Annotated in this window: 43 protein-coding genes, 1 tRNA gene and 1 pseudogene (1 of these 45 cut by a window edge); 20 read left to right on the top strand and 25 right to left on the bottom strand. The window is 37.1% G+C overall.

All coding sequences use genetic code 11. The annotated features are described in order from the left end of the window. Window positions 1-898 carry the 3' portion of a helix-turn-helix domain-containing protein gene (locus LIV57_RS12320; protein WP_123278399.1) on the top strand. The gene continues 17 nt to the left of window position 1, outside the view, so the window shows 898 of its 915 coding nt (coding positions 18-915); its start codon lies off the left edge, out of view; the stop codon is at window positions 896-898. 53 nt (window positions 899-951) lie between these two features. Here the strand turns inward: LIV57_RS12320 and LIV57_RS12315 are convergent, their stop codons facing one another. Then, on the bottom strand, window positions 952-1,563 hold the full coding sequence (locus LIV57_RS12315) for a GNAT family N-acetyltransferase (protein WP_227942817.1): 612 nt from the start codon (window positions 1,561-1,563) through the stop codon (window positions 952-954). Window positions 1,564-1,994: 431 nt separating this feature from the next. Between LIV57_RS12315 and LIV57_RS12310 the strand changes: the two genes are divergently transcribed. Further along, entirely contained in the window at window positions 1,995-3,152 is a 1,158-nt protein-coding gene (locus LIV57_RS12310; RefSeq protein ID WP_227942816.1) for an MFS transporter, read from the top strand. 13 nt (window positions 3,153-3,165) lie between these two features. Here LIV57_RS12310 and LIV57_RS12305 read toward each other — a convergent pair whose 3' ends face one another. Continuing rightward, window positions 3,166-3,408: a hypothetical protein gene (locus LIV57_RS12305; protein WP_227942815.1), complete on the bottom strand. Its 243-nt coding sequence runs from the start codon at window positions 3,406-3,408 to the stop codon at window positions 3,166-3,168. Between the two features lie 187 nt (window positions 3,409-3,595). Between LIV57_RS12305 and LIV57_RS12300 the strand changes: the two genes are divergently transcribed. Next, entirely contained in the window at window positions 3,596-4,891 is a 1,296-nt protein-coding gene (locus LIV57_RS12300) for a cryptochrome/photolyase family protein (protein ID WP_227942814.1), read from the top strand. 97 nt (window positions 4,892-4,988) lie between these two features. On the opposite strand, the gene LIV57_RS12295 is transcribed toward LIV57_RS12300, so the two are convergent. From LIV57_RS12295 to LIV57_RS12275, 5 genes are all read right to left on the bottom strand, one after another. Further along, a complete protein-coding gene (locus tag LIV57_RS12295) occupies window positions 4,989-5,684 on the bottom strand; it encodes an ABC transporter ATP-binding protein (RefSeq protein ID WP_227942813.1) in 696 nt (231 codons plus the stop codon). Next, complete coding sequence (locus LIV57_RS12290; RefSeq protein WP_227942812.1) at window positions 5,678-7,024, bottom strand: DUF3526 domain-containing protein; 1,347 nt, start codon at window positions 7,022-7,024, stop codon at window positions 5,678-5,680. Before LIV57_RS12290 ends, LIV57_RS12295 begins: the two co-directional genes overlap by 7 nt. Next, on the bottom strand, window positions 7,025-8,470 hold the full coding sequence (locus tag LIV57_RS12285; RefSeq protein WP_227942811.1) for an ABC transporter permease: 1,446 nt from the start codon (window positions 8,468-8,470) through the stop codon (window positions 7,025-7,027). A 3-nt stretch (window positions 8,471-8,473) separates the two neighbouring features. Next, a complete protein-coding gene (locus LIV57_RS12280; protein ID WP_227942810.1) occupies window positions 8,474-10,783 on the bottom strand; it encodes a TonB-dependent siderophore receptor in 2,310 nt (769 codons plus the stop codon). 130 nt (window positions 10,784-10,913) lie between these two features. Further along, window positions 10,914-11,267, bottom strand: coding sequence for a hypothetical protein (locus tag LIV57_RS12275; protein WP_227942809.1), 354 nt, complete (start codon window positions 11,265-11,267; stop codon window positions 10,914-10,916). A gap of 299 nt (window positions 11,268-11,566) precedes the next feature. Between LIV57_RS12275 and LIV57_RS12270 the strand changes: the two genes are divergently transcribed. Next, a complete protein-coding gene (locus tag LIV57_RS12270; RefSeq protein ID WP_227942808.1) occupies window positions 11,567-11,953 on the top strand; it encodes a Rid family hydrolase in 387 nt (128 codons plus the stop codon). A gap of 534 nt (window positions 11,954-12,487) precedes the next feature. On the opposite strand, the gene LIV57_RS12265 is transcribed toward LIV57_RS12270, so the two are convergent. The 3 genes from LIV57_RS12265 to LIV57_RS12255 all read right to left on the bottom strand — a co-directional run bounded on the left by LIV57_RS12265 (window position 12,488) and on the right by LIV57_RS12255 (window position 15,376). Further along, window positions 12,488-13,648, bottom strand: coding sequence for an alpha/beta hydrolase-fold protein (locus tag LIV57_RS12265; protein WP_227942807.1), 1,161 nt, complete (start codon window positions 13,646-13,648; stop codon window positions 12,488-12,490). Window positions 13,649-13,873: 225 nt separating this feature from the next. Beyond that, complete coding sequence (locus tag LIV57_RS12260; protein ID WP_227942806.1) at window positions 13,874-14,779, bottom strand: AraC family transcriptional regulator; 906 nt, start codon at window positions 14,777-14,779, stop codon at window positions 13,874-13,876. A 153-nt stretch (window positions 14,780-14,932) separates the two neighbouring features. Continuing rightward, a complete protein-coding gene (locus LIV57_RS12255) occupies window positions 14,933-15,376 on the bottom strand; it encodes a nuclear transport factor 2 family protein (protein WP_227942805.1) in 444 nt (147 codons plus the stop codon). Between the two features lie 338 nt (window positions 15,377-15,714). Between LIV57_RS12255 and LIV57_RS12250 the strand changes: the two genes are divergently transcribed. After that, window positions 15,715-16,491, top strand: a complete 777-nt coding sequence (locus LIV57_RS12250) for a CPBP family intramembrane glutamic endopeptidase (RefSeq protein WP_227942804.1) — start codon at window positions 15,715-15,717, stop codon at window positions 16,489-16,491. A 187-nt stretch (window positions 16,492-16,678) separates the two neighbouring features. Beyond that, window positions 16,679-17,629, top strand: coding sequence for a 1-phosphofructokinase family hexose kinase (locus tag LIV57_RS12245; RefSeq protein ID WP_227942803.1), 951 nt, complete (start codon window positions 16,679-16,681; stop codon window positions 17,627-17,629). Between the two features lie 171 nt (window positions 17,630-17,800). Here LIV57_RS12245 and LIV57_RS12240 read toward each other — a convergent pair whose 3' ends face one another. From LIV57_RS12240 to LIV57_RS12215, 6 genes are all read right to left on the bottom strand, one after another. Beyond that, window positions 17,801-20,062, bottom strand: coding sequence for a PAS domain-containing hybrid sensor histidine kinase/response regulator (locus LIV57_RS12240; RefSeq protein WP_227942802.1), 2,262 nt, complete (start codon window positions 20,060-20,062; stop codon window positions 17,801-17,803). Window positions 20,063-20,064: 2 nt separating this feature from the next. Continuing rightward, entirely contained in the window at window positions 20,065-21,201 is a 1,137-nt protein-coding gene (locus LIV57_RS12235; RefSeq protein WP_227942801.1) for an FIST signal transduction protein, read from the bottom strand. 436 nt (window positions 21,202-21,637) lie between these two features. Continuing rightward, window positions 21,638-22,681, bottom strand: coding sequence for an MlaD family protein (locus tag LIV57_RS12230; protein ID WP_227942800.1), 1,044 nt, complete (start codon window positions 22,679-22,681; stop codon window positions 21,638-21,640). 12 nt (window positions 22,682-22,693) lie between these two features. After that, window positions 22,694-23,473, bottom strand: coding sequence for an ABC transporter ATP-binding protein (locus LIV57_RS12225; RefSeq protein ID WP_227942799.1), 780 nt, complete (start codon window positions 23,471-23,473; stop codon window positions 22,694-22,696). Continuing rightward, on the bottom strand, window positions 23,473-24,237 hold the full coding sequence (locus LIV57_RS12220; protein ID WP_227942798.1) for an MlaE family ABC transporter permease: 765 nt from the start codon (window positions 24,235-24,237) through the stop codon (window positions 23,473-23,475). The genes LIV57_RS12225 and LIV57_RS12220 overlap by 1 nt, the downstream gene beginning before the upstream one ends. Before the next feature lie 38 nt (window positions 24,238-24,275). Next, on the bottom strand, window positions 24,276-24,938 hold the full coding sequence (locus LIV57_RS12215; protein ID WP_227942797.1) for a BON domain-containing protein: 663 nt from the start codon (window positions 24,936-24,938) through the stop codon (window positions 24,276-24,278). A gap of 250 nt (window positions 24,939-25,188) precedes the next feature. Between LIV57_RS12215 and LIV57_RS12210 the strand changes: the two genes are divergently transcribed. The 7 genes from LIV57_RS12210 (at window position 25,189) to LIV57_RS12180 (ending at window position 32,141) form a co-directional block, all read left to right on the top strand. Next, window positions 25,189-26,553, top strand: a complete 1,365-nt coding sequence (locus tag LIV57_RS12210) for a L,D-transpeptidase family protein (RefSeq protein ID WP_227942796.1) — start codon at window positions 25,189-25,191, stop codon at window positions 26,551-26,553. Between the two features lie 11 nt (window positions 26,554-26,564). After that, the gene (locus LIV57_RS12205) at window positions 26,565-27,440 is read left to right on the top strand and encodes a universal stress protein (RefSeq protein WP_227942795.1); all 876 of its coding nucleotides are present in this window, start codon (window positions 26,565-26,567) and stop codon (window positions 27,438-27,440) included. Between the two features lie 119 nt (window positions 27,441-27,559). Next, complete coding sequence (locus tag LIV57_RS12200; RefSeq protein ID WP_227942794.1) at window positions 27,560-28,747, top strand: PAS domain-containing sensor histidine kinase; 1,188 nt, start codon at window positions 27,560-27,562, stop codon at window positions 28,745-28,747. Between the two features lie 11 nt (window positions 28,748-28,758). Further along, window positions 28,759-29,811 (top strand): response regulator, encoded by a 1,053-nt coding sequence (locus LIV57_RS12195; protein WP_227942793.1) that lies wholly within the window; start codon window positions 28,759-28,761, stop codon window positions 29,809-29,811. 81 nt (window positions 29,812-29,892) lie between these two features. After that, a complete protein-coding gene (locus LIV57_RS12190; protein ID WP_227942792.1) occupies window positions 29,893-30,264 on the top strand; it encodes a hypothetical protein in 372 nt (123 codons plus the stop codon). A gap of 69 nt (window positions 30,265-30,333) precedes the next feature. Next, window positions 30,334-30,750, top strand: coding sequence for an Hsp20/alpha crystallin family protein (locus tag LIV57_RS12185; RefSeq protein WP_227942791.1), 417 nt, complete (start codon window positions 30,334-30,336; stop codon window positions 30,748-30,750). Window positions 30,751-30,761: 11 nt separating this feature from the next. Next, window positions 30,762-32,141 carry an MBL fold metallo-hydrolase RNA specificity domain-containing protein gene (locus LIV57_RS12180; protein ID WP_227942790.1) on the top strand — a complete coding sequence of 460 codons (1,380 nt, stop codon included), beginning with the start codon at window positions 30,762-30,764 and terminating at the stop codon, window positions 32,139-32,141. A 250-nt stretch (window positions 32,142-32,391) separates the two neighbouring features. On the opposite strand, the gene LIV57_RS12175 is transcribed toward LIV57_RS12180, so the two are convergent. The 4 genes from LIV57_RS12175 to LIV57_RS12160 all read right to left on the bottom strand — a co-directional run bounded on the left by LIV57_RS12175 (window position 32,392) and on the right by LIV57_RS12160 (window position 35,669). Next, window positions 32,392-33,471, bottom strand: a complete 1,080-nt coding sequence (locus tag LIV57_RS12175) for an alpha/beta hydrolase family protein (RefSeq protein WP_227942789.1) — start codon at window positions 33,469-33,471, stop codon at window positions 32,392-32,394. Then, a complete protein-coding gene (locus LIV57_RS12170) occupies window positions 33,468-33,848 on the bottom strand; it encodes a hypothetical protein (protein WP_227942788.1) in 381 nt (126 codons plus the stop codon). Before LIV57_RS12170 ends, LIV57_RS12175 begins: the two co-directional genes overlap by 4 nt. 100 nt (window positions 33,849-33,948) lie before the next feature. Further along, entirely contained in the window at window positions 33,949-34,728 is a 780-nt protein-coding gene (locus LIV57_RS12165; RefSeq protein WP_227942787.1) for a LytR/AlgR family response regulator transcription factor, read from the bottom strand. After that, complete coding sequence (locus tag LIV57_RS12160; RefSeq protein WP_227942786.1) at window positions 34,725-35,669, bottom strand: sensor histidine kinase; 945 nt, start codon at window positions 35,667-35,669, stop codon at window positions 34,725-34,727. The genes LIV57_RS12165 and LIV57_RS12160 overlap by 4 nt, the downstream gene beginning before the upstream one ends. 239 nt (window positions 35,670-35,908) lie before the next feature. Between LIV57_RS12160 and LIV57_RS12155 the strand changes: the two genes are divergently transcribed. From LIV57_RS12155 to LIV57_RS12130, 6 genes and pseudogenes are all read left to right on the top strand, one after another. Further along, complete coding sequence (locus tag LIV57_RS12155) at window positions 35,909-36,295, top strand: hypothetical protein (protein ID WP_227942785.1); 387 nt, start codon at window positions 35,909-35,911, stop codon at window positions 36,293-36,295. Between the two features lie 135 nt (window positions 36,296-36,430). Continuing rightward, window positions 36,431-40,778: pseudogene (locus LIV57_RS12150) on the top strand (CusA/CzcA family heavy metal efflux RND transporter). A 2-nt stretch (window positions 40,779-40,780) separates the two neighbouring features. Then, a complete protein-coding gene (locus tag LIV57_RS12145; protein WP_227942784.1) occupies window positions 40,781-41,935 on the top strand; it encodes an efflux RND transporter periplasmic adaptor subunit in 1,155 nt (384 codons plus the stop codon). Between the two features lie 42 nt (window positions 41,936-41,977). Then, a complete protein-coding gene (locus LIV57_RS12140; RefSeq protein WP_227942783.1) occupies window positions 41,978-42,442 on the top strand; it encodes a heme-binding domain-containing protein in 465 nt (154 codons plus the stop codon). A gap of 75 nt (window positions 42,443-42,517) precedes the next feature. Next, window positions 42,518-45,025: a cation-translocating P-type ATPase gene (locus LIV57_RS12135; RefSeq protein ID WP_227942782.1), complete on the top strand. Its 2,508-nt coding sequence runs from the start codon at window positions 42,518-42,520 to the stop codon at window positions 45,023-45,025. A gap of 1,027 nt (window positions 45,026-46,052) precedes the next feature. Further along, window positions 46,053-49,016, top strand: a complete 2,964-nt coding sequence (locus LIV57_RS12130; protein WP_227942781.1) for a response regulator — start codon at window positions 46,053-46,055, stop codon at window positions 49,014-49,016. 81 nt (window positions 49,017-49,097) lie between these two features. On the opposite strand, the gene LIV57_RS12125 is transcribed toward LIV57_RS12130, so the two are convergent. The 3 genes from LIV57_RS12125 to LIV57_RS12115 all read right to left on the bottom strand — a co-directional run bounded on the left by LIV57_RS12125 (window position 49,098) and on the right by LIV57_RS12115 (window position 52,262). Continuing rightward, window positions 49,098-49,169, bottom strand: a tRNA-Arg gene (locus LIV57_RS12125). A gap of 407 nt (window positions 49,170-49,576) precedes the next feature. Beyond that, on the bottom strand, window positions 49,577-51,007 hold the full coding sequence (locus LIV57_RS12120; RefSeq protein ID WP_227942780.1) for a S41 family peptidase: 1,431 nt from the start codon (window positions 51,005-51,007) through the stop codon (window positions 49,577-49,579). A gap of 145 nt (window positions 51,008-51,152) precedes the next feature. Next, complete coding sequence (locus LIV57_RS12115; RefSeq protein WP_227942779.1) at window positions 51,153-52,262, bottom strand: epoxide hydrolase family protein; 1,110 nt, start codon at window positions 52,260-52,262, stop codon at window positions 51,153-51,155. A 343-nt stretch (window positions 52,263-52,605) separates the two neighbouring features. Between LIV57_RS12115 and LIV57_RS12110 the strand changes: the two genes are divergently transcribed. Further along, window positions 52,606-53,247, top strand: a complete 642-nt coding sequence (locus tag LIV57_RS12110) for an NAD(P)-dependent oxidoreductase (RefSeq protein ID WP_227942778.1) — start codon at window positions 52,606-52,608, stop codon at window positions 53,245-53,247. Between the two features lie 147 nt (window positions 53,248-53,394). On the opposite strand, the gene LIV57_RS12105 is transcribed toward LIV57_RS12110, so the two are convergent. Together LIV57_RS12105 and uvrA are read right to left on the bottom strand one after the other, a co-directional pair. Further along, on the bottom strand, window positions 53,395-54,162 hold the full coding sequence (locus tag LIV57_RS12105; RefSeq protein ID WP_227942777.1) for a methyltransferase domain-containing protein: 768 nt from the start codon (window positions 54,160-54,162) through the stop codon (window positions 53,395-53,397). Between the two features lie 88 nt (window positions 54,163-54,250). Continuing rightward, window positions 54,251-57,043, bottom strand: coding sequence for an excinuclease ABC subunit UvrA (gene uvrA / locus LIV57_RS12100; RefSeq protein ID WP_227942776.1), 2,793 nt, complete (start codon window positions 57,041-57,043; stop codon window positions 54,251-54,253). Window positions 57,044-57,671 lie beyond the last annotated feature (628 nt).

The following is a 57,671-nucleotide window of genomic DNA, read 5'->3' as shown; positions in this document are numbered from 1 at the left end:
TATTCCACTGAAGATCTCATCCATATCAGAATTGCACGATATGCTGCAGCTGCCCAAGCCGCTTCATCCGTTGGTAAGCCTTGTGGATAATACGAAAATGAGCATCAGAAAAGATATGCTGAAGAGAAGCTTTATCCTGAATTTTTATAAGATCTCGTATAAATATTCCACGGTGGGAAAAATGGGTTACGGACAGGGATATTATGACTTCAATGAAGGAGGCATGATGTTCACAGCACCCGGACAGGTTCTTTCCACGGATGAGAATGCAGAATACTGCGGGTATACTTTGCTGGTACATCCGGATTTTATCAGAAGTTATCCTTTGGCAAAGAATATCAAAAACTTTGGTTTCTTTTCTTATGATACAAATGAAGCACTGCACTTGTCTGATCAGGAAAAGACAACGATAACAGGCTTGTTGGATAATATTGGAAATGAATTAAATACAGCTATTGATGAAGTGAGTCAGGACGTTATTGTTTCTTATATTGATGTGCTTCTCAATTACAGCAACCGTTTCTATAAAAGACAGTTTATCACAAGAAAGGCGGTTAATAATGATGTGCTGGCTAAAATGGATGTAGTGCTGGAAAAGTATTTTAACGAGCAGGAAACATTAAATAAAGGGCTTCCAACGGTGGAATTTCTGGCATCCACACTCAATCTGTCACCCCATTATCTGAGTGATATGCTTCGTAACCTTACCGGATTGAATGCCCAGCAGCATATTCATGAAAAACTGATCGAGAAGGCTAAAGAATACCTTACTACCACAGGTTTTTCTGTATCTGAAGTAGCTTATGCCCTGGGATTTGAACATCCGCAGTCATTCAACAAGCTGTTTAAAAAGAAAACCGATAAAACACCGCTGAGTTACAGACAGTCTTTCAATTAAATAAATAAAAAACACCTGGTTCAAATATCAGGTGTTTTTTTATTGTATACTTTTTAGCCAACACGTTGCTTTTCTTTGATCAAAGCTTCAATTTTGCTTTTTGCAGCTGCCCATTCATCATCCAAAATACTGTAATAAGCTGCACTTCTTGTAGTACCATCGCTGAGAACTTTGTCTTTACGTAAAATACCTTCAAATACACCACCGATTTTTTCGATGGCTTTTCTGGATCTGAAGTTATCATCTTTCGTTTTCAATTGTACTCTGTTGGTTTTCAGCACATCAAAACAAAAGGTGAGGAGCAGGAGTTTGCATTCAAGATTGATGGCTGTTCCCCAGAACTCTTTGATGATCCAAGTCCATCCGATTTCCAGTTTTCTGTCTGCCGGATATATTTCAAAAAAGCGGGTGGAACCAATCAGTTTTCCGGTTTCTTTATGTCGTATGACAAATGGATATTGATTTCCGGTTTCTCTTTCTGATAAGGCGAATTCATACGTTTTATAAAACTGGGTTTCTTCAGAACAATCGGTAGGAATCAGTTCCCAGAGTTCTTTATCTGAAGCAGCAGCATATAATTCTTCAAAATGCTCTTTTTCAAGGGGAATTAATTCAACTGTTTCCCCTTCCAAAATGGTGGGATAGGAAATCCATTTTTCTTTCATGGCTTATTATATTATACAACGAAATTAATGAAAAAGTTATTTAAACGTTATAAAACCACAAAAGACACAAAAGCTTTTTAAACACTTAAACTATTTAAAGTTATATGCTTTGTGTATAAAAGTATCCTAAAGTTTTGTTGAAAATCAAAGATTTTCATCTTATGTGAACTTAATTACACGGTATTTCCTTAAACTTTCTAAAGTATACCAAAGTGTTTAGAAAATAAAAACTTTTGTGACTTTTGTGGTTAAGTTTAAACAGACTTGAAAATAAAAATTTGTGTTCAAAAAATAATGTGATTTTCCACCATAATGAGGTCGGCAATTTCATTAATTGGTCAAAATGGAACATAAAAATGACAAAAATGAACTACATTTTAATAGCGCAGCGTGTCTAAATTTGCAAAAAGGATTTTTATTACCCTGTTATAATGAACGAGACCCCATCTTTTAATGCAAAAATGCCGACCGCCTGTTTTTTACTATTCTTTGCCCACGGGCTTGTTTTTTCCTCCTGGGCGAGCCGGATTCCTATCATTAAAACTGCTCTTTCCATTACTGAAGCACAGTTGGGAACGCTGTTGCTTCTGATGCCGATAGGACAGCTTTCGACGATGGTTCTGGCCGGAAAACTGATCAGTATCTACGGAAGCAGCGGAATTATCAAAAGATGCTTTATGCTGTATCCTTTTTTTCTTCTCTTAATTGGTTTATCACCTTCTTACTGGACTTTAGGGGCCGTTCTGTTCTTTTTCGGTGTGTCCGGGAATATGTGCAATATTGCCATCAATACACAGGCAATTGAGATAGAATCTATTACGAAAAGAACTCTTCTTTCTTCTTATCACGGAGCATGGTGCTTTGCAGGACTTACGGGGGCTTTAATCGGGTTGCTGATGATTAATCTCCATGTAGGAACTTTTTATCATTTTGTTTTTATTTTCCTTCTGGTAGGAATACTTTGGTTGTACAGTACAAAAAATCTGACTAATATTATTCATAAAGCAGAACCGCAGACCCGTTCAATTTTCAAAGCAGTGAATCCTACACTGATTGGTTTGGGAATTATAGGCTTTCTGAGTATGGCGATTGAAGGAGCGATGTTCGACTGGAGCGGGGTTTATTTTCAAACTATAGTTAAAGCACCTGAAAACCTTGTTATATTGGGATATACAAGTTTTATCTTAATGATGACTTTAGGTCGTTTTATCGGGAATAAAATCATTGAAAAATATGGAAAAAAGATTGTTCTGCAGTGCTGTGGGCTATTGATGAGCAGCGGACTTTTTCTAAGTGTTTTCTTTCCGGAACTGTGGATCTGCATTATTGCTTTTATGATCATTGGCCTCGGAAGTTCCCTGAGTGTGCCTTCCGTTTACAGTACAGTAGGGAAAGTGAGTACGGTAGCTCCGAGTATTGCTTTGTCATTTGTTTCCAGTATTTCATTTTTAGGATTTCTGATGGGTCCGCCTCTTATCGGATATATTGCAGAAAGTTTTGATCTCAGGTATTCGTATGGGCTTTTTGCCTGCTTTGGAATTTTACTGGCTATTATGGCCGGACAGATGAAAGTATTCAGAAAATCATAATGAATTTAACAAATCATAAAACCTGAAGTTCTTTAAATACGTCTATAATGGCTTCAATAAGTCCTTTATCTATATTTTTTTCGGAAGCAGCATCAGGGAGAAGAGCTCTTAAGTCACCGTGATCATCACGCTCAATAACGACTTCAGTTCCGTCTACATCCACGTACAGTTTGTATCCATAAGAGAATGTGGCAAGCTTTCCGTTGAAAAGCAGTTCTTTACCCTTATAGGTTACCGGTACTTCAAATTCTTCCATGCGTAAGCTTCTATTATAATTAGGGCAAATGTCGGAAAATTTTAATTCATATCATCATATAAACTGGAATGATAAAGCCGGATTATGCAAATTGTTAAAAATATTAATGGAGTAAATCTGTATATTTATCCTTAGTTATGGAGTCATTCCCAAGCAGGAATGATCAATGAATTTGAATTAAGGAATTATGAAAGATACAATCACAATTTTCTGGTTCAGGCGCGACCTGAGATTGGAAGACAATATCGGACTTCACCACGCTCTGCAGTCTGATGCACCGGTACTACCCATTTTTATATTTGATACTGATATTCTCGGCAAGCTGGAAGATAAAGAAGACCGCAGGGTTGATTATATCCACCAGGCTTTGACGGATATCAATATTTCATTAAAAAAGTATCATTCAAAAATCAGTACCTATCATGGTAAGCCTATAGAAATATTCAGAAAATTGTCTGAAGAATACATTATCAAAAGTGTTTTCTGCAACAGAGATTATGAACCTCAGGCGATTGAAAGAGATAAGGAAATCTATTATTTTTTCAAAGAAAAGAATATTCCTTTTAAAGCCTGTAAAGATCAGGTGATTTTTGATAAGGATCAGATTGTTAAAAAAGACGGTTCGCCTTATACGGTTTATACTCCTTTTGCCAAAAAGTGGCGGGAAGCTTTAACTCCTGAACATTATCAATCTGTTGAATTGGATTGTAAGAACCTCTTTCCACAGGAATATTCTGAGATTGTGGCATTAAAGGAGATAGGTTTCAAAAAAACAGATTTTGATTTTAAAAAACCGGTTCTGGATGCAACCATTATTGATGATTACGATAAGTACCGTGATTTTCCGGCATTAGAGCACACCACACAGCTCGGAATTGCTTTACGCTTTGGAACCATCAGCATCAGAAAGTGTGTGGCTTTTGCATTAAAACATAATGCGGTATGGCTGTCCGAGCTGATCTGGCGTGAATTTTTTATGCAGATTTTATATCATTTCCCACAGGTGGTTCATCAGTCTTTCAAAAAGCAGTATGATAATATCCACTGGCGGAATAATGAAAAAGAGTTTAAGCACTGGTGTGAAGGAACCACAGGATATCCGATTGTAGATGCCGGAATGAGGGAATTGAATGAGACAGGCTATATGCATAACCGGGTAAGAATGATTGTAGCGAGCTTTTTATGCAAACATCTGTTGATCGACTGGCGTTGGGGGGAAGCGTATTTTGCATTAAAACTGAATGATTATGACCTTTCTGCCAACAATGGAAACTGGCAGTGGGCTGCAGGCTCGGGATGTGATGCAGCACCTTATTTCAGGGTTTTTAATCCAACGGCTCAGACAGAAAAATTTGATAAAGACTTACTGTATATCAAAAAATGGCTCCCTGAATGGAATACACCAGCATATCCATCACCTATTGTAGAACACACCTTTGCCCGCGAAAGAGCTTTATCCGAATACAAAAAAGCTTTGGCATAAATATCAGGTATCAACAAAATGCCCGGTAACAAATTGTCACCGGGCATCAACCAATTGATATTAATATGAAAAGTTACTTACAGAAGTAACGGAATCATCAGATTGTTTTCAGATACAGCTCCTGTAATTCCTGTGCTGTAAACGCTTTGGAAGGTAAATTCTGGACAAGTTCTCCCTGTTTCATAATACCGATATTGGTAGCAACACTTACCGCATTGAAAATATCATGAGTTGCCATTAAAACAGTTCTGCCTTCTTTACCCAACTGCCTTACAATTTCTGTAAATTCTGCAGTAGCAATCGGATCCAGGCCGCTGGTAGGCTCATCCAGAAGAAGCACTTTGGCATCTTTGGCCAGGGCAATGGCAATTCCAACTTTCTGGCGCATCCCCTTGGAATAACCGCCCAATGCTTTATGATGGGCGGTTTCCTGCAAACCGGTACGTTTAAGGAGCGCAGACAGTTCATCTTTCTGGTAATCAAAACCTGCGATTTTGGAGAAAAAATCAAGGTTTTCTATTCCTGTAAGATGAGGATATAAAAGAACGGTTTCGGGAATATACGCAAGATGTCTTTTAATTTTCTGAGGTTCCTCCTTTACCGAAATATCATTAATGAAAGCATCTCCGGAAGTCGCTTTGATGAGCCCGAGAAGAATATTAATAGTTGTGCTTTTACCCGCTCCGTTTTGTCCGAGCAGCGCAAAGATTTCTCCTTTTTTTACTTCCAGATTAAGAGAATGAAGTGCGGTAAAATCGTTGTATTTTTTATGTAGATTGACTGTTTTTAACATAGTTTTCTGTATTTATATTGTGAAAGAATGATGAATAAAGCAATGAAGATGAGATAGGGAAGAAGTATCTGTATCCATTTGATAGAGGAAGAGAATTTGAAAACCTCTATCGTTTGCTGTGCCCAGTTGACAGATTCCGCACTCTTGCCTGAGAAAATTAAAGGATAGAAGAACAGCCTTTTTTTCTCATGGAATTTTTTGAGCGATGAAGCATACTGTAAATGATTATCCATGTCAGATTTTGCTAAATGGCTTTGTGCCAGCTGAGTATGAAGATTCGGGAGGGAATAGCCTAAATAGTCTGCTGCCTGATTTCGTTTCTGCATTTTTTCCGTATACAGTTCGGATGATTTTGCAGATTCCAGGTCTCCCATATGCTGCATGGCATAATACCAGGTCCAGGTGAATGCATCATTCTCTTCCACGGCAAAATTTCTGTATTGAGGGTATGCTCTGTAGAACTTTTCCATCGTAGGCTGCTTAGCTTCATCCCATTTGTTGTGATAGCCTTCTCTCTGTTCCATCACAGCTTTAAGGGACCCATGAACCGGATAAAGCTTCTGTATCAGAATATTACTGCTCATCGGGATAATAAAATTGATGCCTACCCAAACAATCAGCAGAATTAATGCATTCTGGGCCGATGTTTTACGGAACGATACCATCCATCTGCACAAGGCGAACCAAAGAATAATATACAGCCAGCCACTGATGATAAAAGCAATATAATAAGAATCTAAAGGTATTTTTATCCAGACTGATGCGATGATAATTAATGCGAAATAAACAGCTGTAACAGCCAAAAGACGCACGAACATCTTTTGATCCAGAAACTTTTGTAAATTACCACTCTGAACCGACAGCAACTTCCAGGTTCCTCTTTCTTCTTCTTCAGAAATCAGATTATAGCAGAATGCGACAATCACCAGTGGAAACAGGAAAACAACAACGAAACTAAAGTCAAAATTTCCAACTGCTGCATTGGCGGGATTATAAAAATCTGCATTATAGCGCTGTTCTTCCAGATTCCGGATGGTTACTCCCTGAATAGAAGGGTTTAAATCACGCATTCCGATATTTAAAGCAGCCAGCGTGGGGGGTTCATTCACCAGATTGAATTTAATATAATAAAGAACCAGTCCCAGATCATCTTTGTGAAATTTTGTATTTCTTTCAATACTTTCTTTCTGAAATGCTCCGCTTCGGGAGATGATGTCTTCGTTTCTGTCCAGGAATTTTTTCCCTGTATAGATAGCCATAAGCCCTGCCATCAATAGAAATAGAAGTGCAATGATGTACGATTTATTACGGTAAAATTGGATATATAAATAACGGTTCATTTAGATGAGTTTTAGTTTTCTTCCACTTATTTCGATAGCAATGATGCAGATAACCATCCATAGTACTAATGCCGCAGCAGGTATTGGCTGTTGCTTTAAACTTTTGAGAACAGAAGTATACTGATACTGAAAATCCGGAAACTTTTCCCAGTTGTGCCTGTCGATCACAGCGGCCGGTCCGCCGTTTTCCGGTTTAATATTACTGATCTTCTCAATCTGCAAATCATTTAAATGTTGAGCCATCTGATAACGATATTCTTCTGCCTGTTTTTGAAACTGGTTATAAGAGAAGAAATCTGTGCCCGTTGCAATCATTGAAAAATTTTTGATCGCAATGGCGGGATTAATGAATCCTGAAATATCAGTCAGATTTTGCTGTTTACTGTAAATGTTCTGCAGTTCTTTCTGATGTCTGATATAGATATGTGAACTTATTTTTTCCCCTTCCTTCATAACGAATCCGCCATAGTTGAAAGGAAGTTCATTGGTTGTTTTTACCTGATACTTTGCCAGTAAAGAATCCTTGATTTTTTTGAAATGCGGATCATCAGGATTATGGCTGTCTCCAGACTTTAAAATATCCTTTTCCAGGCTCGTTTCAAAAGCAATCCGGGAAGGGGCAGGATATAAATTCTGTGCTGCAAACTGAATTCCTTTAGGCAGAACGATAATAAAAAGAAGCCAGAACCCGATAAGGCTGATCAATGCTGATGAGGTACGTTTACTGTTTGCCGACACGACAACGGTTAATGTACAGATAAAAAAATAGTAAATCATGTAAGCAGGCAGCAGTAATGACAGACGTAATACAATATCCGCTGTATTGGTAGCCTCCGACATGAATGCAGCCATGAAAACAATGGGAATGACCGGAATCAGGAAACATAAAGAAAACAGCCAGAGTCCCAGGATTTTACCCCAGATAATATCTCTTCCGGAAGTTCCCTGCACACTGATGATTTTTAAAGTGGCATTCTCACGTTCCTGTACAATTAGCCCAAATCCTGAAAAGAGAATAATCAATGGGACAATGCTCTGCAGAATAAACGCACTGCTGAACGCTCCGAATCTTACCAAAGTACCCGAGCTCCCCGCTTCCGAAAGGTTGGCAGTATTTTGTTTATGCGCCTCCAGAAATATGACATTTCCCAGAAAGTCATCCAGTCCGTTGTCAAAAATATTCAGCGGATGTCCGATTCTGAAAACCAGATAGCCATAGTGAGCCATACGGTGCGGATGCTTATCAGGCCTGTGTTCCCAGTTTTCCCGGACTTCCTTCCGGTATTCTTTTATTTTCGAAAAAGAATCGGTGTATTTTGTATATCCTATGCCAATACTCAGCATACAGAACAGGAGTACGGCAATCGTGGTGAACAGATTTTGTTTTCCTTTAAACAAATCCTGCCAGGTTTTTCTCACCATCAGTTGTAAATTAGAAATAGCCATAGTTTAAAATTTATAAGTAGCAGTTAGCAGATAATTTCTCGGAGTTCCCGGAAACAGTCTTAAGTAGTTCTGAGCCCCGATCCAATAGACTTTGTTGGTTATATTATTCAGATTGAAAGAGAGCTGGACTGTTTTTGCCGGAGTGTAATACAATGCTGCATCCAATGTCGTATAGGCGGGAAGTTCAAAGCTTCTTGTAAACCAGGGGATTTTAGAGCTTTGATACAGTATTCCGGCACCGATTCCGAAGTCTTTCAGAAATTCAATGTTTGAGAAGTTGTAGCGGGTCCAGATATTCACCGAATTTTTAGAAGTGTTTTCCTTTCTTTTTCCTACAAGATCACGGTTGGTATCATCCAATATTGTAGCATCAATATAGCTGTAGCCTCCGTAAATATGCCATTGAGGAAGGATATGTCCGGAAAATTCAGCTTCAAATCCTCGGCTTCGGTCAGCACCACGCTGTACAAGTTCATCAGGTTCTGAAGGATTATTGGCATTGATGATTATATTTCTTTGTTTGATTTCATACACTGCAAGATTCAGTGAAATTCTGCCAAAAAGCTGTGCTTTGATTCCCAGTTCTTTAAGATCAGAAGTTAAAGGCTTAAATCGGGCTGCAGATCCGGTAAGGACTGAGGTATTGGGCATCAGCGTTACCGTATTGGACTGAGGTTGATAGCCGGTTAAATAAGTTCCATATACATTGATATGATCCGTTACACTATAGGTAATCCCGAATCTGTACAGAAGTTTATTATTTTTGAATGATGACTCATTGGCTTCTTTAAAATTGGTGACATCCTGAAACCATTCCTGACGTATTCCCGATAGTATTGTCAACTTTTTCCAGGTAAGAAGATGCTGAATATAAGCCGCATGCGTTGTGGTAAGAGCAGAAGGCAAGGGTGTGATCACATTAAGCGTATTAAAATCAGTACCCTGATAATTGGCCGCTCCCGGATTCAGGTCAAATGGTGTTACATTAGGTCTGGGAATGATTGTTCCATTATAATTGATGGTCTGATAATCTGACGCTTTTGCAGGGGTGTAAGCGGAAACCACAGAGCCATTCTTTAAAAGAAAACCTCTTGCTGCATTCTGCTGTCCGCCTTTGCGTTTTTCCCAGATCTGGCTGTCGTAACCTATCAGAGCCTGATGCTGAACAGAACCTGTTTTAAATTTAAAATTGAAATAGGCATTGATGTTATCTGTTGCCCAGTTTTGTTTTCTTTGAACAAACTGCATCATGGCAAGACTGGAAACCGGGATATTGTTCATATCAGGAACAAATGAATTGGTAGTTCTGTGCTCCTGAAGATTTTCTCTCCAGTATTGCTTCATATAAGATGCATTAAAGCTGATATATTGGTTAAAATGATGGGCAACGGTTCCCATCAGGATCAGCTCTCTTGTTTTAAAAAAGTCATCAGGAGCTCCCAGATTCAAAGATCGTGGAGTGCTGTATAAATCTGTTTTTCCAGCCACTGCCCCGAAAATAGGCTGTCCACGATCCAGATTTCCATAGAGATCATTGAAAATCATTTCCACATTCACGGATGTTTTATCATTCGGAACAAAAGTGATAGAAGGGGAGATCAGGATACCACTGTTTTTAACATGATCCCTGAATGAACGGGCATTCTGATACGCTCCGTTAAAACGGTATAATAAAGTTTTGCTCTTATTTAAAGGACCTGTAAGATCTGTAGTAACACGATAAGTTTCAAAGCTTCCACCGGATAAACTGATTTCATGACGAGGATTGGATAATGGTTTTTTAGTAACCATATTGATGGTTCCTCCTGGATCTACACTGGACATAGTAATACTTGCCGGACCTTTGAAGACCTCCACACGTTCTATATTGGAAGTCATGGGCTGCAAAAAATAATATTGCCTTGTCCGCATTCCATTGATGACCTGGCCTTCTTCATTCTGGCTGATCCCGCGGATGTTGTATTGATTATAATAGCTTGAAGGAGAAACACCGTTCACATTTTTCATGACATCTCCAAGCTGAAAAGCCTGGCGGTCGGTGATCAGTTCTTTGGTAACGGTATTGAGTGTTAAAGGCAGATCTTTGTTTTTCATTGCCATCTTGGTGGCGGCAAAAGAATATTCGGAAGTATAATCTTTAGACTTTCTTCCGATAACTTCAACAGTTTGTACCACCGTAGATAACGAATCTTCCGGACGGGACTGAGCACAAAGAAGTGATGAGGCTGTGATGAAACCTGTACTGAAAAGTTTTACAGGATTTGGGGAAATACAATAAATTATTCCCGAATAATTAAAATTACTGGTAGTCATGAATAAGGATGTACGGGCAGTGAATGGCCCATTAATAAAAGGATATCCTTAATTGTGTAAAGACACAGGTATCCACGGAATTACAGTACAGACCAAAAAATCTGTAAACGAAAAATCAGGGCAGCATCGATTAAGCTACCTTGGAAAATAGGGCTGGAGGAGCTCTGGAGCTGAAAAAGTCGAGAAGACAACGATATGAAATGGCTTTTGGCTGCGGCATTTCATTATCACCGGTTGTGTCAATGGCAAAATCCATATTCAAAGAGTCAGGGAGAAGAATTTGTGTCATATGCATATGAAGGGCACACTGACATTCATCGTCCTGAGAAAAGGAAGGAATTTTCTCTTCTTTTGACCCTTTTTTATAGATCACTTTACTTTTGGCGTGTCTGGCATGATCGAGACACGTGGTTACCCCGCTGACATTTGAAACAAATACCAGAAGTAAAGAAAAAACAAAAAAGACCCTGAGAAATTTTTGCATAATAGAAAACAAATGTACAATTTAATTTGATAAAAATTGAATGATGAAGAAAAAGTAGGTGATGTTTTCTTTAAAAATTAAAATAATTCAGTTTCAATTACCATTTACCGGATCGAAATGATTGTCTATTTGAGTATGCAACAATATTGATAAACAATGATATAAAATAAAGCACTTATAAAACTACGGTATTTCGTATATTATTTTTAGGCGAATCTTCTTTAAATAAGCTTATAATCAATATATTATGGTTTTGCGCCTGTTTATTGATTATAGAATATTGTAAAAATAAATACATTATGAATACTAAAGAATTCAGAACTTTTGGTATGCCCTGGGAAGAGGCATATGGCTATGTGCAATCTGTAAAAAGCGGTGACACGGTGTGGATCTCCGGACAACTGGGCCACGATATGCAGGGAAATCTTGCAGAAGGAATGGAGAACCAGTTCAGACAGACCTATCAGAATATAGGCAAGTTGCTGAGTGAATTTGGATTAAATGCCGGCCATATTACAGAAGAAGTCATCTATGTTACCGATATGCAGGAAGGCTTTGAAAGCAGAAAGGTTTTAGGAAAAGAATTTTATGGTGAATTCTGTATGGTTGCCAGTACCATTGTCGGAGTGACTGAGCTGGCACTTCCCGGACAGAAAGTGGAAATTAAAGTTACAGCTAAAGTTTAAAGGATTATCAGAATTCTTTGTACTGTTTTATCCGGTATATGATTGAGATCATATTCGACGGTATTGGCACTTTATTATATTTGGCCATTGAAAATTTCATATTTCTGACAAATTACAGTATAACCTCTCAGTGATTCGGGAGGTTTTTTTGTTGAAAAAATTTAAGTATAACAATGTACAATTTGTTTCATGATTATTATTTATTTTCCTAAAATACAAATAATTAAACGCTAACATTACGGTTTCCCGTAGAGAATGATTACAGCTTATCCGTATATTTACAAAGTTTTAAATAACAATAAGTACAGAAAGTTTTTTTAGCCTCCTCAGGGAGGTTTTTTTATGACCATGATCATAACTCAATTAATGGAGATTTATTAATTTTGAAATGTTAATCAAATTTTTTTTATAAGTTTTATCCTCGGAGAGATCCGGGGATTTTCTTTTTATTATATGATTTCTCGAATCAGATTGGTTGCCGAAATCATCAACAATAAAAAGGAAGTGGCCGCTATGATATTTTTTGTGGAAAGTTTATTTCTCCAGTTGTTGTAGAATTTTTTTTCCTTCTGTATTATCCGGATTGATGCTAACTGATTTTTTATAATTTTCAATAGCCGATTTTTTATCACCTTTTTTCAAATAAGCTTCTCCCATACTATCATACGCATTCCATGAACCTGGATAATTATGGATATTCTCTCTGAAAAATTGTATTGCTTCTTCTATATTTCCGGAGCGGAGCTGTTTATAGCCAAGATTATTTACAAGATCCTCTGGTGGAATAGTTTTATATCCAAATTCATCAGATAACTTGTCAAAATGCATCTGCAATTCCGCATATGATTGTATCACAGGATTATAGTTATCAATAAACCAATTCTGGTATATAAATTTTAAACCGTCATAAAAACTTTTGTAGGTAACAGAAAAGTGATTCTCGTCGTTATATTTTTGAAATTTCCATGTAAGATGAGGAGGAGCATAGGCATTTAGTAGATTTTTAAGAGCATCTGTATTTTTTGGATCTTCATCTCCAAGTGTAATGAACATTTTCTCTGAAAGATATGTGTGCTTATTTAATGTAGAATGATATTGATTTAGCAGATCTCTGTTTTCTCCATACAGGACAACTGGAGACATGAGAATAGATGCCTGAAACAGATCCGGATTCAGTGATTGCGCGTACAGACTAAAAAGGCCAGCCAGTGAATGTCCGCAAAGAACACGGTAAGGTTGTGTTTTGTAATGCTTGTCGATGTGAGGCACCAGTTCATTTTGTACAAACTGAAAGAATTTATAATTTCCATGTGTTTCATCAGAAGTATTGCTAAGTTTTTTTTCAGGAGTGAAATCTCGTGATCTGTTAACATTTACAATAGCTACAACAATCATTTCCGGTGTACGATTTCTATCGTACCCTGAAAGGTAATCCGTTAATTCAGATACATATTTAAAATGGCCTTCACCATCAAGCAAATAAAGGACAGGATAGCGCTGTATTGAGGTATTGTAGTTTGCAGGAAGGTGTATCCAGATATTCCTCTGTTCTTTTAGTATTTTTGAGTCTATTATAAAAGCTTGATTATCGCTCACTGGAATATTCTCAATTTGTCCGTAGAGTCTATTGTAGGAAGCCAGATCTAGTACAAAGCTTATAAAAAGAATAAAATAAAACCCTGTAATTCTCTTCATGACTAAATAGTTTATTATCAGGCTAATATATTAATTTATACCATAGATTCCGCATAACAATAATAAATACTTTGGACATGGGTGCTACAACGTTTAAAGTCCTTTGCATAAAAAAGTCCATCTATACTTCTTTATGCTACAGGTTATCTTATTGTAAGTAGCTGTACATCTCGTATTTTTAATTGATATTAAGTATAATCCTATTAAAATTAAACAGGAATTTATTTATCCGCCCATACTGTTTCTATATTGTGAAGGAGATAAATTAAGCTGTTTTCTAAAAAAAGTGCTGAAATGTGCAGGATCCTCGAAACCCAGTGTATAGGCAATTTCAGAAATCGCCCAGGAACTGTGTTTAAGCATTATTTTGGCCTCTTTTAATAGCCGCTCGGCGATGAGCTCAGAAGTTGTTTTCCGGGTAACCTCCTTCACCGATTTGTTAAGGTGATTAACATGGACTGCCATTTGTGAGGCAAATTCGGAAGCACTTCGAAGTGTTACCCCGTCAATTGTATTTTTTATCGGAAATTGGCTTTCCAGAAGATTCATAAATAAAGCAGTAATTCTTCCGGGAGCATTATTTTTTTCTATAACCACATTTGTAGCCGGTCTCATTTTCAGAGCACTGTGTATCAATTGAAAAATTAAATTGCAGATGACGTCATTTTTATATTCAAAATCAGAATTCTTTTCCTTTTCGATCTGTTTGAATATATCGGTAAGGGTAAGGAATTCGGTTTCGTTGAGTTCATAAACCGGATATCCGCCAGGTTGAAAAAAGGGGTATTTTTTCAAATTACCCTGATCTTCAAAAAAAGATTCCGTGAAAATGCTGGTATAGCCATTTTGTTTTTTATCCAGAGGTTCCCAATTATAAGGAATTAGCGGATGAGCAAAAAGAAGTCCGTACTCTTTAATTTCGAAACTTTTATCAGCATAGTGGATATTGCTTCTGCCCGATACTACACATATCTTAAAATAGTCTTTGTGGCCGTATGCAATTGTTTCGGGATTGTCCTCATTGATTGTTTCAATTTTAAATACATTAAAATGCCCTTCTTCTCCGTTTAAATCAGAAGTTTTAATAAAGGGACGCTGCGCATAATATTCCTCTACTGTTTCGGGTTTCATTACTTTATGAGGTCTTAAATATCGTTTTAATAGAAAATGTATGCGCGCAAATTTACATAATATATTCATTCCAATGTATTTGAAGGTGAATTCCAACAGCTGAAATCGTAAGGTTAGATTCCGGCTGTTAGAATTAATGTAGTAATAGTGAGATTATTCCTTAACAAAACTGCTTAAAGGGGCGTCAATAGCTTCCAGTGCAACCATAGGATTCCAGAAGTCTACATATCGTATAATTTTGCCTTCATCGTCTGTAGTGACAACGGAGATGTATTTCTGAATATAAGGTTTTCCGGTGGAAAGAGCATGACCGTCACTTGTGAATTCAGCAATAATGAGTGTAGGTTCTTCTGTTGCGTGGAAGAGTAAATTATCGAATTTAACTTCAAAGTGGTTAGGAAAATTCTTCATATATTCATATAATTCCTCTTTACCACTTACAGACGTAGGAAAATCTTTAGGTCCATACGGAAACTCAAGTATTCCATCTTCTTTAAACAGGTCAACCCATTCTTTTATCCTTCCGGAAGACAAAAATTCCAAATGGTTTTTAAAAGTTTGCTGTGCTGTGTTTCTGATTTGTTCTTTAGTATTCATAATCTTGATTTTTTTTTTTATGTTATTACTTATTAATGCTTAACCCTGATCAGTAGTTAAATTTCTTATTGCAAAGTTAGGCCTGCCGGAGATCGTACTGTTTTTAAAAATCAAATCAATACTTTTAAAAATCAATCATTTGAATTAATCATATCCAATCAGGCAAAATTTAGTATATCTAAGTTCTGTCCTTGGTTAAGATCAGCGGGTGCAAAAATCTCTTCTGTGGGCAGTTATTAAATCTGCAGATTCGAATCGTGTAATAACAATGTAATTATTTGGATGTCAGGTTTGTTGATGGGATTTTGTAACTTTAAGACAGTATAAATTTTTACAGAATGCAAAATACGTGGGTCTATTTTAAAGTTATCCTGTTTTATCTTTGTAGTGTAATATTATTTGCATTTTCAAATGCCATTTGTAATGCCGGTAAGCTTCCGCAGCTATTTTCACTGGTGTTTGCAGTATTATTAACAAGTGGATTGATTTATGTATTTATACGGTGGGATAAAATTTCACCGATACAAATTGGTCTCGGTTATAAAAGGGAATGGTTTTCAATATTTTGTGCCGGGTTTTGTATTGGAGTGATACTGGTAGGAATCATGATTGTGATTATTGCAAGTTTGACCCATATCGTTTTTGAAAGATCATCCACATTTAGGTGGAGCCAGTTTATTTTATATATTCCACTTTTTCTTTTTGTAGCAATCAGGGAGGAGCTTGTCTTTAGAACCTATATATTGTGGAGGCTTAATCGTAAAATAGGCCCGGTATTGAGCTTACTTTGTGTTACTGTGATATTTATTTCTGAGCATATGATTGCCGGATTATCCCTGAAGGACTCTTTGATTGGTACAGGATTGGGTGCTTTGCTTTTTGGAATTGCTACTTTAAGAACAGGAAATATAGCTCTGTCTACAGGTCTGCATTTTGCATGGAATTCAATACATTGGATGTTTGGTTTTAAGGATAATACAGGATTATTCATTGAAATAGTGCCTAAAGGCAGCGAAAATGCAGGCGAAATTGTTGCCTATATTGCCTATAGTACTGTGATGCTTCTGGGAATTATAACAGTTATCTTATTATTTAAACCTCGGAAAAATGCCTAATCCCTTTAATATTATGATGCCGTGAAAAATGTATTAACCATTTTTTTCAGGCGGCGCAATCGGGAAGGTGGCGCATTGTCGTTTCACAAGATTATTTTTAAAGGAATGTTGTGGAAATAATATTATTATAATGTAAAGCTGATAATTTTTAAATTTAATGAAATATGTTTTGTAAAAAAAATATCCAATGAGAAAGTCTGTTTTGACCATCACACTAAACCCGTCAGTTGATAAAAGCAGTAGTGTAAAAAATATAATTCCTGAAAAGAAATTACGCTGCCATTCTCCTAAATATGAAGCGGGAGGCGGTGGTATCAATGTTTCCAGAGCATTAAAAAGATTGGGAATCGTATCGGATGCTTTTTTTACTTCCGGAGGGAGAACCGGAAGATTACTGGAAGATTTGCTTACACAAGAGGAGTTGAATATACTCCCTTTATATGTCACCGGGGAAACCAGAGAAAATTTTGTTGTCCTGGATACATCTGATAATAAACAGTACCGCTTTGGATTTCCCGGAGAGAAGTTAACAACAGAAGAGCAGGTAAGCGTTTTGAATAGCATCAATACAATGACCTTTTCTCCGGATTTTGTAGTGATCAGTGGAAGTCTTCCGCCGGATACTGACAGGGACTTTATGAAAAAGCTTGTTCGTATGTTTAAGAAAAAGGGAAGTAAGATAATTATTGATACTTCAGGAGAAGCATTAAAAACTGCTGTAGAAGAAGGTGTTTTCTTAGTAAAACCTAATCTGGGGGAATTGGCTTCTCTGATAGGAAAAGAAAGGTTGGAGGACGAAGATATAGACCAGGCCGCCGGGCTTATAATCTCACAGGGCAATGCTGAAATTGTAGTGGTATCAATGGGTGAGAAGGGAGCCGTTTTATTCTCAGCAACCGAAAAATATCAAATGAATGCACCTGTGGTGACTATCAAAAGTACTGTTGGTGCGGGAGATAGTATGGTTGCCGGTATGCTTTCTGTCCTGGTAAAAGGAGGCGGTTATAAAGAAGTCCTGTCCATGGGAGTAGCGTGCGGATCTGCCACTACAATGACTGAGGGAACCGGGCTTTTTACAAAGGAGAATGTAGAAATTTTATTTAACGGTATGGTAAATAACAGCGATCCGTTATCATAATTTTTGATTTGCTCAGATTTTAAATAGATCAAATTGATTTTTTCAGCCGGGATTTTGTAGCTGGATTTACCATAATACTTTCTGAGAGAAACCTTGGGGAAAAATTATTCTCTCCACAGGGTATATTATTAATCTGAAAATCTGCCGTAATTTTGGATCAGACAGATGAGGCTATTTAATCTCATCTTTCAGCTGAATTACAACTATTTCAAGGGTCTTTTTTATTTTTTCAAATAAGGAATATAATTCAGAAAATTCTTTATTTTGCTCCTTTGCAAGCAATTCAAGCTGTTTTACAACGTCCTCAATAGAAACAATTCCAATAGACTGTATGCCCGGTCTGATTTTATCCATCAGTTTTGCAATTTCGGTGTAGTTTTTCTCTTCAAACGCTTTTTCCACCAATGGAATTATTGTCTCAGCCTGCACAATAAATAATGAGATCATTTTCCGTATAAAATCTTTATCACCCCTGCTGAGTGCTTGTATCTTTTTCAGGTTGTAGAGGCTTTTTTCATCTGTATCAGATACTGTCTCTGCAGTTTTTTCATGAATTTTGACATACTTATAAATGATATTCAGCAAATTTTCTTCATTAAAAGGCTTAGTGATATAATCATTCATTCCGGCGTTAATGCAATGATCTATTTCTGTTTTAAAAGCATTGGCCGTAAGTGCTATTACGGGAGTCTTAATTCCAAGTTCCTTTCTTACTATTTTAGTTGCTTCGATACCATCCATTTCCGGCATTTGCAGGTCCATCAAAATAATGTCAAATTCTTCTCTTTTTAAAATTTCTATGGCTATTTTACCATTTTCGGCTTTGGCAACGCTGCATTTAAAATGATGCAGTGATTTTTCGGCAACCAGCTGATTAAGAGCATTATCTTCCACCAGAAGAACTCTTGTGCCAGCGATGGAAATATGTTGATTTTTCCAGTCATTTTTTTTCAGATCCTCATCACTGCCTCTGTCCAGAAGTAAAGTTATTGTTATAGATGTACCCGTATTTTTTTCACTTTCTACATTAATTTCACCCTTCATAAGGTAAATAAGTTCCCGTGTAATAGACATTCCAAGACCAGTACCTCCATATTTTCTCGAAATTGAACTGTCTTCCTGATTGAATTTTTTGAATATATCACGTACATATTCTTCGCTCATTCCAATTCCCGTGTCCGTAATGCTGATTGAAATGGTCTGTTGGTCGGGGAAATTTTTCAGGACCTTGGATTCAACTCTGATCTGGCCCTCATTGGTGAATTTTAGTGAATTCCCGATGATGTTGTACAGAACCTGTTCAAGCCTTAACGAATCACCTTTTAAAACAGAAAAAATATCAGGCGAAAAATAGGTAATCAGTTTGAGTTTTTTCTCATCCGCTTTTGGTTTGAGAACAGAAATCACCTTTTGAATGCTGTCTTTTAAAGAAAAACTTTTGTTTTCCAGAGACATTTCTCCCGATTCAATTTTAGAGATATCCAGTATGTTATTGATAATTGATAATAAATGTTGTGAAGCATTATAGCTGTTTTCTACAAATTCTTGCTGATCTGAAGACAGGTGGCTTCTTTTAAGTTCACGCAAAAAACCAATGATGCCATTAAGAGGAGTTCGGATTTCGTGGCTCATATTGGCCAGAAAAACCTCTTTTGCTTTTGAGGCCTCCAGGGCTTTTGCTTTTTCAAGTTTTAATTCGTCTTCCAGTTTTTTTTGGTCGGTTATGTCAAGATGAATTCCTATGGACCCTAATAAATTTCCCTGATCATCATAACTGGGAGCTCCACTTATGGCCCACCATCTTGTTTCCCCCTTCTTATTCCTGACAGGAAGCTGATACACACTGGAAACTCCTTTTTTTCTTAATTCTATCTGATTTTGTATGAAACGGATATTATTTTCTCCATACAGGAAAAGTTCACTGGGATTTTTGCCAATGACTTCATCCAGTGAAAATCCTGAAACATCACAAAAACTCTGATTAGCGTAGCGGATAATTTCATGATTATCTACTTCAATGAGCCCTAAATTCATATTAGCAATAATATTCCGGTATTTTTCTTCCTGTTGCTTTATGTAATCTTCGGCCCTTTTTCTTTTTCTCAGCTGTTCAGAAAGATACAGGGATAATTCTTTAAGATCTTCTGATTTTTTTATTTCAATATCGGAGTCAATAATCTTTAATGACTCGTATAAATTGCTGATAGATTCCTGTTTAAGGGTATTTTCATCTTTAAGATTTTGATAAAGCTCCTGATATTCTTCTTCACTTTGTTTGAAAGCGTAGTCCATGAGTTCCTTATCCCTGTCAAATGATTTGTAAGATTCGTTAACTGCATTGATGAAATTAGTAAACTGCGAATGATTTTTACAGTCGTCCGTAAGGTATTTATTAATCTGCCTTTCAAGCAAATTGTGTAAGTTGGTTTCCATAGCTATTCAATTTCATTCACTGTGGTAATGGTAATTGTTTGATTGTGCAGAGCACAGTTGCCAAATGGGCTTAAAGGAGATAATTCTCCATATGAATAAAATCCGGTCAGTACCGTATCAGATTTGAAAACATCCCGAACAATATCTGCTTCTTCATACACTCTGTCACCCAGTACGATCTTTCTTCCCACGCAGCTGATAATGATTCCCAGTTTAATGTTATGTCGGGTCATCCTGAGGCATTCATTGGCTGCGTCATTTGCTGCATCAATAAGCCTGTCCATATTGGCTTTCATAAATCTTACTTTGCTTCCTTCCGGTAAATCTCCCGCAAAAATCATTGTGTCATCTTTAATGGACAGAATCGTTCTCACTACTGATGACGGATCCCTGGAAAGCTTAAGCGATAACGGAAAAAGCAGGGCAGAACCGGGAAGTTCTTCAGCATATTTTCCTAGGTATTTTTTATAGAGATCCAGAGCATTTTTGTTATCAATCTCGTAAAGAACATTATTTTGTGATTTTGTAACTATCCTTTCAAGTCCAAAGCTTTCCCAGCCTCCAATTGAAGAGTGTGATAATTCAAGATGTTCTCCATAAAATCCAACAGCAAGAATTTTATTGGGCTGGGGAACCTGATTGAGCCCAACCACTGTTTTTTCAAATTTATCACCATCTCCGGCCAGGCCTCCTGAGATCAAAACTTTTTCCGGACGGCTGGCGTTAAGCCCATGTACCAGCTGGCTGCCATTTACCTTGTTGCCATCTGAAAGGATGAATACCCATCTAAGTCCTTCTGAAGGCAGATTTTCAATTAATTTTTTTCCCGCATTATAGCTGTCTGAAAAATCTTCAATATCAATTTGTGACGTTTTTATGGAAGATGTTGAAAAACTGATTGCGGTTAAAACAACGGTTCCGTCATACACTTCATTACAAAAAATTTCTCCTGAGGAAGAGGAGAGAGCGATCTCTGCATTCGGAAACTTTTCCTTTAAAAGAACAAAAAAGTCCTCTTTTTCAATAATATTTCTGGTTCCGAATCCTATGACGAGCTGCACTTCGTGATAGTCAAGCTTTTCTTCATTTCTTTCTGATTTGAAGTCTCCGTTTATAAAAAGTAATTTGGCAACTTTCATTTAATTATTTGCTGTTTCAAGGTTATTAATCGCTTATAAATAATTGATTTTCCTATTTCTTTTAGATGGCTTTAATCTGTTTAAAGAGTTCACCATCTTGAATGTCAGGTAATCGAAAGTCAGTACAAATTATACCGGGATATTTGTAAGGGTTTGAAATGCAGTTTTTTGCATTGCTGAATAGCAGGACTTCGTAATCGGGATTTAGCGGGAGATGATATTTTAACATTTCTCCAAAGAAATTATCATCGTCGGCTATAAATATTTTACACATTTGCGTTGGTTTTAGTTTTAAGTTTACTACTAAAATAAGTAATTTTCATCAATTAATGAATTATTTTATCACAAAGCTTGATAAATTTAAATTATAATCGATTATTATTAAATATTGTGTTTGGAAGTAGCAGGTGAGCATTTGAATTTATTAAATCAGGTCTCACTTATTCGCAGCCTTTTTTTTGAAATAACCCCTCAATAAAAAGTTGTTTCGGGCCGCAGCCTCTAATTCCCTGAGTTCATCAACTCCTTTACCGATATTATTGATGGTAGAATCTACCGACCTTCCCAGTCTTGGATTATCAACCAATTTGGAAACTACATTTTCGTTATTGTTGATTTTTGCAGTAAATTTTTTCAGATCCTCAGAAGATTTCTCCAGATTGGTCAATGTTTTTCCCAATGAGGCTGCTAAAGTATCGTTTGTCGTTATTTGAGAAAGTATATTGTTCTTATCATTGAGCTTCGCAGCGAAAAGGCTGATCTGCCCTGCACTGTTTTTTAAATCAAGAATACTGCTTCCCATATTATCGCTCAGACTTTTATCGGTAAATACCCTGTAAATAATTCCATCCTTATTGTGGAGAACAGGAGTGAATGAAGCGAAATCATTCATGCTTGTCTGAAGATTCTGTACCGTTTTGTCTATACGGTTCGCAAAATCTTTACTGGTCATTATTTTTACCAGTAAACCGTCTTTATTGTTCATCTTGGCTGTGAAATCAACCAGTCCGGTGGTAACGGTCCGGATATTGTCTGCGCTTTTCTTAATGCTGAAAAGGACATCTTCAATTTCTGTGGTTTTGTATGAAGCAATTACAGTATTATTACCAACTACATTGGCAGAACCTGTTCCCGGAGAAATAACAAGTACTTTATCACCAACCAATCCGTCTGAAGCGATGCTTGCAACCGCATCTGTCTTAATATACTGCTGAACATCTTTTTTGATGCTCATTTTTACCATAACCAGTGAATCAGAAATAAAATCTATTTTACTGACAGTTCCGATATTGATCCCGGAAAGGCGCACATTGCTGCCTTGTTTTAATCCGCTTACATTTTCGAATTCTGAACGCAGAATAAAGTTAGAACCAAATATATTTCTTTTAAGGCCAATAAAATAGACGGTCAATATAAAGAGGATGATCCCTGCGATAACAAAGATTCCTAATTTCAGATTATTTGATGATTCGTTTTTCATGACTTCCTCCGTTTATTTTTCAAAAAATGATTTTATCCAGCTGTCCGTACTGTTTTCAACAGATTGATAGGTTCCTTCCATATTGACCTTTCCATCTTTCAGTACAATAATCCGGTCACTGGTGTATTTTGCACATAATAAATCATGGGTGATAATGATAGAAGTTGTATTGAACTTCTGCTTAATGCTGCGTATCAGTTCTATAATTTCTTTGGCAGTAATCGTATCCAGCCCTCCGGTTGGTTCGTCATAGATCATTATTTCAGGCTTGATGATCAGAGCTCTTGCGAGGCCTATTCTTTTGCGCATTCCTCCTGAAAGTTCCGATGGCATTTTGTCGATGGCTTCTTCAAGGCCGACATTGCTTAGCGCTTCTGTAATGGCTTGATCTATTGTTTCTTCACTCAGATTTTTATTATGATGCTGTAAGGTGAATGCTAAATTTTGTCTCACCGTCATAGAATCATATAAAGCTCCGCTTTGAAACAGAAAACCAATTTTTTTCCTCACCTTGTTAAGCTCTTCTTCATTAAGGCTGGTGATCGCTTGTCCGCCAATATAGATGTCTCCTTCATCAATTTTGGTAAGACCTACAAGGCATTTTACCGTAACGGACTTTCCTGAACCTGATCTTCCTAATATCACCAGATTTTCTCCTTTTTTAACCTGAAAACTGATCCCGTCCAATACCTTATTATTGCCATAAGATTTGCACACATTCTTAAACTCGATAAGCGGTCCGTTAATCAGAGGTAAGGTAAATTCAGCGTTAAGGTTTTCATATGTTTTCATTACAGTTCAAAAAATAAATCCGCAATCTGTACTGCGAGCAAGTCAATAATAAAAATCATCAGGGAAGCTGAAACTACGGCTGTGTTGGCAGCTTTTCCTACACTCTTTGTTCCTCCTTCAGCACTAAAACCATGATAACAGCCGATAATTCCGATAAAAAAACCGAAAAAAAATGTTTTCAGGGTTGCCGGAAGAAGATCGGCAAATTCCAGTGACTCAAAAACATGGGAAAAATAGTGACTGATACTATTATCTCCGTGAATATTGATTCCTATAAAACCTCCCAGAATTCCCACCAGATCGGCAAAAATTACCAGGACAGGGATCATTAATGTTGTGGCAAGGGTTCTTGTCACTACAAGATAACGGTAAGGATTAATGGCAGAAACCTCCATAGCATCAATCTGTTCGGTAACCTTCATGGATCCAAGCTCGGCACCTATTCCGGATGAAACTCTTCCTGCACAGATCAGAGCGGTAATAACCGGTGCAATTTCTCTTATTAATGAAAGGGAAACCATACCCGGTATCCAGGATTCAGCCCCAAATCTGGACATTGCCGGACGTGACTGAATGGTAAGTACCAGCCCCATAATAAAAGCAGTTACGGTGACCAGAGGCAATGACTGATATCCCACAACAAAACACTGTCTGGTAAACTCTTTATATTCAAAACCGGGTTTCATCATCTCTCTGAAAAACCGGGCAGAAAAGGAGGCAATATTGCCTGCAAGAGCAAAGCTTTTTGTAAGAAAAGATTTCACAATATTCTGTTTAATTTCTGATAACCGGAATCATTTACTTATATATTGTATTCATAATCAACTTCCAGTTTGTTTTTTAAATGTTTAATACCAGGAGTTTTCCAGGCAATCCGGCCTGCTTCTTCCTTTTGCTGCCATGAATGGACAGTTCCTGTCAGGGTTACTGTTGTATCAGATACAGAAACCGTTATTTCTCTTTCATCAACAGCACTTCTTTTCAATGCTTCCTCTACTTTTTTTTTGCTTACTGTATCATCAGTATCGGGATTGATGGTGATATTATTAAAGATACCTTTTATTCCGGGGAGGAATTGTATTGCATTTTCAGTAATCTCTCTCTGATAATCCCAGGGAAGCTCACCATCCAGATCTACCCATCCGTTTTCTACCTTAACCTTTATCTTATCCTGAGGAATAATAACATTGGAAGCAAAAGCACTGATGATTTCGGCACCAATTTCAGCATCCGTTTTTACCTTTGAATCCGGAAGTTTTACCTGGATGTTTTCTACCAGTACCTTTACTCCGGCTACATTTCTGGCTGCATTTTCTGCCTGTTTCTTTTTCGAAAAGCTATCAACAGTTCCGGTTAAAGATACAACCCCATCTGCTGCCATAACTCCTATTTCTGCAGGATGGAGAAGAGGTTCCCACTTGATGGCATCCTGTACATCTTGCTGTAATTGTTCATTTGTTTTCATCTGTAGTCAATTTTATACTTCAAAGTTCAGGAAGACTTACAGGTAAAGGAATGATGGCAGTCATTCTGAAAAATGATGTTGATCATATGACGGTTGTGTATATAGTTTTTAAGTTGATTTATCAAAAACAGATGATTACTGTATTCATATAAGAAAAATATGGGACAGGATTATGTCATTTTTTTATGTGATAAGGGTCATTATTCATCAGGCAATGAATTTGGAACTTTACATTCATAAATTAAGCATTATGAAGACTTTATTGAACTGGATAACTGTTATTTTCAGTATTACATTTTTCCACGGACAAGATATAAGTGCTGCCAATCAAATAGCAATTGTACTCCGTGATAAAGCTGAACTTACGGAACTGCACTTTCCAAAATCTGTCAACCAGTTTTATCATCAACACGGGTTTGAATATGTCTGGATCAATCCCTCTGTAAAGAAGAACCTGCTTCAGGATGCCATTCTTTTATTGAAAGATACCGGTAAAAGGGGACTATCTTCCAAAGATTACCATGAGCAGAGTCTTACCCCGGAAATTTTAAATACTGTTGCAGAGCAAACTCAATATATAGACACCAAAGAAAATGCTGTAACTGATATTTTAATGACAGATGCTCTTATTACTTATATCAATTACCTGCACTTTGGAAAGTACAATCCTTTTTACAGTTCGTCTTTTATTGATGGTAATAATATAGAAGGTTTTAAGGCTGTAGAGATATTGTATCAGGCATTACAGAAAGATGATTTACAAAAAACAGTTCTGGATGTTCAGCCTGAAATTCAGGAATACGTTGATTTTCAAAATTATCTGAATGCGAATTATAGCGATGGTTTTAAAAACCGGGAGGAAGAATTTAAAAAGGTAGCTATCAATATGGAGCGTTTGCGCTGGATGGATGTAAATAAGGATACTTATCTGTTGGTGAATATTCCTTCTTATTCTCTGGATTTCGTTCAGAAAGACAGGATACTCCATTATAAGGTGATTGTAGGAAAACCCTCTACGCCAAGTCCTGTTGTAAAGAGTACCGTTGATTATTTTACAACTGCTCCTGACTGGAAAGTTCCTCAAAATATATTCATAAAAGAAATGCTTCCTAAAATAGTAAAAAACAGCCGGTATCTCGAAGATCATCATTATTCACTGTATGACAGATCAGGAAAAGCAATACCTGCAACTTCTTCAAATTTGAAACAAATATATAAAAACCCGTATCAATACAGTATAAGGCAGTCTTCCGGCTGTGATAATGCGCTTGGAGCTGTCGTTTTCAGGTTTTCAAACTCCTATGGGGTATACCTTCATGATACCTCTCAGAAACAATTATTTGAAAGGGCACAGAGAGCCTTAAGTCATGGATGCATCCGTGTAGAAAATGCAGGAGACCTGGCTGCCCAGCTGCTGAAATATGATGGAGCTGAAAAAGAGATCCCGCTTATGAAATCTTTTATGGATCGTTATGAAAGAAAAGATTTTGTTTTAAAACAACCGGTTCCTATCATGATTGCTTACCTTACCTGCCTTATCAAAAACGGAAAGCTGGTATTCTATAATGATATTTATAATCTTGATCCTATCCTGGAACGTAAACTTCAATTTTAATAACTAAAATAATGAGAACAATTGTAGTACCCACCGATTTTTCAGAGCCCGCCAGAGCTGCCGCAGAATATGCTCTTCACCTGGCACATACATTAAAAAGTAATATAGAACTGTGTCATGCCTTCAAAACTCCTATTGAAGAACCCATGCTCGGACAAACCGCATGGACTTTATATGAATATCCTGTTCTAAAGAAAGAATATGAGGATGAGTTGAAGAAAGAGGTAAAAAGTATTGAATATAAAGAAAAGCATTTGTGGGGAGAGGATTCTTTTCCTTTTCATCCTTCCATCTATTATACTTGCGAAACAGGAGATCCCATACGGCTGATCAACGATACAGCGGCTAGAAACAGAACATTACTGGTGGTAATGGGAATGAAAGGAGCAAGCAATCTTGCACGGTTTCTTCTGGGGAGCAACAGTATCAAAATGATTGAGCATACTGAATATCCATTACTGCTCATACCGGCAGGATATCAATATCAGGACCTGAAAAAGATTGCATTTGCTACAGATTTGAATATACAGGATATAAAAATATCACATGCGCTGATCAAATTTGCGAAGTATTTCAATGCTGAGCTGCTTATTACCCATATCACAGACACCGCTGTTGATCTTATAGATAACACATCCTATCAGCAGAAGAAAGATACTTTTTTTAGAGATCTTGAAGGAAAAATTTGTTATAATTATATTGAAAGCGAGAGTATTGATACAGGACTGAACATTTTAAAAGAGAAAAGCATTGATATGCTGGTGATGGGTCATCAGCAAAAAGGTTTTATAGGCAGGCTTATTGCCGGTAGTCATGCAGCCAGACAAGCTCACGATTTGCAGATTCCTTTATTGATTATTCCTGAAGGAGGGCACATCTATTTTTAGATTCCAAAATATTGATAAAAATAATAATTAAAAAATATTTATTTGTTAACATATTACAGTGTTTCATAGAAAATTGATTTAAAATACTTATCTTTAATAAGGGTAAGTATTTATTTTTTATGGAAAGCGCCAGACTCTTACAAGCAATTATAGAAACAGCAATAGACGGGATTATTACTATTGACAGCAAGGGTAAGATTGAAAATTTAAATCCCTCTGCGTTAAAGATATTTGGGTACAGAGAAGAAGAGTTAATTGGTAAAAATATTTCTGTATTAATGCCGGAACCCGATCACAGCAGACACGATGGTTATCTTCTGCGCTATCAGCAGACAGGAGAGAAAAAAATAATTGGTAAAGGCAGAGAAGTAAAAGGACTTAGAAAAGATGGCACCCAGTTTCCATTCAGGCTTGCTGTAAGCGAAGTCCAGCTCCAGGACAGGGTTATTTATACCGGGTTTATTCACGACCTGTCTAAAGAGAAAGAAGCTGAGGAATTTCTTAAAAAATACACCGGAGAACTTGAAGACCTGGTTGAAAAGAGAACAAAATCTCTTCAGGAGATGCTAAGTGCTTTGGAAAAAGCAAAAGAAGAAGCGAATCTTTCCCTTGAAAAAGAAAAGGAGCTTAACCGGATGAAAAGCCGTTTTGTATCTATGGCTTCGCATGAATTCCGTACCCCTTTAAGCTCTATGCAGCTTTCTGTCGTTCTTATTGAAAAATACCTTCAGCTTGCTGATCATTCTCAAATCCTGAAACATCTTCATAAAATAAAAAATGCAATTGCTGGTCTCAACGGGATTCTTAATGATTTTCTTTCCCTGGAAAAACTGGAAGCGGGTATTGTAACCCCGGCATACAATGAGTTTGATATTATAAAATTCTCAGAAGAACTTGTGGAAGAAATGCAGCTGATTACCAAAGACAATCAAATTATAATTTATCAGCATACCGGAGTAGAAAATATTGTCAATCTGGATCAGAATTTATTAAGAAACTGCCTCATGAATCTGATCAGTAATGCCATAAAGTATTCCGGGGAAAATACACTTATTGAGTTTTGTACGGAAATAAATAAAGAATATTACCTGATGACGGTAAAAGACAATGGAATAGGGATTCCTGAAGATGATCATGCAGGGCTCTTCCAGCCTTTTTTCAGGGCTCATAACATTGGTAATATTCCGGGAACCGGCCTGGGACTAAATATTGTTCTCCGGTATGTTAATCTGATGAACGGCAATATAGATTTTAATAGCGAACCTGGTAAAGGAACTCAGTTTACGTTGTCTTTTACAAGAAAATAAGTTCATTATGTATGGAAAAAACAAAAATATTGATCATTGAGGATCATGATGACATCCGGGAAAGCACTTCTGAAATTCTGATGCTGGCCGGCTATGAGGTTTTGCAGGCAAAAAATGGCAGAAAGGGAGTGGAGCTGGCCATCAGATATATACCTGACATCATATTGTGTGATATTATGATGCCGGAGCTCGATGGGTATGGAGTATTATATCTTTTAAGCAAAAGAGAAGAAACTTCACTGATCCCCTTTGTCTTTATTACAGCTAAAGCGGACAGGGCAGAAATACGCAGGGGAATAGAAATGGGTGCGGATGATTATCTGACAAAGCCCTTTGATGATATTGAACTTTTAAATGCTATTGAGAGCAGGCTTAAGAAAAGAGAGCATCAGAAAAAGTCTTATAGCACCAATGATGACCAGATGAATCATTTGTTCCGATCTGTAAGCGGCCTTGAAGAACTGAAAAGATCTTTTGATGTCCGCAAAATCAAAACTCTGAAAAAGAAACAGATTATATACACTGAAGGTGATACGGCAAATGCTGTGTACCTCATACTTTCCGGGTCGGTAAAAACTACAAAAATGACAGAGGAGGGAAAGGAGCTGATGACATGTGTATATTATCCTGACGAATATTTTGGAATTACCTCATTGTTTACAGGAAGAGAGTATAAAGAAACGGCCGAAGTACTTGAAGATGCTGCCTTATGTTCTATTCCCAGAGAAGAGCTGGATCAGCTGATCTGTAAATATCCTGATGTGGCAGAAAAGTTTATTAAAATTCTTGCACAAAATGTGGTCAATCATGAACAGCAGCTTTTACATCTCGCTTATTTTTCAGTAAGAAAAAGGATGGCAGAAATTCTCAGCAGATTATATCAGGTGCATTCGGAGACGGGAAATTTTGAAATTTCCAGGGAGAATCTCGCTTCTATGGCCGGTATGGCTATCGAGACAGTAAGCAGGATACTCGGAGACTTTAAAGAAGAAGGTCTTATTGATAGAAATGCAGGGAGAATTACAATTTTGGACATTACCCGATTACAGAAAATGAAAAATTAAAATACAGATCATCTTTAATAATGATTTTGCACACGGCTGGCTTTTTTATTCTTCAATACATTTGATGAATGAACAGAAGCTATGAAAGTGATCGCATATAATATAAGTCAGATTGACAAAGAATTTCTTGCTTTAGCCAATCATAAAAGACATAAAATGACCATCATCAGCGCTCCGTTGGATGAGGCAACAGTATATTTTGCCCAGGCAAAGGATGTTGTTATCATTACCGGTGATGACTGTTCTGTTTCGCCCTCTATTTTTAAAATTCTTATTTCATTAGGAGTCAGATATATTATAGCATGGCTTAACGACCCTTTAAAAGATGATGTGCCCGGAATACAAAATGACAGTTTACGATGGACATCTGTCAGAAATGCAGATCCGTCCGGTGCCTGGGAAGTTATCAATATTATCAATAGGTGGCAGAAGGATGATGACGATCACAATTAAGTACAATCATTGTCACGGTTTCTGAATACGCCTTATGGTACCTTTGATATCTAATCAAAAACGGTTATTATGAAAACTTTAGCCCAAAAACAATCTGCAGTAAAACTATTAACAGAAGAGTTCTGGAGTAAAAACGAAATTGTTAACCAGCCTGCTAAAATAGAACATTCAGTGAATATCATTGATAAAAACGGGAATTATAAGATACAGGTTAATGCTCCCGGCTTTAAGAAAGATGAATTTAAGATCAAGATAGAAAACGGCGTTTTGAATATTCAGGCTTATACATCAGATAAAAAAGAAGAAATTAAAAAAAATTATGTAAGAAAAGAATTTTTAACCTCTTCTCTTGCAAGAAGTTTCAGGCTTCCGGAAGGTATTGATGTCAGTAATATCAAAGCCCGTTATAAAAATGGCCGGCTGTACATTAAAATGGGTAAAGCCAATACCGTAAAACAGATGAATAAAAAAGTAAAAGTCCAGTAAATGATATCAAAATGAAAACGATTACTTTAAAATCACTTGGCGGCGCGGAAACAGTTACCGGATCGAAACATTTATTAAAAACGCCTGAATTAACTATTCTAATTGATTGCGGCTTGTTTCAGGGCGTAAAATACCTTAGAGAGCAAAACTGGATGCAGCTGGATACCGATGTTTCGGAAATAGACGCCATTATTCTTACCCATGCCCACCTTGATCATTGCGGATATATTCCGCTTATCGTAAAAAATGGGTTTAAAGGTAAAATTTACATGAGCGGTCCTACTAAGGAACTTACAAAACTGATATTACTTGACAGCGCCAAACTTCAGGAAGAAGATGCCGAAAAAGCCAACCGCCATCATTATACAAGACATCATCCGGCAAAACCTCTGTATACGGTAAATGACGCTGAAAGATCTTTTAAGCAGTTCTTTGTGATTGATGAAAATGAGGAAATAAAGCTAAGCGAACATATAAGCTGTCTGTTTAAGCCGTGCGGGCATATTATAGGAGCCTGTTCTGTGAGAATTACCTGCTTTGGGAAAATAATAGTTTTCTCAGGAGATATAGGAAGAAATCACAGCGCAGTTTTAGCTCCTCCCGATTTTTTTACACAGGCTGATTTTTTGGTTATGGAATCAACTTACGGAGACAGGCTCCATGAAAATAAAGATTTATCGGATCAGTTGGAATATTGGATTAATAAGACTGTAAAAGACCGGGGAAATATAATAATTCCCTGTTTTGCAGTCGGGCGGGCACAGGAAATCATTTATATCCTTCAGGAACTTAAAGACAGGAATAAAATCCCGGTCAGCATTCCGGTGGTTCTTGATAGTCCTATGGCAGCTGCCGCTACCGAAATTATGGTAAGGTACTCAGATTATACATTAGTCGAGAGGCAGCAATGGAATGATATTATGGAAAAGATTTGCATAACAAAAGATTATACTGACACCCAGGAAATAATTGCAGAAAAACAATCAAAAATTGTTATTGCAGGAAGTGGTATGATTACAGGCGGAAGAGTGCTGGAATATCTGAAACACTATATCGGCGACAGCAGAAATACAGTGCTGATCGTTGGTTTTCAGGCTGAAGGTACGAGGGGCCGGGCATTGTTAAATCAATCTCATGAACTTAAAATGCACGGAAAATACTATGAGGTCAGAGCCCATATTGCAGAAATTACAGGGTTATCCGCTCATGCAGATCAGTCTGAATTACTGGAATGGATCAGAAAATATAAAATTCCTCCAAAGCAGGTCATGCTTGTCCATGGTGAGCTGTCTGCATTGGAGGCCCTCAGGGTAAAAATCCAGACGGAGCTTCAGGTTCCGGTTAAGATTCTTAAAAAAGATGAAGAAAGTATTTTAGCACAAGTGGAATAGGAAATTATTATTTTAAATGATAAACCGCATTGCCACTGAAATGGTGTCCATAAAGATAAAAGTGAACCACAATGAATTTTTCCAATTCTCCACAGTACGTTTCTTGCTGATAAAGTTCAGGTCTATATAATAATATAACAGAAAGCATAAAATAAGAGAGGCCTTTTTCCTTCAGGAGCAAAACCTCTCTTTATTGCTGATATTTTTTAGGATTATTTAATGAGATATATCGGATATCCTTCTTTCAATTTCAATTACAATAATTGTTTCGTGGATTGGTATTGCTTCCGCAGGAAAACTGATATTTACTTTGCAAATACTTTGGGGTAGGATTATCTGTGACTTCGAGTGGGGCCATTATCTGTCCATTGTAGGACGGCATGGTAACCTGTGCCGTTGAACCATTACCTAAAGCAACATTTTTGGCATTGATATTTCCATTAAAGCTATAATCCATCATGGCATCCAGAAGACGGTATACCCCATAATAATCCAAGGCATCAAAAGCTTTCCTTGAACTTGGCATAGCATGATCAGTGATGTAATTGTATCCATTAATAGCAGACGATTTAAAATAAATAAAATCTTTTTCAGTTGTAGAAATATTAATGTTTTTAAATATATCAATTGCCATTCTGTGATCATTTACAGTATCTTCATCATAAACCTGGGTAATCATTTTGGTATTGGCCGGAAAATTCTGCAGTTGCTGTTGTGTGGTTAACGGGCTGTTCCAGTTAAAAGAATACCAGGGTGCCATGGTAAAAAGAAAGCGTGCATTTTGTCCCCATCCTTTTTCTGTAAATGCTTTATAGGCAAGATCTATGCTGGCCCCACCACCAAAAGAATGTCCCATAAAACCTACTTTCTGCGTATCTATGATGTTGGGATAATCTGTTGCAGCTTTTATAAATCCTTCCCAAAGTGTCTGATAACGGTGATCAACACTTATATCTACGGTACGGTATGGTACGAATACCACAACATAGCCTTTCTTGGCGATAAAATGATACAGCTCTATATTGTAATCCTTTTCTTCACCACCAAACGGATGCGAAAAGAATATAGTGGGTCTGGGTGAAGTAATTCCTTTTGGATAGAAAATTGAAACTTGTGTTCCTGCGTATTGCGGATTATTAAAATCAATTTCAGCAACTTCATAATTTCCATCTGAGCCATACCCTGATGCAGGTTTTTGTATAGGTCCCTGAAGACTGTTGGTGAGCTTGGATTTTTGAGAAGAGCCTTCCTCAGTATCGTTATTACTCTGAGAGCATGCCGAAGTGGTAATAAACATTATCATTACCCATGGATAAAATAGTTTTTTCATTGTTTTTTGTCTTTAATATTATGAATCATCTGATCTTTAACTTCCAGATATTTTCTATATTGTCCTGCATCCAGAATGTGGCTTAGGGCATTAGATTTTTCATTCTGTAAAGCTTTCATCTTTTTGAATTTAGAAAAATTGCCCTCCTTACTTTGAATAATGGGATCATTCTTTTGGGCATACTGAAGGTTAACATATACCTGTTCAACTTGTATCGTGTTTAATGCAAGCTTCGTTCGTATCCATTCAGTCTGCATTTTTGCCCTCTGTTCGGGGGTAGCTTGTTTGAGGCTTTTACTTTGTGCAGATACTGTAAAGGGTATACATAATATAACTGCAGTAAACAGAAGCATTTTCTTTATTGTTTTTACATGCATATTTGATAAGTTTTAGTTTTTAATGAAACAAATGTAATAATGCAGGTAAATTTTATAAAGAAAAAAAAGGGTCAACCGACTAAATCCGGGGGTGAAATTGTTACTGATCCATCCATTTTCGAAAAGCTGGTGCTTTTGCTTTACTTATAAGTACTTGTTCCTCCGGAGCAGGATGTATTATAACGGATAACCTTCCATTGAAAAAATACTCAATAGAATCAATAGCCTTCTTATTAATTATAAATTGACGATTGGCACGGAAAAAAAGCTCCGGGTTCAGTTGCTGCTCAAGTTGTTCTAAAGTATATTCTACAATATATTTTTGTCCGTTCTCCAGCTGGGCATATACCATTTCATTGGAAGTTTGAAACCAATAAATTTTAGAAGCTTCAACAGGAATCAGCTTTCCGCAGTAATGGATAAGAAATGTTTTTTTATAACGACTCACAGAAGATTTTAGCTGTTGTAATAAGGCAAGTAGTTTTGATTGTTCCAGACCATTATCAGTAGCAGTCAGCGTTATGTATTTCAGTAAAGAACGGTTGATTTCTTCTTTATCAAAAGGTTTTAAAATATAACCAATACCATTATTCCTGAAAGCTTCCAATGCATAACCATCATAAGCTGTCACAAAAATAACGGGTTTCAGGATAAGAATCTGCCGGAAAATTTCAAATGAGAGACCATCCGAGAGATGGATGTCCGAAAATATAAGATCATAGTGATCCTCGTTTGAAGAAAGCCACAGTACTGACTCCCGGACAGTTTGTAAAATGACTGTAATCTCAAAACCAGAATTGATTTCTTTTAAAATAAACTCAAGATCTCTTGCTGTGGCAGCCTCATCTTCAATAATTACGATGCGAAGTTGTTGGCTCATAATAAGGGTAGTTTTACAATAAAATATTCTTTTGTTGTATGAATTTCTATCTCATGTTGTATTTGCAGCTTGTATCTTTCACCCAGATTAATTAACCCAAGTCCAGTACCTTCCGTCTCATGAGGTAAAGGCTGAAGATTGTTTCGGACAACCAGACTGTTGTTTTCATTATAAATATCAATACACAAAGGTTGTGAAATTGTAGCAATATTATGCTTAACCGCATTTTCAACCAATGGCTGTAAGGATAAATGCGGAATCTCCCGCTGTAAAGTCTCCTGGCTTATGGCGATGTTGATTTGGAAACTATTTTCAAGACGCATGCTAAGCAGCTGGGTATAGGAAGAAAGATGCAGAAGTTCCTGATTGATAGTTACCAAATCATTACCCGTGTGTACCAATGTGTATCGGAAAACTTTAGACAGATGTACAATATAGGATTGTGCCTGTTGGGGATTTTCCCGGACAATGGCAGACAGACTGCTGAGGGTATTGAAAAGAAAATGAGGATTAAGTTGCTCCTGAAGCTGTCTGAGCTGGGCCCGAAGATAGGCTGTTTGCAGTTGCTCATTAATCTGGTCCTTATTTCTGCTCTCCCGCATCAGCAGAATTAGCCGGATGACTACAGCAATCATAATGGTACTGAATAAAAACCTGGCAAAATATCCTCTGATCATAGTCCCCGGAAGATGCACTGCACCGAAAAATATATAATGGATAGTACTTCCGGCAATAAAAAAAACAGCAATAAGAAAAGTATTTGCCAGATAGAACCTGATCCATTGTCTGTTTTCTCTGAATATGCCAAAAAATCTGTCGCGGGAAAGATTAAAATAAAACAGCAGAAGACAAAATACGAAATTGTAAAGAAACTGAAAACTATATTCCCAAATATTGAAGTGCCAGTAGCGGGCAATAATTCCATTCGTGTTAAGTGCCATGAGTTTAGCTGAATTGACTACTAAAGTAATCAATAGTGAACTGTAAAAATATATTTTTCCTTCGTTTTTAATCATTTATGCAAAGAAAATAAATATTAAGTTTAATATGATGAAATAAAATGCTAAAGCTGGAAAATTAAAGGATGAACTGACTGCTTTGCTTCAGAAATCTTTATTATGAGCTATAGAACCTGTTATTTAAAATCATTCTTAATGAAAAAAGTTTTAATTTTGATAGAGTGAAAAAGCTGATTTCTATATTGTTATTAACATTGTATTTGGTTTCTACAACCGAACTGTATCAGCTTTTGAAAATGCCGCTCCTCATTGAGCATTATATTCAGCATAAAAGCCTGAACTCTGAAATGTCATTTACTGCATTTCTGAAAACCCATTACGATCATCCTGTGAAAGACAGTGACCATGATCAGGACCAGAGATTACCTTTTGTATCACATGCAAGCCTGCTGTCTGTGGTTTTCACTATTAATTCTTCCTTAGATTTTCATTGTATAGAGAAAGTATTTACTCCTATTGATATCAAGAAGACTTTTTACAAAAGTGCGCTTTACAATAAGGAAATTCTTAATTCTATCTGGCAGCCGCCAAGATTTCTTCAATCTTAATCTGTTTTTCTCAGTCATTTTTTGATTGGGAAGGTATTCTGTTTTTTTTAATATCTGTATGTAATACGGATGCATTAATCTATGCGTCAGAATACCGGAATTTTATTACGATAATTAAGATTAATTAATCATTATATGCTTACAAAAATCATTGAGTTTTCTGTAAAGAATAAACTCATTATTGCATTGTTGGTATTGGGACTTATTGGTGTAGGTGCCTATCAGGTTACCAGACTGCCGATAGATGCGGTACCGGATATTACCAACAATCAGGTACAGGTTATTACCACGGCGCCATCTTTTGGTGCAACAGATATAGAACGGCTTGTTACTTTTCCTATAGAGCAGGCCAATAACAATATTTCAGGATTAAAGGAGATCAGAAGTTTCTCGAGGTTTGGACTCTCTTTAGTGACCATTGTCTTTGAAGATGATGTTGACATTTACTGGGCGAGGCAGCAGGTTGCCGAAAGACTTCAGCAGATACAGGCCGTTATTCCGCAGGGAATAGGAAATCCACAGCTTGGGCCTATTTCTACAGGGCTTGGTGAAATTTTCCAGTATGTAGTAAGACCTGAAAAGGGATACGAAAAAAAATACAATATCACAGAACTCCGCACCATTCAGGACTGGATTGTAAGGAGGCAACTTTTGGGAGTAAAAGGAGTGGCAGAGGTGAGCAGCTTCGGAGGCAAGCTGAAACAATATGAAATTGCTGTAAATCCAGACAGGCTTAATGCCTATGGAATAACAATCAATGACGTATTTGATGCATTGCAGGCCAACAATCAGAATACAGGAGGTGCCTATATTGAGAAAGGACCTACTGTTCTGTACATAAGGAGTGAAGGGTTAGTAGGAAGTATTGAAGAAATCAAAAATATTTCTATTGCGACAAAAACAAATGATGTTCCGCTGTTTATACGGGATATTGCTGAGGTAAAGCCGGGGTTTGCTACGCGTTATGGAGCCATGACTTTTAATGATGAGGGAGAAGTGTCAGGTGCTGTAGTAATGATGCTCAAAGGTGAGAACAGTAATCAGGTTATAAAAAATGTAAAGGAAAAAATTGCCCAGATTCAGAAATCGCTTCCGGAAGGAGTGGTAATAGAGCCTTTTCTGGACAGGACCAAAATGGTGAACAATGCCATAGGAACAGTAGAAAAAAACCTTACAGAAGGGGCATTGATTGTGGTTTTTGTACTGGTTTTATTTCTTGGGAATATAAGAGCAGGGTTGCTGGTTGCCTCTGTTATTCCTTTGGCGATGCTTTTTGCAATATGTATGATGAACCTCTTTGGAGTCAGCGGAAATCTGATGAGTCTTGGAGCTCTGGATTTCGGGCTGATTATTGATGGAGCAGTGATTATTGTGGAATCTGTTTTACATCAGTTTAGTCATAATTCAAAATTTAAAAAAATATTCTCTGTCGGAAAATCAGAAATGGACACTGTCGTTATAGAATCTGCAGGAAAAATGATGAACAGCGCCGTTTTCGGACAGATTATCATTCTGATTGTCTATCTCCCGATCCTTACCCTGCAGGGAATCGAAGGCAAAATGTTTAAACCGATGGCCCAGACTGTAGCTTTTGCACTCCTTGGTGCATTTTTGCTTTCCCTGACCTATGTTCCGATGATGAGTGCGGTACTGCTGAGAAAAAGAAGCGACAAACTAACGTTATCAGACAGAATGATGAAAAAGGTAGAGAAGATTTACCTGACAGTTTTGCTAAAACTTCTCAGAATACCCAAAATAGTTTTTGGTGCAGTAGCAGTCTTATTTATAACCGCTGTTTTCATTTTATCCAGAATGGGAGGCGAATTTATTCCTTCTCTTGAAGAAGGTGATTTTGCAGTAGATACAAGAGTTTTGCCCGGAAGTAATTTGACGACAACTATCGAAAGTACCCAGAAAGCAGCACACATTCTCAAATCCAGATTTCCCGAAGTGGAAAAGGTGGTAACAAAAATTGGAAGCGGAGAAGTCCCTACCGACCCGATGCCTATGGAAGCTTCTGATATGATGGTTATTTTAAAGGATAAAAAAGAATGGACTTCAGCATCTACCTTTCCGGAATTAGCTGATAAGATGGGTAAACAGCTGCAGGATGTACCAGGAATTACGGCCAGTTTTCAATACCCTGTTCAGATGCGTTTTAATGAACTGATGACCGGGGCAAGACAGGACGTCGTGATCAAAATTTTTGGGGAAGACCTTGATATACTTTCCCAAAATGCCCAGAAGCTCGGGAAGATTATAGAAACAGTGGAAGGAACCCAGAATCTCTATATAGAACCTGTTTCGGGAATGCCGCAGGTAATCATTGAATACAACCGTCCTCTGATCGCTCAGTACCATTTGTCTGTTTCGGACATCAACCGTGTCGTAAATACCGCATTTGCGGGGCAAAGTACCGGATTGGTTTTTGAAGGTGAAAAACGCTTTGATATGGTCGTACGTCTGGATAACAAAGACAGGAAAAATGTGACCGATATTAAAAATCTTTTGGTTCCTACACCGTTTGGAAATCAGATTCCGCTGTCTCAGCTTGCTAAAGTGGAAGTGAAGAATGGTCCCAACCAGATTCAGAGGGAAAATGCCCAACGAAGAATTGTAGTAGGTTTTAATATCAAAGGCAGGGATGTTCAGAGTATTGTAGAAGAACTTCAGCAGAAGGTAGATCAGAAGATGAAACTTCCTACAGGATATTACATGACGTATGGAGGTTCGTTTGAAAACCTCAATAATGCCAAGCAGCGTCTCATGATAGCAGTTCCCATTGCTCTGGCCCTTATTTTCGTCATGCTTTTCCTGGCCTTTAATTCCGTTAAAGAAAGCTTGTTAATTTACACTGCGATTCCACTTTCTATTATTGGTGGTGTATTTCTGATGGCACTTAGAGGAATGCCTTTCAGCATCAGTGCGGGTGTGGGATTTATTGCGCTCTTCGGAGTGGCAGTGCTCAATGGAATTGTGCTGATTTCAGAGTTCAACCGTCTTCAAAAGAGAGGAATTAAAAATATTGTAAGAATCATTATAGATGGTGGAGAATCGAGGCTTCGTCCGGTTTTGATGACGGCTTTTGTTGCTTCATTAGGATTTATTCCGATGGCGGTCAGCAACGGAGCTGGAGCAGAAGTACAAAGACCTTTGGCCACAGTGGTTATCGGGGGGCTGATGGTCGCAACTTTTCTTACCCTGTTTGTCTTACCATTATTGTATGTAACTATTGAAAAAGGATTCAAAAATGAAAAAAATAAAAAATAAAAAACAGATTTCCGTTCTGGTCTTTTTTATATGTTTCGGTTTTGTGGGGAAGGTAAACTCCCAGACTTCCGTTACATTGCAGGATGCTGTTGATATTGCTTTGAAAAATAACAGAAATATTAAAAATGAAAAACTAAAATCAGAATATACGAAAGCCCTTATCCGATCATCATCTGACATTCCTCAGACTGGAGTAACGGTAGATTACGGACAGATCAACAGTGCACTGACGGATATGAAATTCGGAATTTCACAGAATATAGCATTTCCGACTGTATATAAAAAGCAGAAGAATGTATACACGGAAGAATGGAAAAAGTCTCTGCTGAACGTTTCTCTTAAGGAATATGAACTGAAGAAAGCGGTGAGTCTTACTTTTTATAATATCCTGTATGCGAAACAAAAAGAAAAGCTGCTTCAGGAAACATTAAAGCTGTACACTGATTTTCTCAATAAGGCAAATAACCGTCTGAAAGCAGGAGAAAGCAATATTCTGGAAAAAACTACGGCTTCCAATCAGAAATCTTCTATTGAAATTCAGCTGAAGCAATTGCGCCAGGAGCTTACTGTGCTGGGATATCAGCTTCAGTGGCTTTTAAATACAGAAACAGATTTTCTTCCTGAAGATCAGAAAATTTACCATGGAGGTTTTAAAGAGGAGCTTAGCTTGCATCCGGCTATTAAAGTATTACAGCAAGAGAAAAATATTTCTAAACAGCAGATTGCCCTTGAAAAAGCAAAAATGCTTCCCGGACTTCAGCTGGCCTACAACCTCAACAGCTTCAAAGGGATGGGCGCAGATGATAAAGTGTACAACGGTACACCACAGTTTCATTCTGTACAGCTTGGAGTTTCAGTTCCTGTTTTTTCCGGAGGGCAGAAAGCCAGAATTCAGGCCGCAAAAATTGCTGAATCTGTTGTGGACAGTGATATTGCCAATATGGAATTCAACCTGCAGAATCAATACAGAAAGGCATCCGGAATTTATCAGGCTAATCTTGACATTGTTTCACAATATGAAAACTCAGAATTGAAAAATGCCGATATCATCACTGAAACAGCCAAAAAACAGTTTCTTGCAGGAGAAATCAATTATCTGGAATTTGTCATCCTGATCAATCAGGCGGTTACTTTAAAAAGCAGCTATACCGATGCAGTCTGGAAACTGAATCAGAGTGCTATAGAGCTGGAATATCTTACTTTAAATCCATAACAATGAAACATACATTTAAAATTATATCATATTCCCTGTCAATAATTGGATTACTCATGTTTTATGAGTGTAAAGATAATAGCAAAGCAGAGCCGGAATCTGCAGCGATACATTCCAAAAACGAAAACGTAGTAACGCTTACCGATGCTCAGCTGAAGAATGCACCCGTAGTAACGACAGTACTCTCTATGCAGAAGATTTCCTCCGTTTTAAAGCTGAACGGAATGATAGATGTACCGCCCCAAAATCTGGTTTCTGTCAGTATTCCTTTAGGCGGATACCTGAAATCGAGCAGCCTGCTTCCGGGAAAGCCGGTGTCAAAAGGACAAGTCATTGCTGTGATAGAAAATCCACAGTTTATTCAGCTTCAGCAGGATTATTTAATGGCAAAGTCTAAAAATCATTTTGCCCAATTGGATTACAACCGTCAGAAAACCCTTAACCAAAGCCAGGCCACCAGCGATAAGGTAATGCAGCAGGCTCAGTCTGAAATGAACAGCCAGAAAATTCTGATGAACTCCCTGGCTCAGCAGCTACGTCTTATCAATATTAATCCTGAATCTCTCAATTCGGGAAGTATTCAGAAAAGCGTACCGGTTTACAGCAGTATCAATGGCTTTGTAAGCAAAGTCAACGTGAACATCGGTAAATATGTCAATCCTTCCGATGTTCTTTTTGAACTCATTAATCCGGAAGATATTCATCTTAATCTTAAAGTATATGAAAAAGATCTGGCTAATCTGAAGAAGGGGCAAAGATTTGCTGCGTATACCAATACTGAACCCGATAAAAAATACTACGGTGAAATTCTGCTGATCAGCAAAGATGTGAGCCCGGGCGGATGGGCTGAAGTACACTGTCATTTTGAAAAATATGACCAGAGCCTTGTACCGGGAATGTATATGAATGCAGAGATCGAAACCAGTACTTCTTTTTCCAATGCTGTTCCTGAAGAGAGTATTGTCAATTTCGAAGGAAAAGACTTTGTCTTCGTTGAAGAAAAGAAACAGACCTACCGATTGACTCCTGTAACATCAGGTGAAACAGAAAACGGATTCGTACAGATTATGAATACTGACGATTTTAAGAATAAAAAAATAGTCATCAAAAATGCATATACACTTCTTATGAAACTTAAGAACACTGCAGATGAATAAAAATTATAGTAAAATAAAAAGACTTATAAATAAATACAAATTATGAAAACATCATCTTTAATAAAATCAGGAGCAGGATTTATTGTCCTGTTTCTGATTACAATTCAGTTTTTTGATACTGATAAAAATATAGCGGCAGCTCCTTCAGAAAATGCTATTGAAAAGCATTACCAGGTTCCGGATCATATACAGGGATTATTAAAAGCAAGCTGTTATGACTGCCATTCCAACACCACGGCTTATCCGTGGTACAATAACATACAGCCTGTAAAATGGTGGCTGGCAGATCATGTGAACTCAGGAAAACGGCATCTCAATTTTGATGAATTTAACAGCTATCCAAAAGAGAAAAAATTAAAGAAACTTGATGAGGTTGCAGAAACCATCAGGGAGGGTGAAATGCCCCTTACATCCTATACCGTTCTTCATCAGAATGCAAAGTTGTCTGATACCCAAAAGTCAGAAATAGAACAGTGGGTAAAAGAAACCAAAAAACAGATTGAGTAGCAGGTTGTTAAAAAAAGAAATAGTATTCTGATATAACAAAAACAATCAGTAAATTTAATATCATATCCATATCGTATGAATTACAATATACCGGAAAATTTGAAGGGACTTACAGAATCTGAAGTAACCGCTTCCAGAAAAAAATACGGATATAACCGTCTCGAAGCGGTTAAGAAAGAATCATGGACAGATCTTCTTCTCAACATCCTGAAAGAGCCGATGCTGATTCTTCTTATATGCGTTTCCTTCATTTATGTACTTACAGGAGATTATGGCGAGGCTTTATTTATGTTTGCTGCTATTGTTGGAGTTACTGCAATTTCTTTTTATCAGGATAACCGGAGCAAAAAGGCACTGGAAGAACTTGAAAAATTGAATGAACCTTTAAGTAAGGTAATCAGGGATTCAAAGATTATAGATATTCCTACTTTTGAAATAGCAGTCGGAGATCTGTGCATTACCGAAGAAGGAAAACTCATCAATGCAGACGGAAGAATTGTTCACAGTAACGATTTTTCTGTCAATGAATCTTCCCTTACGGGCGAGAGCTTTTCTGTTTTCAAGGACAGCAGATCCGAAGATAACAGAGTCTACAGCGGAACAATCACTGTGTCCGGACTTGCCGTTTTTGAGGTAGAGAATATTGGAAAAGAAACTAAAGTAGGAAAAATAGGACAGTCTATACTCAATATAAAAGCAGAAATATCTCCTTTACAGCTTCAGATCCGGAACTTTGTAAAGGGAATGGCTGTTATCGGAGTCATTATCTTTCTTGCAGTATGCATCTTCAGTTTTGTTAAAACAGGAGATTTTGTGACCAGCTTACTCAGCGGACTCACATTGGCAATGTCTGTTCTTCCTGAAGAAATTCCCGTAGCCTTTACAACCTTTATGGCTTTGGGGGCATGGAAACTGATGCGGGAAGGAATTATCATTAAACGAAGCAGTATTGTAGAAACCCTGGGAAGCGTTTCCGTAATCTGTACTGATAAGACAGGTACGATTACTGAAAACTCCATGAAGTTGAAACATCTTTATGACTACCGTTCCGATAGAATTTATGAAGAGCCGGAGTTTGGAATAACAGCGCTGCATGAGCTTATTGATTATGCGATGTGGAGTAGTGAGCCCGTACCTTTTGATCCCATGGAAATAACACTGCATAAGGTCTATGAGCAGGCCCGGAAGCCTGACCAAAGAAAAAATTATCAGCTGTTTCATGAATATCCGCTGGAAGGCAAGCCGCCGATGATGACCCATCTTTTCGAAAATGAACAGGAAAACCGCATAATTGCAGCTAAAGGAGCTCCGGAAGCCATCATCAGTGTTTCCGATCTTTCAGAAGAAGAAAAAAACAAAATAAGAAAGTTAATAAAGAATTTTGGAGAACAGGGATTCAGGGTTCTTGGTGTTGCCAGATCTCATTTTGAAGGAAATGATTTTCCGGATAAACAGCAGGATTTTAAATTTGATTTTTTAGGATTGACCGTATTTTATGATCCTCCCAAAAAAGGAATAAAAGAAGTATTTAAACATATCTACGATGCCGGTATTAAAGTAAAAGTCATTACAGGAGATAATGCGGATACTACCAAAGCCATTGCATTGCAGGCAGGAATAGAAAACAATACTCCGCCAGTTAATGGAAGTGAAATAGCAGCATGTTCAGAATCGGACCTTATAAAACTTTCTGAAGAGACTACTTTGTTTACAAGAATGTTTCCGGAAGCAAAGCTCGAAGTGGTTTCTGCCTTGAAAGCGCAGGGCCATGTAGTGGCCATGCTGGGGGACGGAGTGAATGACGGCCCTGCTTTAAAAGCGGCTCATATTGGAGTGGCAATGGGAAATAAAGGAACTGAAATTGCCAAATCAGCCGCAGCACTGGTCATCACCAATGACGATCTGGATAAGCTCGTAATTGGGGTTGCTGCAGGAAGAAGAATTTATGCCAATATAAAAAAAGCGGTCCAGTATATTATTTCTATTCATATTCCTATTATACTCACCGTTTCTTTACCTTTATTTCTGGGCTGGGTATTTCCCCATATTTTTACTCCGGTGCATGTGATTTTTCTGGAACTGGTTATGGGGCCGACGTGTTCCATTGTTTATGAGAATGAACCAATGGAAAAAAATGCGATGCAAAGGCCTCCGAGACCATTGACAGATACTTTTCTGAACTGGAGAGAGCTCACAATAAGCATAATTCAGGGGATCATCATTACCGCAGGAATATTATGGCTGTATCAGTACTCTGCCAGCCACGGAAATGGTGAAGCTAAAACCAGAGCACTCGTTTTCACTACGCTTATATTTTCCAATATACTGCTGAGTCTGGTGAACCGTTCTTTCTATTACAGCATGGTGGAGTGTTTTAAGAACCGAAACGTCCTGCTTGCCGGAATTTCAGTATTGGTTGTAATTTTCCTTCTGATTATTCTCTATGCAGCTCCTGTTTCCGGGTTTTTCAGCGTAACCGCTCTCAGCATAGAAGAACTTGGACTGGCACTGCTCACTGCTTCAGTTTCCGTACTGTGGTTTGAGGTTTATAAATTCATAAAAAGACTTTATTTTAGGAAATAATCTATAATAAGAAAATAGAATTTAGATCGTATGCAGGAAATCAGATATGGACATTATACAAAGTCTGTAGGAATGAGTTCAGATATTATTTCTCTGAATCTCAGATTCAGGTAACTGATGGATATAGTAATAAATATAAACTGTTTGAGTTCCTTTTTACAAAAAATGATTCAAACAGTTTTTGTTTGGATATAATAAACATCCATAATCATTTAGTAATTTGTTTAAAATTAAGATCAATCTTTCAACTTTGGAATTTACAAAATCATTTCAGCAGGATGGAAGAAGAATGGCCTATCCGTATATGTACAGAGTTTTAACAAACAGTACAAAAATATTGTACATTTTCAACACCTCAACATCAAACAAAATTGAGAATTATTACCAACAATATCTACACTACTGAAATTTTATATCTACAGAATTACTTTGTTATTACCTTAATGATCATTGTAGATTTGTTCCATCATAAGTACTAATGAAACCTTGCAGCTTACGTTGAAAGCATTTAAATAATTTAACATTAATAAACGTCCATATATTAATAAAAAGATAACATATTTTATGTTATATTGATTTGATTTTTCCCCGGAGAGATCCGGGGATTTTTCTTTTCATAACTTAGGGTAAAAATCAACTATAGAAGTAAAAGAAATAGCTTTTTAGCAAATTAATGACCGAAAATGGTAAGATGTTGGGAACTGATTTTTAATAAAACTACGATGTCCGGGAAATCATTTTCATTTACTCTCCAAAATTTACGTTAAACTTTTGAGCTGATCGCAAAAGTATTACAAGTATAAAAATTTTATTTTTTAATCGAATATCTCACGTAATCATGTTTTTTTAAAATAAACACCAATGGAGAAAGATGATATACAAAGTAAACTTTTATAAAAATTGATAAACCCATCTTTAACAATTTAATTATACTCATTTTCCAACATCTGCTGACAAATTTTTAAATTAATTTGTTAATATTATAAAATGATCTATTTTTAGTATTTTATTACCAAAATACGATTAAATGCCAAAAAAAATTATTAGAAATCTTCAAATTGGAGTGGTAATTTCTTTGATGCTTCTGATTGCTAGTTCCATAGCATCTTATATCAGCATACATAAGCAGATGGAGAATAGGAAAGAGTTGTTAAAAAATAAGGAATCTATAAGCTTGGCAAAAGATATCTTAAATACTCTTTTAAATGCTGAAACGGGAAATAGGGGATATCAGCTTACCGGCCGGGAAAATTTTCTTGAACCTTTCAATAAAAGTAAGGATGAATATCCGCTTCTTGTTTCGAATATAGATAGGCTTAATCTTAAGAATAAAGATCAGATTAATGTCCTAAATGAACTTCTACATGCTTCGGAAATGATGATGAAGGAATATTTCATGCTGATTGAGAATCGTAGAAAGGGAATATTAATGAGTCCGGAAGAACTTTTACAAGACAAGGAGGCTATGGACAGATGCCGCAGGCTCGTTCAGAAATTTGTAAAAAATGAGGAAGTTCAACTTAACATCAAAAATGAAGATTTGAATAAATCTTCCAACTGGACTGTTTTGTTCATCATTTTTTCTTCCATTGCAGCGATTGGTGTCACCGTTTTTGTCTATTTACAACTAAAATCTGATCTTATTCGTCGTGGTAAGTTAGAAAAAGATCTGTCTTACACTAAGGAAATGCTTGAGGAAACAGGCTCAGTAGCCCAGGTGGGAGGCTGGGAAGCCAATATGAAGACCGGAAAGCTTTTCTGGTCTCAAAGTACTAGAGAAATTCATAAAGTAGAAAATAATTTCCAGCCTACTTTTGAAAATGCCCTTGGATTTTACAAAGGAAAAAGCAGGGATAGAATAAAATATCTTTTTAACAGGGCAATACAACAGGGAATTCCTTTTGATGAGGAGCTTCAGCTGTTGCGTAATGATGGCGCTACGATCTGGGTAAGAGTAAAAGGCATTCCCGAATTTGAAGGTGATAGTTGCAAAAGGGTTTTCGGAATCATTCAGGACATTGATGCCTTCAAAAAAATGTTTCTTGAAGTTACCCGAAAGGAGGCTATAATGCAGTCTTTTGCCACTGATGTTCCTGTTCCTTTGGCTATGTTTGATAAAGACCTTAACTATATTGCTGTAAGCAGCAGATGGAGAGAGGAATTTAACATGAATGATATAGATCTTATCGGTAATAATCTTTTCACAATATCACCTAATATTCCCGAAGAAGGAAAAGAGATCTATAAGAATGCGCTGTTGGGAAAAACGTACATCAACGGTGATTTTACGTTAAAGGTGGAAGGAAAAGAAGAAATTCAGCATTACGACCTTAAAGTGGGACCTTGGTATCTTACAAAAGATGAAGTAGGTGGTGTCATTATTTCCATACAGAATATTACCAATGCTGTAAAGATCAATGAAGAACTGAAAAATGCCAAAGAAACAGCAGATACAGCCAGCCAAGCAAAATCCGAATTTCTTGCCAATATGAGTCATGAGATCAGGACTCCTTTAAACGGAGTTATAGGTTTTTCAGACCTTCTCCTCACGACACCGCTGAATGAAACACAGATGCAATATCTGAATTACATCAATGAGTCTGGGGAAAATCTTCTTAGCATCATCAATGATATATTGGATTTTTCTAAAATAGAATCCGGAAAAATGGAGCTCTTGATTGAAAAATGTGATGTTTATGATATGCTGAGCCAGGTGATCAATGTGATTATTTATCAATCCCAGAAAAAAGATATTGAACTTCTGCTCAATATTGAGCCGGGTCTACCGAAAATACTTTTTATGGATGAAGCAAGATTAAAACAGATCCTGATCAACCTTCTTGGGAATGCTGTGAAGTTCACAGAAAAGGGAGAGATTGAGCTGAAAGTTGAGAAATTGCGCATGGATGATCGTACTATTGCTTTGCGCTTCTCGGTAAGAGATACTGGGATTGGCATCCCTGTTGAGAAACAAAAATACATTTTTAACGCCTTTACACAGGAAAACAGTTCCATCAGTAAACAATATGGTGGCACGGGTCTGGGACTTACGATTTCAAACAATATCCTGGGATATATGGGAAGCCATTTGTCGCTGAACAGCGTAAAGGAAAAAGGTTCTGTATTTTTCTTTGACATTGAGATTCCTTACGAGATCCCTCAATTGAGAGATGAGGAGGACATAACTATTAAAACAGCCTTAGTGGTTGATGATAATGAAACCAACAGAATCATTCTTGAGCACATGCTTACCTATAAAAATATCAAGTCTACCTTGGCTTCTAATGGGATGGAAGCCTTAGAGATCCTGTTGAAAGGTGAGCGCTTCGATGTGATCCTGATGGATTATCATATGCCTGTTATGTCCGGATTGGAAACAATAGATAAAATAACAGGACTGTTCAATCAGCGAAATGAGACTTCTCCATTTATAGTACTTTCTTCTTCTTCTGAAGAACTGGGCATACTTAGTTCAGTTAGAAAAATAGAAAATGCACATTTATTATTGAAACCCATCAAATCTCATGATCTATACAAAACTTTAAAAAAGGTAGACCAAAGTTATACGGTAAAAATTAATAAGGATCAGTCTGAGAAAACTTCGCATGTATTTGACTCGGAATTAGAAGTGCTTTTGGTTGATGATAACGTGGTGAATATGGTCTTGAATAATAGAATAATGAGATCTCTTGCACCCGGTATACATCTAACGGAAGCAGTCAATGGGCTGCAGGCTTTGGAAGAATGCAGGAAAAAACAGTTTTCCATTATTATGATGGATGTACAGATGCCGGTAATGAGCGGTATTGAGGCAACACGAAATATTAGAATGCTTCCGGGGTATGAACATATACCAATCATAGGTGTTACAGCTGGAAATGTGCTGGGTGAAAAAGAAAAGTGCCTTGAAGCCGGAATGAATGATTTCCTTCCCAAACCTGTAAAGCAGGCGGACCTTCTTGAAGTACTCAAAAAATATATTATTGTTTAGAAATTATGAAAAAACAGGGCTTGATTTCTTATTAAAATAGAAAGGAAATAAAATAATGTATCGCGCTGTTTGGCAAATTTGTAGCCCCACCAGGAATCGAACCTGGATCTAAAGTTTAGGAAACTTCTATTCTGTCCATTGAACTATGAGGCCGGGGTTTGACTCATAAAAATACAAATTATTTAATAATCAATAATGAATGCAGAGAATGGAGACTGGGGCAAAGATGTTTGTACCGTTTTGTACATTTTATAGCAAATATGCGAAAATACTTCTATAAAAGGATGTAGGATAAAAGAATCTGCCCTTTAGAGGCAGATCCAGTAGATAAATACATCTCATTTTTTTAATTAGACAACAATAAAAAGCACAGCCGACAATGCTGTGCTTAAATTTTTATTTCAAATTTAATTGCAATTTCAAGAGTAGTAAGAAAAGCAAATAAAGTTTCCACTTCGATGTTTATTACATAGTAAATGTAGTAATTATTTTAATACGAAATATGAATTAAATGTTAAAATTCACATGTTATCCACATTTTTTTGTGGATAAGTCTGAAACTAATTTAAAATCCAGGCTTTAGCAGCCTCCAGATCCATATCGTGGCCTTCTTTGGATTCTACCGGAACGTCCGGATCAATTTTCCCGTAGTAGACTTTCCCGTTTCGGTCCATTTCATAAGAAGAAGCCAGAGCAAAGCTTTTACCATCGCTTAACGGATAAATACTATTGGCCGAAGTATAGCCCGCAGATGGTTTTCCAAAGAGTTTTACATTGCTTTTTCCAATAAATGCAATTGTTGTAGCTTCTCCTGAACTGGCGGTGCTTGGACCTATCAGAACTGCAATTTTAGATTGTCCGCTTTTAAGATTATAAGGTTCTGTAATTTTATTGGAACCAAACTTCCTGTCTTTATAAATCCATGGAGTTTTTTTATCCTTATATACAAAATATCCCAAAGTTCCTTCTCCAATCAGACTTCCGAGACCTCCGATCATAGGATACATATTTCCTCCTGTATTGCCTCTCAGATCTACAATCCAGCCTTTAATCGTATTTTCAGAGTCCAGCTTTTTAATCATATTGTGAATCTGCAGGGCAAAATCATTTCCAACTTCTGTGTTGACGGAACCAAAGCCGGGAACAGAAATATAGCCAATATTCTGATCAATCAGTCTGGAATCAGGCTTTGCCTCATTGGTGTTGCTTTTCTTTTGTTTTTCTGAACGTTCTTTGCCGGAAATAAATGAATGGTTATCACCGACCTGTCTTAGATTTTGTATAATATAGCTCAATGCAGGGTCTGTATCATCTATGGTTTTCATGCCTTTTGAAAGATATTGAAGGTTGGTTTCAATATTTTTCCAGTCCAGTTGGTCTGAAAAGATTGAATTCTTTTTCACAATATCTTTAAACTCCTGAATATATTTTGCAGATTTTTTCGAAGGTTCTTCATTTGAAAATGCAATTCTGTTCAGTTCAAAGTGATCAAACCAAACCGTTCCGTTTCCTGAGAATACGCCTCCAAGAAGAAGGCTTTTTACATTTTTATCAACAGTGAAAATTAAAGAATATTTTGTCCAGTCTTTATTCAATGCAATGGACTTTTGTTGTGACTCTGAGTTTCCAAAGTCAATCATCTGCCCCTTTTCATCCTTCACCTGTGTCCATAGATTGATTTTCCCATTGGTGTTCTGAGATTTTACATAAGCACTGATTTCTATTTTTTGCAATTGTTGAATATCAAGAGGTACTTTTTGAGAAAAAGATTGAAAGTCTTTGGAATGATCAGCCTTTCCTATAAGCTGCATAGAGGCTTTTCCTCCAAAATATTGGGTATAATCTACTTTTCCTTCGTACGAATCTGATTTTTTTATATTCCAGTGATTGGGTAATCCATCGGTCATGTTCTCAAAACCGGCATTTTGTATCTGAGCTTGCACTGAGCAGAACAGAAATGCTGCTATAATCGTGAAGGACAATTTTTCCATAGTTATTAATTTTGACTAAAATAAAAAACTTGCCAACAACTTTATACTCTATTAACAAAATTTTAGTAATGGTTTAGAAGGATTAACATTTTACCATCAAAAAGGAGCTGCAAAAAGGCAGGATCGATTGTAGTTCATGAATTGTTTATGTGACAGAATAAAAAAATGATCTCAGTTCATCTGCAAATAGATGAGGTAATTCCAGAGCGGCAAAATGGCCACCTTCATTCATCTTTTTAAAGCTGGTGACATTCACGAAACGTTCTGCCCATTCTTTCGGAAACTGAGCTTCACGGGGAAATACAAGCACTCCGGCCGGAACATTGCTCTTTTGATGCACATGTGTTCCGCTCCATAAAGTGGCTGCATCTTCCTTATACATTCTGGCAGAAGAACCAATGGTTTGGGTTACCCAATAAATCATAATATTGGTAAGCAACTCATCTTTTCCGCCAAATGCTGTTTCAATCATTTCAGGTGATGCACCCGTATTGATAAAACTTATGATCCAGCCTGCCAGTCCGACAGGAGAGTCATTAAGACCATAGGCCAGAGATTGAGGTTTGGTAGACTGTACCATGGCGTAAGCTCCTTCACTGTACCACCATTGCTGAACAAACTGTGCGAATTTCTGTTCCTCTTCACTCATTGTAGCAGGGTCTTCCTGGCCGGTGGGGTAGCCAACATCTGTAAGGTGAACAGCTTCCAGGGCTTCAGGATATTTTGAAGTCAATGCTTTTACGACTCCCATTCCGATATCTCCTCCGGCAGCACAGAATTTTTCATAACCAAGGACTTCAGTCATCAGTTTTTTCCACAGATCTGCCACCTTCTCACTGCTGACCGCTGTTTTATCAGAAAAGCCAAATCCCGGAATAGAAGGAATAACAAGATCAAAACTCTGTTCACCTTCCGTAAGCAGTGGAATAATTTTATGAAAGCGGTAATAGCTGTCCGGCCAGCCATGCGTAAGGATCAGCGGCTTAGGATTTGAGCCTTTTCCTCTGATGTATTGAAAATGAATCAAAATTCCGTCAATCCGGGTGACATACTGTGGATGCTGATTCAATTGCTGTTCGTGCATCTTCCAGTCGTAATCATTGATCCAATAGCGGGTAAGTTCTTTCAGGTATGTTTCACTGGTGCCGTAGTTCCAGCCGGATCCTTCCATTTCTCCAGGCCAGCGGACATTTTGCAGACGGTTTTTAAGATCGGTTATCACTGATTCGGGGATGTTTACTGTAAATGGTTCCATATTATGATATTTTATTTGGTGTAAGTTTGTTTTATGGAAAATATTGATAGTAAGATAGTTATCAAAGTTAAAAACTTTCTCTTTTAATACATGTTGTCAAAATCATAAATTTTTGATTTTTTTTGAGGGAAAAAATGTAACTTTAATTCATTAAAATCTCGTAATACATATTACTGTGAGTCGGGTTATTTTTTCAACCTGAACATCTTAGGTTCAATTTTCTGAACCCTATACATTTATTATATCATATTTAGAAGCAAAGACATGTGTTATTTGCTGTGTCAACGGTCATTAGCGGTTATTCTGCTTTTGATTACTGATATTTTAATATTAAAAAATCATTATGAAAACCTATAAAATTGCCGTAATCGGCGGTACAGGAAAATCGGGACAATATCTGGTCCGAAAATTACTGGAGAAAGGCTATTCCCTAAAGCTTTTATTAAGACAACCTGAAAATTTTGCTCTTCAAAACCCATTGATAGAAATGATAAAAGGAGATGCAAGGGATGAAACAGCCATTTGTAATTTAATTGAGGGAACTGATCTTGTCATGAGTACTTTGGGACAGCCAAAAGGAGAGAAGTCTATCTTCAGTGATGCTGCCAAAAATATCATCAAAGCAATGAATCATTATGGGAGTAAGCGTTATATTGTAACGACTGGTCTCAGTGTAAATACAGCATCTGATCATAAAAGTGAGCGGGTAAAAATGGCTACAGACTGGATGTATCAGAACTATCCTGAGACAACCGCCGATAAGCAGAAAGAATATGAACTTCTTCTGGAAAGCCATCTGGACTGGACGTTAGTAAGATTACCACTAATTCATCTTACAGAGGAAAGCTTTCCAACGGAGACAAATCTTATAGATTGTAAAGGAGAAAGCATCAGTGCTACAGATCTGGCTGATTTTATGGTTTCTCAGATTGAAAATTCTGACTATATCAGGGAAAGTCCGTTTTTGTATAATCTGAAAGAGTAAAGAATCTATAAAGAAGAAACTGCCACAATCTTGTCATTCTGAATGAAACGAAGTGTAATGAAGAATCTTATATCATTGGTTATTAATGAGATTTTTCCTTCGTCAGAATGACAATTGTGGCAGTTTTTTATTGGGCGTTAAGGTTTTCTATTTTTTGCGGCCATACATCAGGATGCGCTTAAATGCATAGATAGCCGGATATTTTGTAAACCTTTTTGCAATACGCGATTTAAATTCGGAGATGAATTGTTCTTTCTGATCTCCTTCCAGACGTTCTAAATAAGGTAACAATGCAGTTCCTGAAATAAAGGTGTATAAAGCCCCGTGATCATCCGCAATAATAGGGTATACCTTCTGAAATATTTCAATATCCTGAATTCCGTTATCAAATAATATCTGAGCATACTCATCCATTGAAAGCACCGGAGAATCACGGTTGAAATGATTTAACTGGGATGCGTAGGGTTCTTCACCTGCCATTTCTGTCAGAATCTGATTGAGGATATTCTCCTTCTGAACAGGCATTTGAATTGCTAACTGTCCATTCTCTGAAAGTAATCCAATGATTTTAGGAAATAAAGTTTCGTGATCATCAGCCCACTGTAAAGCGGCATTACTGAAGACAAGATCCCATTTCTGATCAGACTTTGCAGCTTCTTCAATGCTCTGAAGCTTAAAATGTAAATGATCGTTTTCAAATTTCTTCGATTTTTCAAGCATTTCTGCTGATGAATCAATTCCTAAGAATGTAGAGCCTGTGAGTTTTTCCGTAAGAATAGAAGTCTGTTCTCCGGTTCCACAGCCTAAGTCAATAGCTTTAATATTGTTTTCAGGCTTGATTAACGCTGCTAAATCATAAAATGGCTTATAACGTACATCTTTGTACTGATCATATAATTCGGGGTTCCAGGGCATAAATAATAATTTTGTAATGGGTTGATAAGTTGAATAAAGATAAGTAATCTCAATAAAAAACCGGCTGTTTAAAAACAGCCGGTTGTATTTATTGTTCCAGTTTTTCTTTGATGTATTTTGCCGTATAGGACTTTTTATTTTTTGTCAGATCTTCAGGTGTTCCTGCAAATACAACTTCGCCACCATGTTTTCCGGCTTCCGGACCGATATCGATAATATAATCGGCACATTTGATGATATCAGGCTGATGCTCAATAACAATCACTGAATGTCCAAGATCAATCAAAGCCTGTAATGACTTCAGTAATTTCTGAATATCGTGGAAGTGAAGCCCTGTGGAAGGCTCATCAAAAATGAATAACGTTTTATCAGTTGTTACTCCTTTTACAAGGAATGAAGCCAGCTTCACACGCTGTGCCTCACCGCCGGAAAGGGTAGAGGAGCTTTGTCCCAGCTGTAAATAACCTAAACCTACTTCCTGCAAAGGTCTCAGCTTCGTAACTATTTTCTCCTCGTTATTATCTTTAAAGAACTCCAATGCTTCATCTACGGTCATATGAAGAATATCAGAGATGTTTTTCTCATCAAATTTTACTTCAAGGATCTCATTTTTGAATCGTGTTCCTTTACATACCTCACATTCAAGCTCGATATCCGCCATAAACTGCATGGAAACATTGATCACTCCTTCGCCTTTACATTCATCACATCTTCCGCCATCTACGTTGAAAGAGAAGTGTTTAGGCTTATAACCCATCATTTTGGCTACTTTCTGCTTGGCAAAAAGATCACGGATATCGTCGTAAGCCTTTAGATAAGTTACAGGATTTGAACGGGATGATTTTCCAATAGGGTTCTGGTCAATCAGTTCAATGTTTTTGATCAGTTTTTTTGGAAATTCTACAGCATCATAATCTCCTTTTTTACCGCCCATTCCCAACTGGATCTGGATGTCATTGGTAAGAATTTCTTTCATCAAAGTAGATTTTCCACTTCCTGAAACTCCGGAAATGACTACCAGACTTTCCAAAGGAACATCTACATCTATATTTTTAAGATTATTTTGACGGGCTCCTTTAATGTGAATCCATTCTTTTGCTTTTCTTCTTTTCTTCGGAACTTCTATTTCAAGTCTTCCGGTAAGGTATTCTGAAGTAAGTGTACTGGCTTTTTTCAGATCCTTATAATCTCCGGCAAATACCAGTTCCCCACCAAGATAACCTGCTTCCGGACCAATATCAATAATATAGTCCGCTGCTCTCATTACATCTTCGTCATGTTCTACCACAATCACGGTATTTCCAAGGTCACGAAGATTTTTCAATACTTCAATCAGGTTTTCCGTATCTTTAGAATGCAGCCCGATAGAAGGCTCATCCAGAATGTAAATAGAACCTACCAAAGAACTTCCTAAGCTTGTTGCCAGGTTGATTCTCTGACTTTCTCCTCCTGAAAGGGTATTCGATGTTCTGTTTAATGTTAAATAACCTAATCCTACTTTTAATAAAAATTCCAGACGGGTAGTGATTTCGTAAATCAGTCTCTTGGCGACTTCTTTGTCATGATCTGAAAGTTTTAATCCGTTGATCACCGGAGCCAATTCATCCAAAGGAAGTTCAATCATCGACTGGATATTGTGTCCGTCTACTTTTACCCAGCTTGTTTCTTCACGAAGTCTCAATCCTTCACATGTCGGGCAAAGGGTTTTTCCTCTGTAACGGGAAAGCATTACTCTGTACTGGATTTTATAAAGGTTTTCTTCAAGCATCTTGAAGAAATTGTTGATGCACGGGAAATTACTCCTTCCGTCACCTTTCCAAAGGAAGTTTTTCTGTTCTTTTGTTAATTGATGATAAGGTTTGTGGATAGGGAAATCACCTGCTTTTTTGATGAAATCCTTTTTCCATTCGCTCATGGTTTCTCCCCGCCAGCAGACAACGGCATCTTCGTAGATGGATAATGTTTTATTTGGAACTACAAGATCTTCGTCAATTCCGATCACTTTTCCGTATCCTTCACATGCCGGACAGGCTCCATATGGATTATTAAAGCTAAAAAAATGAACGTTGGGCTCAAGGAACTCCATTCCGTCCAGCTCAAATTTATTGGAGAATTCTTTTATCTTCTCAGTATTTGTATTCTTTAATGAACAATATCCGCGTCCTTCATAGAATGCCATTTGAATAGAATCTGCAAGTCTTTGTAAAAAGCTTTCGTCTTCCTCATAGGAGAAACGGTCGATGACAAGATTAATCGTCATTCCTTTTTCCGGAGCAAAACCAAAACTTTCCAGATCTTCAATCCCGGCTACATTTCCATTAATTTCAAGTCTTGTGAAACCTGCCAGCTTTAAAACATTCAGGGTTTCTTTAAAATTGTCTGCATCATATTCCAATGGAGCAGTTAATAGAAAGGAAGTATCTTTTTTTGAAGCCTTGATGAAGTCGACTACATCAGAAACCGAATCTTTCTTCACTTCTTCTCCCGAAACCGGTGAAAAGGTTTTCCCGATCCTTGCAAACAAGAGCTTCATATAATCGTAGATCTCTGTTGAAGTTCCCACCGTAGAACGAGGGTTGGAAGAAATTACTTTCTGCTGGATGGCAATAGAAGGGGCGAGTCCTTTGATATCATCTACTTTTGGTTTTTCTAATTTTCCCAAAAACTGACGGGCATAAGAACTTAAACTTTCAACATATCTTCTCTGTCCTTCTGCGTAGATCGTATCAAAAGCCAAAGATGACTTACCGCTTCCCGAAACTCCTGTAATAACAATCAGTTTGTTCTTTGGAATAAGGACGTCTATATGCTTCAGATTGTTAAGATGTGCATTCTTAACGAAAATCTGCTTTTTTATATCTATTTCTGTTGTGTTAGCCATATTTTGTTTATTCATATAAAGACTGCACAGCATTAAGGCTGTCAGTAATGGTGTTTGGCTACAAATATTCTGTGGCCGGTATCAATTGAACTTTTACATATATCCTGATTCCTCTGAAATCTGTTGCTGCAATTTTTATAAATGCTGGCAAAATTACTATTGAAATAGAATACTTTCATCGTAAAATTAAGACCCACAAAATTACGAAATTTTAGCGAAAAATTTACGCTTATCTTATTGTTAAAAATTGTTATAATGATCGTTACATTGAACAGGTTAAACCCATATTTTGCTTTCAAAACCACCTGAAAAGGTGTATGTTTTGTGGACTTAATTTTATTTTGCTGTTTATTTTACAGTGTTTTATATAATTTTTTAAAATATATTGTGTTTTTTTATTGAACTATTGTTTTATATTGTAAAATTATTTAAAATTGCATTCATAAATATGTAATAGAGAAATGAGAAAATTATTCAGAGATCTGGTTACACATTTAATGAGAAAAAGATAGAAATTACTCCCTCAGAAAGATGCAGCTTCACGCTGCATCTTTTTTTATGACAACTATCATTTGCCTTTCTTCGTGAACTCCCTTACTTTTGGACTCTCTTAAAAAACTACGGAAAC

The sequence above is a fragment of the Chryseobacterium sp. X308 genome (assembly GCF_020733145.1).
Classification (GTDB): Bacteria; Bacteroidota; Bacteroidia; order Flavobacteriales; family Weeksellaceae; genus Chryseobacterium; species Chryseobacterium cupriresistens.
Note: the sequence above shows the minus strand (reverse complement) of the source record. Positions and strands in the feature narration are given on the sequence as shown.

What these genes read in the sequence shown, in the direction of transcription:
- LIV57_RS12315 (WP_227942817.1), bottom strand. Translation starts at nt 1,563, where the DNA reads ATGAAAGAAAAATGGATTTCCTATCCCACCATTTTGGAAGGGGAAACA.
- LIV57_RS12310 (WP_227942816.1), top strand. Translation starts at nt 1,995, where the DNA reads ATGAACGAGACCCCATCTTTTAATGCAAAAATGCCGACCGCCTGTTTT.
- LIV57_RS12305 (WP_227942815.1), bottom strand. Translation starts at nt 3,408, where the DNA reads ATGGAAGAATTTGAAGTACCGGTAACCTATAAGGGTAAAGAACTGCTT.
- LIV57_RS12300 (WP_227942814.1), top strand. Translation starts at nt 3,596, where the DNA reads ATGAAAGATACAATCACAATTTTCTGGTTCAGGCGCGACCTGAGATTG.
- LIV57_RS12295 (WP_227942813.1), bottom strand. Translation starts at nt 5,684, where the DNA reads ATGTTAAAAACAGTCAATCTACATAAAAAATACAACGATTTTACCGCA.
- LIV57_RS12290 (WP_227942812.1), bottom strand. Translation starts at nt 7,024, where the DNA reads ATGAACCGTTATTTATATATCCAATTTTACCGTAATAAATCGTACATC.
- LIV57_RS12285 (WP_227942811.1), bottom strand. Translation starts at nt 8,470, where the DNA reads ATGGCTATTTCTAATTTACAACTGATGGTGAGAAAAACCTGGCAGGAT.
- LIV57_RS12280 (WP_227942810.1), bottom strand. Translation starts at nt 10,783, where the DNA reads ATGACTACCAGTAATTTTAATTATTCGGGAATAATTTATTGTATTTCC.
- LIV57_RS12275 (WP_227942809.1), bottom strand. Translation starts at nt 11,267, where the DNA reads ATGCAAAAATTTCTCAGGGTCTTTTTTGTTTTTTCTTTACTTCTGGTA.
- LIV57_RS12270 (WP_227942808.1), top strand. Translation starts at nt 11,567, where the DNA reads ATGAATACTAAAGAATTCAGAACTTTTGGTATGCCCTGGGAAGAGGCA.
- LIV57_RS12265 (WP_227942807.1), bottom strand. Translation starts at nt 13,648, where the DNA reads ATGAAGAGAATTACAGGGTTTTATTTTATTCTTTTTATAAGCTTTGTA.
- LIV57_RS12260 (WP_227942806.1), bottom strand. Translation starts at nt 14,779, where the DNA reads ATGAAACCCGAAACAGTAGAGGAATATTATGCGCAGCGTCCCTTTATT.
- LIV57_RS12255 (WP_227942805.1), bottom strand. Translation starts at nt 15,376, where the DNA reads ATGAATACTAAAGAACAAATCAGAAACACAGCACAGCAAACTTTTAAA.
- LIV57_RS12250 (WP_227942804.1), top strand. Translation starts at nt 15,715, where the DNA reads ATGCAAAATACGTGGGTCTATTTTAAAGTTATCCTGTTTTATCTTTGT.
- LIV57_RS12245 (WP_227942803.1), top strand. Translation starts at nt 16,679, where the DNA reads ATGAGAAAGTCTGTTTTGACCATCACACTAAACCCGTCAGTTGATAAA.
- LIV57_RS12240 (WP_227942802.1), bottom strand. Translation starts at nt 20,062, where the DNA reads ATGGAAACCAACTTACACAATTTGCTTGAAAGGCAGATTAATAAATAC.
- LIV57_RS12235 (WP_227942801.1), bottom strand. Translation starts at nt 21,201, where the DNA reads ATGAAAGTTGCCAAATTACTTTTTATAAACGGAGACTTCAAATCAGAA.
- LIV57_RS12230 (WP_227942800.1), bottom strand. Translation starts at nt 22,681, where the DNA reads ATGAAAAACGAATCATCAAATAATCTGAAATTAGGAATCTTTGTTATC.
- LIV57_RS12225 (WP_227942799.1), bottom strand. Translation starts at nt 23,473, where the DNA reads ATGAAAACATATGAAAACCTTAACGCTGAATTTACCTTACCTCTGATT.
- LIV57_RS12215 (WP_227942797.1), bottom strand. Translation starts at nt 24,938, where the DNA reads ATGAAAACAAATGAACAATTACAGCAAGATGTACAGGATGCCATCAAG.
- LIV57_RS12210 (WP_227942796.1), top strand. Translation starts at nt 25,189, where the DNA reads ATGAAGACTTTATTGAACTGGATAACTGTTATTTTCAGTATTACATTT.
- LIV57_RS12205 (WP_227942795.1), top strand. Translation starts at nt 26,565, where the DNA reads ATGAGAACAATTGTAGTACCCACCGATTTTTCAGAGCCCGCCAGAGCT.
- LIV57_RS12200 (WP_227942794.1), top strand. Translation starts at nt 27,560, where the DNA reads ATGGAAAGCGCCAGACTCTTACAAGCAATTATAGAAACAGCAATAGAC.
- LIV57_RS12195 (WP_227942793.1), top strand. Translation starts at nt 28,759, where the DNA reads ATGGAAAAAACAAAAATATTGATCATTGAGGATCATGATGACATCCGG.
- LIV57_RS12190 (WP_227942792.1), top strand. Translation starts at nt 29,893, where the DNA reads ATGAAAGTGATCGCATATAATATAAGTCAGATTGACAAAGAATTTCTT.
- LIV57_RS12185 (WP_227942791.1), top strand. Translation starts at nt 30,334, where the DNA reads ATGAAAACTTTAGCCCAAAAACAATCTGCAGTAAAACTATTAACAGAA.
- LIV57_RS12180 (WP_227942790.1), top strand. Translation starts at nt 30,762, where the DNA reads ATGAAAACGATTACTTTAAAATCACTTGGCGGCGCGGAAACAGTTACC.
- LIV57_RS12175 (WP_227942789.1), bottom strand. Translation starts at nt 33,471, where the DNA reads ATGAAAAAACTATTTTATCCATGGGTAATGATAATGTTTATTACCACT.
- LIV57_RS12170 (WP_227942788.1), bottom strand. Translation starts at nt 33,848, where the DNA reads ATGCATGTAAAAACAATAAAGAAAATGCTTCTGTTTACTGCAGTTATA.
- LIV57_RS12165 (WP_227942787.1), bottom strand. Translation starts at nt 34,728, where the DNA reads ATGAGCCAACAACTTCGCATCGTAATTATTGAAGATGAGGCTGCCACA.
- LIV57_RS12160 (WP_227942786.1), bottom strand. Translation starts at nt 35,669, where the DNA reads ATGGCACTTAACACGAATGGAATTATTGCCCGCTACTGGCACTTCAAT.
- LIV57_RS12145 (WP_227942784.1), top strand. Translation starts at nt 40,781, where the DNA reads ATGAAACATACATTTAAAATTATATCATATTCCCTGTCAATAATTGGA.
- LIV57_RS12140 (WP_227942783.1), top strand. Translation starts at nt 41,978, where the DNA reads ATGAAAACATCATCTTTAATAAAATCAGGAGCAGGATTTATTGTCCTG.
- LIV57_RS12135 (WP_227942782.1), top strand. Translation starts at nt 42,518, where the DNA reads ATGAATTACAATATACCGGAAAATTTGAAGGGACTTACAGAATCTGAA.
- LIV57_RS12130 (WP_227942781.1), top strand. Translation starts at nt 46,053, where the DNA reads ATGCCAAAAAAAATTATTAGAAATCTTCAAATTGGAGTGGTAATTTCT.
- LIV57_RS12120 (WP_227942780.1), bottom strand. Translation starts at nt 51,007, where the DNA reads ATGGAAAAATTGTCCTTCACGATTATAGCAGCATTTCTGTTCTGCTCA.
- LIV57_RS12115 (WP_227942779.1), bottom strand. Translation starts at nt 52,262, where the DNA reads ATGGAACCATTTACAGTAAACATCCCCGAATCAGTGATAACCGATCTT.
- LIV57_RS12110 (WP_227942778.1), top strand. Translation starts at nt 52,606, where the DNA reads ATGAAAACCTATAAAATTGCCGTAATCGGCGGTACAGGAAAATCGGGA.
- LIV57_RS12105 (WP_227942777.1), bottom strand. Translation starts at nt 54,162, where the DNA reads ATGCCCTGGAACCCCGAATTATATGATCAGTACAAAGATGTACGTTAT.
- uvrA (WP_227942776.1), bottom strand. Translation starts at nt 57,043, where the DNA reads ATGGCTAACACAACAGAAATAGATATAAAAAAGCAGATTTTCGTTAAG.